The sequence below is a fragment of the Ramlibacter ginsenosidimutans genome (genome assembly GCF_016654015.1).
Classification (GTDB): domain Bacteria; phylum Pseudomonadota; class Gammaproteobacteria; order Burkholderiales; family Burkholderiaceae_C; genus Ramlibacter; species Ramlibacter ginsenosidimutans.
In genome coordinates this window covers 1-54,753 of sequence record NZ_JAEPWM010000016.1, presented here as the reverse complement: position 1 = coordinate 54,753, position 54,753 = coordinate 1, and the positions used below count along the sequence as shown (strand labels likewise).

Sequence of the window (54,753 nt, the reverse complement as noted above, 5' to 3'; positions counted from 1 at the left end):
TCAACGGATGACGATGATCCATCGCCACCGCGATCGGCCGCACCCTGTCCTTGTTGGCGATCGCGAACGGCGTGTACGTCATCGCGCCGTCGACCTGGCCGCCCATGACGGACGCCGCGAGATCTCCCGTGCCCTTGAACGGGACGTACAGCGTCTTGATGTTGAAGGCGGCGTCCAGGCGCTCGTGCGCCGCATGGTTGGCCGAGTACTGGCCCGAGCCCGCGAGGCTCAGCTTGCCCGGGTTCGCCTTGGCCGCGGCGAGGAACTCCTGGAAGTTGTGGATGTTGGTCTTGTTGCTCACCACCAGGATGTCGGGCGTGAAGTGGAACCAGAACACCGGCGTCACGTCGGCGGTCTTGTACTGCACGTCGCCCTGGATCGGCTGGAACACGATGTGCGGCAGGTTCACGCCCACGACGTTGAGGCCGTCGCCGGGCAGCCGGTTCATCTCGGTCCACATCAACGCACCGCCGGCGCCGGCCTTGTACTGCACGACCGTCTCGATGCCCGGGCACTTCTTGTGCATCAGCAGCTGCTGGTGGCGCGCGGACACGTCCGATTCGCCTCCGGGCGGGAAGGCCTGCCAGTACTGGATGTTCTTGTCCGGGCAACTCACGGACTGCGCCAGCGCGAGCGGCGCCGCAAGTGCGCAGGCAAGCAGGGACAGGATGCGTTTCATGCGATGTCTCCTTTGTTGTGGACGGCGGAAGGGATCAACGATTCTTCAGGCGCTGGCAGACGGCGGCAGTGACGTCGGCGGTCTTCGCCTTGCCACCGAGGTCACCGGTGTGCAGCCTGGTGTCGGCCGTGACCTCCTCGATGGCCTTCATCAGCCGGGCGGCCGTCTCCCGCTCGCCCAGGTGCTCCAGCAGCATCACGCAGCTCCAGAAGGTGCCGACCGGATTGGCAAGGCCCTTGCCCATGATGTCGAAGGCGGAGCCGTGGATCGGCTCGAACATGCTGGGGTAGCGGCGCTCGGGGTCGATGTTGCCGGTGGGCGCGATGCCCAGGCTGCCGGCCAGTGCGGCCGCCAGGTCGCTGAGCACGTCGGCATGCAGGTTGGTCGCCACCAGGGTGTCGAGCGAGGCGGGACGATTCACCATGCGCGCCGTGCAGGCGTCGACGAGTTCCTTGTCCCACTTCACGTCGGGGAACTCCTTGCTGATCTGCAGCGCGATCTCGTCCCACATCACCATGCCGTGGCGTTGCGCGTTCGACTTGGTGACGACGGTGAGCTGCTTGCGCGGGCGCGACTGCGCCAGCTTGAACGCGAAGCGCATGATGCGCTCGACGCCGGCGCGCGTGAGGATGCTCACGTCGGTCGCCACTTCGATCGGGTGGCCCTGGTGCACGCGGCCGCCGACACCGGCGTATTCGCCCTCGGAGTTCTCGCGCACGATGACCCAGTCCAAATCGCGCGGCGTGCAGCGCTTCAGCGGCGCGTCGATGCCGGGCAGGATGCGCGTGGGCCGCACGTTGGCGTACTGGTCGAAGCCCTGGCAGATCTTCAGCCGCAGGCCCCACAGCGTGACGTGGTCCGGGATCTGCGGGTCGCCGGCGGAGCCGAACAGGATGGCGTCGACGTCGCGGATCTGGGCCAGGCCATCGTCGGGCATCATCCGGCCGTGCGCGCGGTACCAGTCGCCGCCCCAGCCGAAGCTGCTGAACTCGAAGCGGAAGTCCGGGCCCGCCGCAGCGAGGGCCTGCAGCACCTCCTGCCCCGCGGGAATCACTTCCTTGCCGATGCCGTCACCCGGGATGCAGGCGATCTTGTAGGTCTTCATGGGATGTCCTTTCGCGAGCCACTTTAGGACGGCGGCGCAGGAAAGGACATCCGGGAATTCATCCCATTGTGAACCGGCAAGGAAAGAATGCGGCCTGGCTCACAAGGCCAGGTTCAGGTCGACCGGCAGGCCCGCCTGCCTGAGCTCGCGCGCGAGCAGGAGTTTCCACACGCCGCTCCCGTCGAAGTTGATGCGCGTGAGCGCCTCGAGCTCCGGCGTAGCGGATGGGCCGGCGAGCAGCAGGCACACCCGGGACGCTCCGAGCGCGCCGAGCAGGAACCCGGCTTCCAGCGGCCGGTCCGGGTGCGCGAGCACGGCGAAGTCCACGGACCGCAAGGGCTCCAGCGCTGCGGCCGAGGTCGCCCCGCCGGCCCCGATGCTGACCACGGACATCCCCAGGCGCTTGAGGAAGGCGGTGATGGCCAGGGCGCCGTCGCCCGCGCCGCAGACGAGCGCCACGCGCGGGGTGGACGAGGATGGCGAGACGGCAGGCGCAGCGACCGGGACGGAGGCGGCGGCGGCGGGTGCACGCGTTGGTGCCGACGATGGCGCCGGCGTTGGTGCCGGCGTTGGTGCCGGCGTTGGCGCCGGCGTTGGCGCGGGTTTCGGCGCAGGCGTTGGTGCAGGTGTCGGCCCCGGCGTTGGTGCCGGCGTCGGCGCGGGTTTCGGTGCGGGTTTCGGCGCAGGCGTCGGCGCAGGCGTCGGTGCGGGCGTCGGTGCGGGCGTCGGTGCGGGCGTCGGTGCAGGCGTCGGTGCAGGCGTCGGTGCAGGCGTCGGTGCAGGCGTCGGCGCAGGCGTCGGCGCAGGCGTCGGTGCGGGCGTCGGTGCAGGCGTCGGCGCACGCGTCGGGGCAGGCGTCGGCGCGGGCGTCGGTGCGGGCGTCGGTGCGGGCGCCGGCGCCGGCGCGGGCTCGGCCGCCTCGGCCGCTGGCACGGCCTGCGGCTCGTCACGCCACTCTGTCAGGATCTGCGCCACCGCCTGCAGCCGGGCGGCGGCGGCCGCGGCGGCCTTGCGGATCTCGGCGTGGAATTCCTCCGTCGTGTAGCGGTCGCCCAGGTTGTCGTCCAGGCCCGCGTCCAGCGGCCCGATCGCGTGCTGCCGGTACGACTCGCTGCCGCGGCCGAAGGCCTCCGCCACGAGCTTGTTGACGTTCTTCTGCACGACCTCCAGCCGCGAGTCCCAGCGGTCCTGGATGCCCGCGGCGTCGAAGGTCTTGAGTTCCTTCACCCGTTTGGCGATGCGATCGAGCAAGGCCTCGATCTCCGCACGGTCCCGGGCTGCGCCCGGTTCCGGGCTGGCGTTCGACATGCCGATGTCCTCCTCAGCGGTTTCACTGTACCAGCGGGGCTGCACCGGGTCCCCGGACCAAGGGATGCAGAATGCGCCGGTTTCCCCTCTCCGCAACACATGGCCACTTCAGCCGCCTCGCAGGAAATGCAGTTCTTCAGCGTCGTCATGCGCTGCGGCAGCCTGTCGGCGGCCGCGCGCGAGCTGCAGGTCAGTCCGCCGGCAGTCAGCAAGCGGCTCGCGGCGCTGGAGGCCCGCCTCGGGGTGACGCTGCTGAACCGCACGACCCGCCGCCTCGCGCTGACGCCCGAAGGGGAGACCTACCTGGAGACCGCGCGCCGCATCCTCGGCGAGATCGAGTCGCTGGAGCGCGAGTTGCAGGGCGCGCGCTCCGAGCCGAGCGGGCTGCTGCGCGTCAACGCGACCCTGGGCTTCGGGCGCATGCACGTCGCGCCGGCGATCGCCTCGTTCGCACGAGCGCATCCCAAGATCGAGGTGCAGCTGCAGCTGTCCGTCAATCCGCCTGCGCTCACCGAGGACGCGTTCGATGTCTGCGTCCGCTTCGGCGAGCCGCCGGATGCGCGGGTGATCGCCCGCATGCTCGCGCCCAACCGGCGGCTGCTGTGCGCCTCGCCCGCTTACCTGCAGCGCCGCGGCCTTCCCCGCACCCCGCATGACCTCGCGTCGCATGACGTGATCGCCATCCGCCAGGGCAACGAGGCCTACGGGCTGTGGCGCCTGCGCTCGGGCCGGCGCGTGGAGACGGTGCGCGTGCGCGGCGCCCTGAGCACCAACGACGGCGAGATCGCGGTGAACTGGGCGCTCGCCGGCCACGGCATCGTGCTGCGGGCGGAATGGGACGTAGCGCGCTACCTGCGCAGCGGCCGTCTGCGGCAGGTGCTGGAGGCGTGGCAGCCTCCGCCGGCCGACATCTACGCGGTGTACCCGGCACGGCACCAGGCGACGATGCGCGTGCGCGCCTTCGTCGACCACCTGGCCGACACCTTCGCGCGGCGTTCCGCCGAGTGATCGGCGCGGCACAATCGCGGCCATGGAAGCGAACCCGCTGGAACTCGTGGAGGCGCGCTCGTCGCGCCTCAATGCCACCGTCGCCGTGACGGTGGCCCTCCTCAGCACCGTGATGGGCGTGTGCAAGGTGAAGGACGACAACATCGTGCAGGCCATGCAGCAGGCGCAGTCGGACAAGGTGGACCACTGGTCCTTCTACCAGGCGCGCAACCTGCGCGAGGAGCTGGCGCGCGCGACCATCGCGCAGTTGCGCGTGCAGGCTGCCGGCCGCGCGCCGGCGGAGCGCGCCGATGCCGATGCGGCGATCGCGCAATACCAGGCGCTCGCCACCGAGCAGGCGCAGAAGAAGGCGGAGCTGCTCCTGCAGGCCCAGCAGGACCAGAAGAACTACGACGCGCTGAACTTCCGCGACGACCAGTTCGACCTGGCCGACGCCGCCATCTCCATTGCCATCGCGGCGCTGGCGGTCGCATCCCTGACGCAGGCCTGGTGGCTGTACGCCCTGGCGCTGGTGCCCGGCGTGTTCGGCACGGTCATGGGCATGGCCGGCCTCGCGGGCTGGTCCCTGCACCCGCAGTGGCTGGCCGGGCTGTTGTCCTGAGCGCGTTCAGAGCACCAGCAGCGCCCGGAAGTCGTTGACGTTGGTGTGCGTGGGCCCCGTGATCACCAGGTCGCCCAGGGCGCTGAAGTAGCCGTAGGCGTCGTTGCGCGCGAGGAAGGCGTCGATCTTCATCCCTTGCGCCAGCGCGCGCTGCAGCGTGTCGGGCGCGACGAAAGCGCCGGCGTTGTCCTCCACGCCGTCGATGCCGTCGGTGTCCGCGGCCAGCGCCCAGACGCCCGGCTGGCCTTGCAGCGCTTGCGCGAGCCCCATGCAGAACTCGCCGGCGCGGCCGCCGCGCCCGCGTGGCGCGCCCTCGGGCAACTTGCGCACGGTGACCGTGGTCTCGCCGCCGGAGAGGATGACGCAGGGACGGCGGAACGGTTCGCCGCGCCGCGCCACGGCGCGTGCCAGTGCCGCATGCACCTTGCCGACTTCGCGCGACTCGCCTTCCATCTCGTCGCTGAGGATGTGCGTGTCCAGCCCCGCCGCCCGCGCCGCTTCGGCGGCCGCTTCCAGCGACTGCTGCGGCGTCGCGATGAGGTGCACCTGCTGGCCGTCGAACACCGCATCGGTGGGCTTGGGCGTCTCCAGCGCACCCTGCTCCAGCAGGCTCATGATCGCGCCCGGAACCGCGATGCCATGGCGCTGCAGGATGGCCACGGCCTCGGCGCAGGTGCTGGTGTCGGGGACCGTCGGGCCGCTCGCGATCACGGACGGATCGTCGCCGGGCACGTCGCTGATCGTGAGCGTCACCACCCGCGCCGGCGCACAGGCGGCGGCCAGCCGGCCGCCCTTGATGCGCGAGAGGTGCTTGCGCACGCAGTTCATCTCGGCGATGTTCGCGCCCGACTCCAGCAACTCGCGGTTGATGCGCTGCTTCTCCTGCAGCGTGAGTCCCTCGGCGGGCAGCGTGAGCAGCGCCGAGCCGCCACCGGAGATCAGGCACAGGACGAGGTCGTCGGGCGTGAGGCCGTGCGCCAGCGCGAGGATGCGCTCGGCCGCGCGCAGGCCCGCTTCGTCCGGCACCGGGTGCGCCGCCTCGACGACCTCGATGCGCTCTGGCAGCCCCTGCGGACGCGGCGGGATGTGGTGGTACCGCGTGACGACCAGGCCGGAGAGCGGCGCCTCGGCCGGCCACCAGGCCTCGACGGCCTGCGCCATGGCCCCGGCCGCCTTGCCGGCGCCGAGCACCAGCGTGCGTCCGCGCGGCGGCGGCGGCAGGAAGGCCGCCGTGTTGTGCAGCGGCAGCGCGCGGTGCACCGCGACGCGATAGAGATGCTCGAGGAAGGCGCGCGGCTGCGTGCGGGGGTCGGGGGCGGTCATCACGGTCTCCTGCCGCGATTGTGACGCCCCCGGCGCGCCCGCACTCCGCGCGCTGCAGTACTTACTGTTTCCTGCCGATCGCCATGAATCCCGGCACGACGGCGTTGCCGCGCGCGGCCACCACGACGCCCAGTTCGCTGCCATTGACCGCGAAGAAGCTGCCGGAGGAAGCCGTGCTGATGCCGAGGATGCCGGGGACGTTCCCGATGGCGGAGCCGGTGCCCGACCTCGTCGTGGTCGTCCCGGCGGGCGAGGTGCCCGTGCTGCTGAAGCTGGTGGCGGCCAGCGTCACGGTGCCCCAGGCCGGCTCGGTCGTGGCGCCGGCAAAGCCGCCGCCCGTGAAGCTTGCCGCCGCGGGCAGGCCCACGATGTAGCGCCGTTGCGTTCCTATGGATCCGCTCGCGCGCAGGAACACCTTGTCGTTGCCCACCAGGGCGACGTGGAAGGGGATCTTGCCGTTCGCGGTTTGCGCCGTGAACAGGTTGCCGGACACGGTGATGGTGCCGGTCGTCACGGAGGTCGCCGGGCAGTTCGGCATGTCGTAGATGACGTTGTCCTCGCACTCGTTGAAGTGCGCATCGGCCGTGATCTGTGCCTGCTGGATGGTGGTGTTCGGCGCCGCGCCCGAGGTGTCGACGACGCGGCCCAGGAAGTTGTACACGCCGACCGCATCGGCGAGCGTCGTGGCGAACTTGCGCGGCGCGACGAAGGGCAAGGCCCCGCTGGGCAGCGGATATTCGCCGACGATGGTGTCCGTCGCGACCTGGAAGCGCGTGGTGCTGGCGCCGGTCGCGCCGGTGGCATTCCCAGGCGAGAAGAAGAAGGTGCCGGACTGCTCGCTGATGTTGCCGCTCTGGTCGACGCTGTTGCCGGTCACGTGGTACGTCTTCGCGTCGAAATCCAGCGCCAGCTGGTACTCCTGCGCGTCGGCGGCAACCATCGTGTACGTGCCGTTGCGCGCGTCGGGTGGCGGTGCCGGCGCCGGCGTGCTGCTGCCGCCTCCGCCTCCGCAAGCCGCGACGGCGGCACTCAGGGCCAGGACGCCCGACCAGCGGGCGACTCGATTGTTCGTCTTCTGCATGACTACGTCTCCTCCACGTCCAAATCGACGCGGGGCGGATTCTAGGGACGAGTCCCTGCGAGTACGAGGCGAAATCTGCGGCTGTCGCGCGGCGTGGACAGCGACTGCTTCTCTTGCGCAGCGCGCATGCACGGCGAGCTCCGAGGAGCGGATCGTGAAGAAGAAGCCGGCGGGATTGCTCGGGCCGACGGTGCGAATGCCCTCGATGGCGGGGGACACCCGAACGGCGGATTGACTGGAGTGGGTCGGCACTCCCCTGGGCGCAGTGACCGTGCTGCTGAATGCGTCGGGCTGGATGTTCATCGTTCCCGGGGTGCGCTATTTCCCCGGCAGCGGCGCGTAATCGACGGTGACCACGCCGATCGGCAGATATTCCTGCCGCCCCCAGAACTGGTACGTGAAGAGCAGCGGGACCTGCGCGCCGGCTGGAAACGCCACGAGGCGGCAGTGCCGCGCGCCCTCCACTGCCGCAGCGTCGAGGTAAGGATGGCCGGCGGTGCGCACGACCTGCGCGTCCTCGATGCCGCCGTCCGCGCCGACGCGCGCGACCACGATCACCTGTCCCTGCACGAAGTCCTGCAAAGCCTGGAACGGATACTGCTGCGGCCCGCAAGGTGGGGTGCCGGGTGCGTCGGCGCGGGGCAGCGGTGCGCGCGGCAGCGGCGTGGCGCAGCCTCCGAGCAGGAGCACGGCGAGTGCGGCAGCGCGCGCACGGGCCATGCGCTCAGTTCACCTTCGCGCCGGCTTCGAACCACTGGCCGATCAGCGCGCGTTCGCCGTCGGTGATCTGCGTCGCGTTGTTGAAGGGCATCGTCCTGGCGACCACCGCCTGCTGGTAGATCGCCTGCGCGTTCTGCTTCACGCCCTCGGGCGTGTCCAGGTGCACGTTCTTCATCGCCTGCGCGCCGCTGTGGCACGCATAGCAGCGCTGCGCCAGTACCTTCTGCACGGCGGGGTAGTCGGCCTGCGCGATCGGCGTCTTCGCGGCTTCGCTCGCCTGCGGGGTGAGCCACACGATGGTCGCGGCGATCACCGCCACGCCCACCAGCGCGTAGCCCGCGGGATGCCGGTTGCGCCCCAGTTTGTAGCCGTGGCGCATGACGAAAAACTGCCGGATCGCTGCGCCCGCGAACATCATCAGCACCAGCACGAGCCAGTGGTGCGCGTGCGTGTAGAGGAAGCTGTAGTGGTTGGACAGCATCGCGAACAGCACGGGCAGCGTGAAGTAGGTGTTGTGCACGCTGCGCTGCTTGCCGCGCCAGCCGTGGATCGGGTCCGGCGCCTCGCCGCGCTCGATGGACTTCACCACCTTGCGCTGGCCCGGGATGATCCAGAAGAACACGTTGGCGCTCATGGTCGTGGCGATCATCGCGCCCACGAGCAGGAAGGCCGCGCGGCCCGCGAACCAGTGGCAGGCGAGCCAGGCCGCCGCGACGACCAGCACGGCCACCAGCGCGCCGACGATCGCATCGCCGTTCTTGCGCCGCCCGAAGGCCTGGCAGATCGCGTCGTAGAGGATCCAGAACACGACGAGGAACGACAAGGCCACCGCGACGGCCGCGCCCGGCGCCCAGTCCATCAGGTTGCGATCGACCAGGTAGGTGCCTGCGTTCCAGATGTACGAGACCGTGAACAGCGCGAAGCCGGACATCCAGGTCGAATAGGCTTCCCAGAAGAACCAGTGCAGGTGCGGCGGCAGCTGCGGCGGCGCCACCGCGTACTTCACCGGGTGGTAGAAGCCGCCCCCGTGCACCGCCCACAGTTCGCCGGTGACGCCTTCGGCGCGCAGCTTCTCGTCGGCCGCGGGCACGAGGCTGCTATCGAGGAAGACGAAGTAGAACGACGAGCCGATCCAGGCGATGGCCGTGATGACATGCAGCCAGCGCAGCAGGAGGTTGGCCCAGTCGAGAAGATAGCTTTCCATGCTTCTTGCCGATAAGACCTGCTCACCACCGCGGGCGCTCTGAGCAGAATGGGTCGCGCACTTTCCAGCGCCGCTGCGACTGCGGACCGAAGTGTATACACGTCGGGTCGTTCAAGGAAGGCCTTCCAGCAGGAGCTGCGCCGCCACGGCGACCGCGATCACCTCGGGCTGCTTGCCGGTGATGCCCGGGATGCCGATCGGGCAGGTGATGCGCGCGAGTTCGGCGGCGCCGAAGCCGCGGTCTTCGAGCCGGTGCCGGAAGGTGGCCCACTTGGTCTCGCTGCCGATCAGGCCGATGTAGGGAAGGTCGTCGCGTTCGCGCAGCCGCTTGAGGCAGGCGGCGACGATGTCCAGGTCCTCGGCATGGCTGAAGCTCATGACCAGAACGCGCGAGCCCGGTGCGAGATCCGCGACGGCGGCCTGGACCGGATCGGAATGCTCGCACCGCACGTTGTCCGGCACGGCGGCGGGGAAGATCTCGTCGCGGCTGTCGATCCAGGTGATGGCGAAGGGCAAGGTGCCCAGCACCTGGATCAAGGCCTTGCCCACGTGGCCGCCGCCGAACAGCGCCAGCGGCGCGAAGCGCGCGTGTAGCCGCTGCTCGACCCGCGGCGCGTCTGCCGCCCCGACGCGCTCGAAAGCGAGATGCACGACGCCGCCGCAACACTGGCCGAGCGCGGGACCGAGCGCGAAGCGCAGCACCGCCTGTCCTTGTGCGCCCGCCAGTCGTCGGCGCGCCTCTTCGATCGCCTGCAGTTCGAGGTGGCCGCCGCCGATCGTGCCCACGACGGTGTCGCGAAAAACCGCCATCCAGGCACCGGCTTCGCGCGGCACGGAACCGGCCGTTTCGTGGACGCGAACCAACACGGCGTCCTCGTTCGCCAGCCTTGCCGTGAAATCTTCGAGGAGCTGCATTCTCTTTACAGCCCGGCGGCGCGCGCGGGGCAGACTTGTTTCGTAACCAGGGTCATCATGGAGGCTAGCGCGGCCGTTGTAGATTTTCCCAGGCACATCAACAGCGTCTCACTTCGCCAGGACCCACGATGAAGTATCCCACCCTGCGTTCCTTCACCCCCGCGCTGCTCGGCGCGACCGCCCTGCTCGCTTCCTGCTCCGGTGTGAACTCGGTGCCGCCGGAGGCGCCGCACGCGGTCGCCCCCGCGCAGGTGGCCATCGCTCCGTCCGTGCAACACGCGCAACCCACGCCGGCGACGATGATCAAGACATCCATGGCGACCAGCCCGCGCGCCTACCGTGTCGACGCGGCCCAGCACATCTACGCGTTGAACGCCAACCGCATCTGGAAAGGCAGGATGCCGCCGCTGCTGTACGCCATCGGCGTGCTGCAGGTCGAAGTCGATGGCCGGGGCAACGTGCACAACATGCACTGGATGCGCGCGCCCCACCAGGCGCCCGAAGTCATCGCCGAGATCGAGCGCACCGTGCGCGCGGCGGCGCCCTTCCCGGTGCCCGCCAGGATGGGCCACGTGACCTACACCGACACCTGGCTGTGGCACAAGAGCGGCCGCTTCCAGCTCGACACGCTCACCGAAGGGCAGGACTGAGCCTCGCGCGTTAGAAGAGGGAGCGGGAGCGGACAGCCGGACGCAGAGGACGCAAAGGATCCGCAGAGGACGCAAAAGAAACCTGGAAAGGATTGTTTTGCGTCCTTTCCCTTTTTGTGGGCCTGGCTTTCGGCAGGGGGCATCAAGGTCAGCCAAGGACGCAGAAGATTTCCTGAAGGATTCTTTTGCGTCCTTTGTCATTTCTGCGGCCTCTGCATCCGGCAGTCCGGCTTCCGGCTTGCGCCTCACGAACCCCGGTACGTCGAATAGCTCCACGGGCTCACCAGCAGGGGCACGTGGTAGTGCTGGTCGACGTGCGCGATGCCGAAGTCCAGGCTGACGCGGTCGAGGAAGGGCGGGTCGGGGAGCTCCACGCCGCGGGCGCGAAAGTAGCCCGCCACGTCGAACACCAGGCGGAAGGTACCCACGCGCAGGCTCGCGTTGTCGAACAGCGGGCCATCCGGGTTGCGGCCGTCCGCGTTCAGCACGAAACGTTTCACCAGGGCCGGCGCGCCCGAGCCCGTGGTGTAGAGCTCCACGGCCATGCCGGCCGCCGGCGTGCCGTGCATCGTGTCCAGGACGTGGGTGCTCAGGCCCATGGCGATCTCCAGAATTGTGGACGGCAGTGTATACACTTTTTCGCGCCGCGGCTATGATGCGCGCCATGGCGCCGCCGTCCCCCACCCGCACCATCGTCGATGCGCTGACGCGCGCCATCGTGGAGCACCGCCTGCAGCCCGGCACCAAGCTGGCGGAACAGAAGCTCGCCGACCACTTCGGGGTCTCGCGCACGCTGGTGCGCCAGGCGCTGTTTCAGCTGGTGCAGAAGCACCTCGTCCGCATGGAGCCGGCCCGCGGCGCCTTCGTGGCGGCCCCCACCGTGGAAGAAGCGCGCCAGGTGTTCCAGGTGCGCCGGCTGCTGGAGGCGGAGATGGTGCGCGAGTTCCTGCGCAACAGCACGCCTGCGCGGCTCAAGGCCTTGCGCGAGCACATCGCGCAGGAGAAAGCGGCCCTGTCCGGCAACGGCGACGCCACCGAGCAGCAGCAGCTCCTGGGCGACTTCCACGTGCGGATGGCCGAACTCGCCGGCAACGCCGTGCTGGCGCAGATCCTGCGGGACCTGGTCTCGCGCAGCTCGCTGATCACGCTCATGTACCAGCGCGACAGCTTCACGGCCCACTCGCAGGAGGAGCACGCCGAGCTGCTCAAGGCGCTGGCCGCGAAGGACGAGAAACGCGCGGTCAAGCTGATGGATGAACACCTGCGGCACGTCGAGGCCAGCCTGGCCTTCGATCGCACCGTCCCCACCCACGACATCGCACTGGCACTGGCATGAGCACGATCTACGACACGACGAACTCCTATCCGCGCGACCTGGCCGGCTACGGCCGCAACCCGCCGCACGCGCGCTGGCCCGACCAGGCCCGCATCGCGGTGCAGTTCGTCCTCAACTTCGAGGAAGGCGGCGAGAACTGCGTGCTGCACGGCGACCCCGCGTCCGAGCAATTCCTCTCCGAGATGTTCAACCCGGCGGCCTTCCCCGAGCGCCACCTGAGCATGGAGGGCATCTACGAATACGGCTCGCGCGCCGGCGTGTGGCGCATCCTGCGCGAGTTCGACCGCAGGAAGCTGCCGCTCACGATCTTCGGCATCGGCTCGGCCCTGCAGCGCTGTCCGGACGTCACGCAGGCTTTCGTCGAGCGCGGCGACGAGATCGCCTGCCATGGCTGGAAGTGGATCCACTACCAGAACGTGCCGGAGGAAGTCGAGCGCGAGCACATGCGCCTGGGCATGGAAGCCATCGTGAAGCTCACGGGCGAGCGGCCCCTGGGCTGGTACACGGGCCGCGACAGCCCGAACACGCGGCGCCTCGTCGCCGATTACGGCGGCTTCGACTACGACAGCGACTACTACGGCGACGACCTGCCCTTCTGGATGAAGGTGAGGAAGACCGACGGCAGCGTGGTGCCGCACCTGGTGGTGCCCTACACCCTGGACTGCAACGACATGCGCTTCGCCCTGCCCCAGGGCTATTCGCACGCCGACCCGTTCTTCCAGTACCTGAAGGACAGCTTCGACGCGCTGTACGCGGAAGGCGACGAGGCGCCGAAGATGATGAGCATCGGCATGCACTGCCGGCTGCTCGGGCGGCCGGGCCGCATCACCGCGCTGCAGCGTTTCCTGGACCACATCGCAACGCACGATCGCGTGTGGGTCTGCCGCCGCATCGACATCGCACGGCACTGGAAGGCCGTGCACCCTTTCCAGGAGGCCTGAATGGCACTCACGATAGCCCAACTCAATGCCGCCGATGGCGGCGAAGCCGCGCGCCTGCTGGACGGCCTCTACGAACACTCGCCCTGGATCGCGCAGGCGGCGCTCGCGCACCGGCCCTTCCGCTCGCTCGGGCACTTGAAGCAGGTCATGGCCGACATCGTGCGCGAGTCCGCCGAAGACCAGCAGCTGTCCTTGATCCGCGCCCACCCCGAGCTCGCCGGCAAGGCGATGGTGGCCAAGGCGCTCACCAGCGAGTCCACCAGCGAGCAGAGCCGGGCGGGCCTCACCAACTGCACGCCCGAGGAGTTCGCGCGCCTGCAGCAGCTCAATGCCGACTACAACGCGAAGTTCGGCTTTCCCTTCATCCTGGCCGTGCGCGGGCCGCGCGGCACGGGCCTCTCGCGCCAGCAGATCATCGACACCTTCGCGCGGCGGCTGGAGAACCATCCGGACTTCGAACGCGCCGAGGCGCTGCGCAACATCCACCGCATCGTGGAGCTGCGGCTGAACGACAAGTTCGGCGTGGAGCCCACGCTGGGGAACCTGGTGTGGGACTGGCAGGAGCAGCTCGCGCAGCACAGCGACCCCGGATTCAAGGAGAAGGGGCAGCTGACGGTCACGTATCTCACGGATGCGCATCGGGCCGCGGCGAAGCAGATTGTGGACACGATGCGGGAGGCGGGGTTCGATGAGGTGGAGGTCGATGCGGTGGGCAACGTCGTGGGACGCTATGCGCCGGAGCGCCCCCACCCCAGCCCTCCCCCAAAGCGGGAGGGAGAGAAATACCTGCTGACCGGGTCGCATTACGACACGGTGCGCAACGGCGGCAAGTACGACGGGCGCCTGGGCATCTTCACGCCGATGGCGTGCGTGCGCGAGCTGGCGCGGGTGAAGCGGCGGCTGCCCTTCGGGATCGAGGTCGTCGCCTTTTCCGAAGAGGAAGGCCAGCGCTACAAGGCGACCTTCCTCGGCTCGGGTGCGCTCACGGGGCACTTCGACGCGAAATGGCTGGACCAGAAGGACGCCGACGGCGTCACCATGCGCGACGCCATGCGCAACGCCGGGTTGCCCGCGACCGTGGAAGCGATTGCGAAGCTGCAGCGCGACCCGAAGAACTATCTCGGTTTCGTGGAGGTCCACATCGAGCAGGGCCCTGTCCTCAACGAGCTGGACCTGCCGCTGGGCATCGTCACCTCCATCAATGGCGGCGTGCGCTTCCAGTGCGAGGTGACGGGCATGGCCAGCCACGCGGGCACCACGCCGATGGACCGGCGGCGCGATGCCGCCGTGGCCGTCGCGGAGCTGGCGCTTTACGTGGAAGAACGCGCGCGCCGCGACGGCGACTCGGTCGGCACCATCGGCATGCTGCAGGTCCCCAACGGCTCGATCAACGTGATCCCCGGCCGCTGCCTGTTCTCGCTGGACCTGCGCGCGCCCACCGATCCGCAGCGCGATGCGCTCGTGACCGACGTGCTGGCCAGGCTGAAGGAGATCTGCGGCCGCCGAGGCCTGCACTACACCGTCGAGGAAACCATGCGCGCCGCCGCGGCGCCGAGCGCGCCCGCCTGGCAGCAGCGCTGGGAGGCCGCCGTGCAGTCCCTGGGCCTGCCGCTGTACCGCATGCCCAGCGGCGCCGGCCACGACGCCATGAAGCTGCACGAGATCATGCCGCAGGCCATGCTGTTCGTGCGCGGCCAGAACGCCGGCATCAGCCACAACCCCCTCGAATCCACCACGAGCGACGACATCGAACTGGGCGTGCGCGCCTTCCAGCAGCTGCTGGAGGGGCTTGCCAAGGAAATCCAATGAACGACTACCAGAAACTCGACGCCTGGATCGACGCGCACTTCGACGAGGAAGTGCGCTTCCTGCAGGAACTCGTGCGCGTGCCCACCGACACGCCGCCTGGCAACAACGCGCCGCACGCCGAGCGCACGGCCGAATTGCTGAACGCGTTCGGCTTCGAGGCGGAGAAGCATCGCGTGCCCGAGGCCGACGTGCGCGCCGCCGGCCTGCAATCGATCACCAACCTGATCGTGCGCCGCAAGTACGGACCCGGCCGCACCGTGGCTTTGAATGCCCACGGCGACGTCGTTCCGCCCGGCGAAGGCTGGACGCACGATCCGTACGGCGGCGAGATCGTGGACGGCAAGATCTACGGACGCGCGACGGCGGTGAGCAAGGGCGACTTCGCGAGCTTCACCTTCGCCGTACGGGCGCTGGAGTCGCTGCAGGCGAAACTCAATGGCAGCGTGGAACTGCACTTCACCTACGACGAGGAATGGGGCGGAGAGCTCGGGCCAGGCTGGCTGCTGAAGAAGGGCCTCACCAAGCCGGACCTCATGATCGCCGCCGGCTTCAGCTACGAGGTGGTCACCGCGCACAACGGCTGCCTGCAGATGGAAGTCACCGTGCACGGCAAGATGGCGCACGCCGCCATTCCCGACACGGGCGTCGACGCGCTGCAGGGCGCGGTGCAGATCCTCAACGCGCTCTATGCGCAGAACACGCTGTACCAGCAGGTGAGCTCGCAGGTCACCGGCATCAAGCATCCTTACCTGAACGTCGGCCTGATCGAGGGCGGCACCAACACCAACGTCGTGCCGGGCAAGGTGGTGTTCAAGCTCGATCGCCGGATGATTCCCGAGGAGAACCCGCAGCAGGTCGAGGCGAACATCCGCCAGGTGATCGCCGATGCCGCCGCGCGCTGCCCCGGCATCACGGTCGACATCCGGCGGATGCTGCTCGCCAATGCGCTCAAGCCGCTGCCGGGCAACAAGCCCCTGGTGGAAGCGATCCAGAAGCACGGCAAGGACGTGTTCGGCCAGGACATTCCCGCGATGGGCACGCCGCTCTACACGGACGTGCGGCTCTATGGCGAAGCGGGCGTGCCCGGCGTGATCTACGGCTCGGGCCCGCGCACCGTGCTGGAGTCGCACGCGAAACGCGCCGACGAGCGCCTGGACCTCGAAGACCTGCGGCGTGCCACCAAGGTGGTGGCGCGCACGCTGCGCGACCTGCTCGCCTGAGAAGCAGGCGCGAGCCCACCACCCCCGAAGGAGACAAGCCATGGATACGACCACGCACCCCGTGGATGAAAGACTGCCCGCCGGCCAGCTCGCGGCGCTGGGCGTGCAGCACGTTCTCGTGATGTACGCCGGCGCCGTCGCCGTGCCGCTGATCATCGGCCGCGCGCTCAAGCTGGCGCCGGAACAGGTGGCGATGCTGATCTCGGCCGACCTGTTCTGCTGCGGCCTCGTCACGCTGATCCAGTCGCTCGGACTGACACAGTGGTTCGGCATCCGCCTGCCGGTCATGATGGGCGTGACCTTCGCCGCGGTCGCGCCCATGGTGTCCATGGCCAACGCCACGCCCGGCGTGGAGGGCGCGCGGCTGATCTTCGGCGCCATCATCGGCGCGGGCGTGATCTCCATGCTGATCGCCCCAGCGGTGAGCCGGCTGTTGCGCTTCTTCCCGCCCGTGGTGACCGGCACCATCATCGCGGTGATCGGCATCAGCCTGATGCGCATCGGCATCAACTGGATCTTCGGCAATCCCTTCGGCCCCACCGCGCCCAGCGTCGTGAGTCCCGAGCACGCGCAGTGGCTCGCGCAGGCGACCGCTGCCGCCGGTGCGCCGGGCTCCGCGCTGCCCGCCGCGCCCAAGGGGCTCGCTCTCCTGCCCAGCGTGCCCAACCCCAAGTATGCGGACCTGCATGGCGTCGCCATCGCCGGCCTCGTGCTGCTGACGATCCTGCTGGTCGCGAAGTTCGCGCGCGGCTTCGTCGCGAACATCTCGGTGCTGATCGGCATCGTGGTCGGCGGCGTGGTCGCCGCCGCGTTCGGGCTCATGACCTTCGACAAGGTCGCGAAAGCCGCGTGGGTGGACGTCGTGCTGCCCTTCCAGTTCGGCATCCCCACCTTCGACCCGATGCTGATCCTCACCATGACGGTCGTGATGATCGTGGTGATGATCGAGTCCACCGGCATGTTCCTCGCGCTGGGCGAGATGACCGGGCGCACGGTGGACCAGCCCGCGCTGGCGCGCGGCCTGCGCACCGACGGCCTGGGCACCTTGCTGGGCGGCATCTTCAACACCTTCCCCTACACCAGCTTCTCGCAGAACGTGGGCCTGGTGGCGGTGACGGGCGTGCGCAGCCGCTTCGTGTGCGCGGCGGGCGGCCTGGTGCTGCTGGTACTGGGCCTGCTGCCGAAGATGGCGGCCCTGGTGGAGTCGCTGCCAACGGTGGTGCTCGGCGGCGCGGGACTGGTGATGTTCGGCATGGTGGCAGCCACCGGCATCCGCATCCTCGCGGGCGTGGACTTCAAGGGCAACCGCCACAACGCGCTGATCGTGGCGATCGCCATCGGGATCGGCATGATTCCGCTGATCGCGCCGCAGTTCAAGCAATGGATGCCTGGCGCCATCCATCCGCTGATCGAGTCGGGCATCCTGCTGTCGTCCGTCACCGCCGTCCTGCTGAACCTGTTCTTCAACGGGGCGCGCGAAGACAAGGCGGCCGTGGTGCTCGCCGCCCGGCAGGCCGAAGCGCACTGAAGTCGCGCGTCAGCGCACGTCGCCGTACATGCTCGCGGCCGTGCGCACGCGCTCGCGGAGCGCCGCGCGCAGCTCGCGCGGCGCGCGCACTTCCACCTCGGGACACAGGCGCAGCAGCTGGCCCGCTGCATGCGGCACGGATTCGATCGGGATGCGCAGTTCGACCCGCTTGCCCTCCGCCGGGGCCTCCACTCCCGCGACTGCGCGCGCCAGCGCCGCATTGATGCGGCGCAGCTCCGTGAGGCCGCGCGCCGTCGCCGCCACGCGCGCTTCGCCGGTGAACAGCTCCACCTCGAAGCGGCGCACCGACTCGCGCCAGTAGGCGGCCAGGTCGAAGTTGCGCGGCCGCTGCACCGACGCCTCCAGCAGCACCGCATCGAGCACGCTGGCCACGCGCCAGGTGCGGACCTTGCCCTCCCGCGCCGCCGCGAAGTACCAGGTGCCTGCTTTCATGACGAGACCCAGCGGGTGCACCGTGCGCCGCGCGGTGCCTTGCCAGCTCTCGTAGCCCATCGCCAGCTGCCGCTCCTCCCAGACGGCCTGCGCGACCAGCGCCAGCCACGGCACGGGCTCCGCCTCGCGATACCAGTCCACCGGGTCCAGGTGCAGCCGTGAACGGATGTGCCGCGCGCTGCCGCGCCACGCTGCCGGCAAGGCCGCCAGCAGCTTGCGCTCCGCGCTGGCCACGTCTCCGCCCAATCCCAGCTCGGATGCCGGACCCGTGAGGCCGGCAAGGAAGACGGCCTGCGCCTCGCGCGGCGTGAAGCCTGTGAGCGTGGTCTTCCAGCCGGGAAGCAGCTGGAAGCCGCCGGCGCGGCCACGCTCGGCGTACACCGGCACGCCGGCGGCACTCAGTTGGTCGATGTCCCGGTGCAGCGTGCGCACCGAGACCTCCAGCGCCCGCGCGAGCGCCGATGCACTCATGCGGCCGTGGGTCTCCAGCAGCATCTGGATCGACAGGAGCCGGCTCGCGCGCATGGCGGGCAGTGTAGGCGCAATACATGCCATGCCTTGTCATGGTTGGCGCCGCACACTGGCGCCCCATCACAGGAGTCCACCCCATGGAGCATCTCTGGCTCTTCGCCTTGTTCGTCTTCGGCATCATCGTCCTGCCCGGCATGGACATGGCCTTCGTGCTGGCCAGCAGCCTCGTCGACGGCCGCCGCTCCGGCCTCGCCGCGGTGGCCGGCATGGTGGCCGGAGGCGCCGTCCACACGCTGATGGGAGCACTGGGGGTCGGCTTGCTGCTGCAGCTGGTGCCGGTGGCCTTCAACACGGTGCTCGCGGCCGGCGCGCTGTACGTGGCGTGGATGGGCGTGGCCCTGTGGCGCAGCCCGGCGACGATTGCGCAGGTCGGCGAGCAACCGTCGCGACCGCGGCTGGCGACCTTCGGGCGCGCCATCGCCACCTGTCTCCTCAATCCCAAGGCCTACGTCTTCATGGTCGCCGTGTTCCCGCAGTTCGTGCGGCCCGCGCAGGGACACCTGGGCGCGCAGATCGCCGCAATGGGCGCGATCATCGCGGCGACGCAGTCTTTCGTTTACGGCGGCGTCGCGTTAGGCGCGGGCGCGCTGCGCCGCCGCCTGGCGGCGTCAGTCTCCGTGCAGGCGCGCATCGCACGGGCCGTCGCCCTGCTCCTGCTCGCAACGTCGGCGTGGGCTCTGGGCACCGGCTGGGCGTCCTAGCGGGTGCTGGCGCGCGGGCACGAAGCGTGCTGGAATGACGCTGAGCCGCCCCACCTCGGCGGCATCGAGGAGCAGCGATGATCCCTTCCGACCTCCAGGCCCGCGGCTACAGCCCCGGGCTCACCAACCCCGACCTTGCACCGACGACGCCCGCGCAGCGCACCTGGGGCGCCTTCAGCATCTTCAACGTCTGGACCTCGGACGTGCACAGCCTCTGGGGCTACTACCTCGCGGCCAGCCTGTTCCTGCTGTGCGGCAGCTTCCTGAATTTCATCCTCGCCATCGGCATCGGCTCGCTCGCGATCTACGTGCTGATGACGATGGTGGGCCTGGCCGGCGTGCGCACCGGCGTGCCCTTCCCGGTGCTGGCCCGCGCTTCCTTCGGCGTCTGGGGCGCGAACTTCCCCGCGCTGGTGCGCGCCATCGTGGCGTGCTTCTGGTACGGCGCGCAGACCGCGGCCGCCTCCGGCGCCATCGTGGCGCTGCTCACGCGTTCGCCCGACCTGCTGGCCTTCCACAAGAACGTGCACCTGCTGGGTCACTCCGCGCTGGAGGTGATCTGCTACGTGGTCGTGTGGGCGCTGCAGCTGCTGATCATCCAGCGCGGCATGGAGACGGTGCGCCGCTTCCAGGACTGGGCCGGCCCCGGCGTCTGGCTCGCCATGCTGGTGCTCGCCATCGGCCTCGTCGTCAAGGCCGGAAGCTTCTCGTTCGACAGCAGGATCCCGACCGACGTGCTGCTGGAGAAGACCAAGGACGCCGGCGTGCCGGGCACGCCCGGCTCCTTCGGCTCGCTCGCGGCGGTGGCCGCCGTGTGGATCACCTACTTCGCGGCGCTCTACCTGAACTTCTGCGACTTCACGCGCTACGCGAAGGACGAGGCCGCGGTGAAGAAGGGCAACCTGTGGGGCCTGCCGGTCAACCTGTTGCTGTTCTCGCTGGTGGCCGGCGTCACGACCCTGGCCGCGTTCAAGGTGTACGGCGAAGTGCTGATCCACCCCGACCAGATCTCGGCCAAGTTCGACAGCTGGGTGCTCGCGGCGATCGCGGCGCTCACCTTCGCCATCGCGACCCTGGGCATCAACGTGGTGGCCAACTTCGTGTCGCCGGCCTTCGACATCTCCAACGTGTTCCCGAAGCACATCAGCTTCAAGCAGGGCGGCTACATCGCGGCGCTGATCGCGCTGGTGCTCTACCCGTTCGCGCCCTGGGAAGGCAGCGCCGCCAGCTTCGTCGGCGCGATCGGCTCCACCATGGGGCCGCTGTTCGGCGTGATCATGGTCGACTACTACCTGATCGCGCGCGGCCGCATCGACGTGGATGCGCTCTATCGCGAGAACGGCCGCTACCGCTTCCAGGGCGGCTGGAACGTGAAGGCGCTCGTCGCGGCCGGCATCGGCATCGTGTTCTCGACGCTGCTGCCGAACTTCACTGACCTGCTGCCCACCTGGTGGGGTCTCTACGGCTGGTTCTTCGGCGTGGCGATCGGCGGCGCGTGCTACTGGGGCCTGCGCATGCTGCCCGAGGTCGACCCGGAGCTCACGCGCCAGGCCTGAGGGACGGCGCGCAGGGGCGGGGCCGGCGCTCAAGGACGGCGGCCGGCGCCCCGCCCGGCAGCGCAGCGCCGGCTAGCGAAGCAGGCTCACCACGCCCGCGCGTAAGAGACCCACGGCGCGCTGCCGCGCATCTGCACGCCGACCTGCCCGCCATCGGGCAGCGGATGCGTGAAGATGAAAGACGAGGCGATGCCGACGGCGGCCCCGCCGATCACCTGCTCCGTGGTGTGGTGGTTGGTGTGCACGCGCTCGTAGCCCGTGACGGTCGCCAGGATGTAGAAGGGCCACGCTTCGCCCAGGCCGTAGCGCCGGTGCACGAAGGCCGCGGCGGAGAACACGGCGGAGGTGTGTCCGGAAGGCATGCCGTAACCGGTGCCGTCGGGGCGCGGCTGGGCTATCGCGTGCTTCAGCACTTCGGTCGTGCCCTGCGCCACGAGGAAGGAGACGCCGAGCTGTTTGGTGCCCTCGAGGTCGTGGTGGTACCAGGTCATCCCCGCAGCGCCGAGCGGGACGATGTATTGCAAGGCATCGCCCACGGCGTCGTGCTGGGCCTGGACCTGCGCCGCCACCGGCAGGCTGGCACAGGCAAGCGCGAGGGCGAGCGAGCCTGCGCAGGTGAATCGAATCATGCTGCCCGTCTCCCGGCCGGGTGCCCGCACTCTACCGGGCGCTGCTGACGGCGCCCTGAAGCGCACGCGCTAGCTGGCGCCTTGCGTGTTCACGTACAGCGCGTACACCGAGTGGCTGGCCGCCATGAACAGGCGGTTGCGCTGGCGCCCGCCGAAGCAGACGTTCGCGCAGCGCTCGGGCAGGTGGATGTGGCCGATGGCCGTGCCGTCGGGCGCGAACACGCGCACGCCGTCCAGTCCGTCCGGGTTCGCATCGAGAGCGCCGTTGCTGCCGAAGCCGCACCACAGGTTGCCCGCGACGTCGACCCGGAAGCCGTCGAACGCCCCGGGCCCCTTGGCGTCGGCGGCGATGCGCTTGTTGGACAGCTGGCCGTCGCGTCCGTGGTCATACGCCCAGATCAGGCGATTCGGCGCCGCGCGGCTCTCGACGATGTACAGGACCGACTCGTCGGGCGAGAAGGCCAGCCCGTTCGGTCCCGCGAGGTCCGTCAGCACCTGCTGCAGCTTGCCGTCCGGCGCGATGCGGTACACGGCGTGCGGCAGTTCCTGTTCCGCGGGCTCGCCCTCCCAGTGCCCGGCAATGCCGAAGCTCGGGTCGGTGAACCAGATGCTGCCGTCGCGCGCGCAGACGATGTCGTTCGGCGAGTTGAGGCGCTTGCCGTCGAAGCGGTCCGCCAGCACCGTGATGCTGCCGTCGTACTCGGTGCGCGTGACGCGGCGCGTGAGGTGCTCGCAGGTGAGTAGCCGGCCTCGCCGGTCGCGGAAGTGGCCGTTGGCGTTGTTGGAGGGCTGGCGGAACGTACTTACCGCCCCCGAGGCCTCGTCCCAGCGGAGGATGCGGTTGTTGGGGATGTCGGAGACCAGCAGGTAGCGGCCGTCGCCGAACCACACGGGGCCTTCGCCCCAACGCAGGCCGGTGAACAGCTGCTCCACGCTGGCGCTGAACAGGCGCAGCTTCAGGAAGCGCTCGTCCAGCACCTCGATGCGCGGGTCGGGATAGCGCGCGCTCATGGAGAAGCTCACGTCGCTCATGGCCGTCACTCGAACGGGCCCATGCGGACGAAGCCGCCGGCCTGGTACATGACGGCGGGATCTTCGGGATCCACTTGCGGCTGCGCGGCCTCGCGCGAGGCGCGGAACGGCTCGGAGCTGTCCTGCGGCCGGTAGCCGATGTGGCGGGCCGAGGTGTTGTCCCACCAGCCGGGCGTGTTGTCCGAGACGCCGTAGATGACGCTGTGTCCGGCCTTGGGCGTGGTGAGGCTCGCGACCACCACGCGCTCGAGGTCGTCGTAGCTGAGCCAGGTCGCCAGCATGCGGCGGTCGCGCGGCTCGGGGAAGGACGAGCCGATGCGCACGCACACGGTCTCGATGCCGTAGCGGTCGTAGTAGAAGCGCGAGAGGCTCTCGCCGAAGGCCTTGGAGATGCCGTAGTAGCCGTCGGGCCGCATGGGCATGTCCGGGGAGATCACTTCGTCCTGGCGGTAGTAGCCGGTCACGTGGTTGGAGCTCGCGAAGACGACACGCCGCACGCCGTGCTTGCGCGCGGCCTCGTAGAGGTTGTAGGTACCGACGATGTTGGCCGGAACTATCGCATCGAAGGGCTGCTCGGTGGAGATGCCGCCGAGGTGCACGACCGCATCCATGCCCTCCAGCAGCCGGTGGACTGCCGCGCGGTCCTCGAGCGCAGCCTGCTGCACCTCCTCGCCGGGGCCGGCCGGGTCCATGGCGGCGACGTCGCTCAGGCGCAGCAAGGTGGTCCGGGCGCGCAGGCGCGGGCGCAGCACCTTCCCCAGCCCGCCGGCGGCGCCGGTGAGGAGGAGGCGGCCGAGGGAAAGCGTGGAAGTGTGGGAGAGGGTCATTGGTGTGGGGAGGCGTACCGCAACTGCTACAGTGCGGGTACACCCAGGTTGTCATCTGTCGTCAGTTGTCGTACAAGATCGTCCAGCATCGCCCCTGCACTGTCAAGATGGCCACGAAAGGGTTTACCCCATGACCGAGCTGGTTCGCCGCCGCCCCCGCAGCCTCGCGCACGACGTGGTCGACGCGCTGGGCGGGCGCATCCGCGACGGCTCGCTCGCCCCCGGCGAGAAGCTCCCCACCGAAGCCGCGATCATGGAGGAGTTCGGCGTCAGCCGCACGGTCGTGCGCGAAGCGATCTCGCGCCTGCAGGCCGCCGGCCTGGTGGCGACGCGGCATGGCGTCGGCACCTTCGTCGTCGGCCTGGGTGACCCTTCCACCTTCCGCATTTCGCCCGAGCAGCTCGGCACGCTGCAGGATGTCATCGCGGTGCTCGAACTGCGCATCGCGGTGGAGACCGAGAGCGCGGCGCTGGCGGCGATGCGCAGGACGCCTGCCAACGTGGAGACCCTGCGCAAGGCGCTGCGCACCTTCACGTCCGCGCTGGAAGAAGGCCGCGACGCCGTCGGCGCGGACTTCCAGTTCCACCTCGAGATCGCGCGGGCCACGCAGAACCATCACTTCGCCGACCTGATGGCCACGCTCGGCGGGATGATGATCCCGCGCGCGCGCCTGGAACCGCCCGGCCCGCTCACTCCCGAGCGGCAGGCCTACCTGCGGCGGGTGAACGCCGAACACGAAAGCATCGTGGACGCGATCGCGCGGCAGGACCCCGAGGGCGCACGCGCCGCCATGCGCACGCACCTCGCGAACTCGCGCGAACGCCGCCGGCGCCTCGCCGAAAGCCGCTAGCGAACTGTGCGGCGGCAGCCGGTGCCGCCCGCGTGTCGGGGTCCGGCCCCTTGGCAGGATCGTCCGATAGTTGTACGATGTCTTACCTGTTTACCTGAAGCACCATGACGCCCAACGAATTGAAGAAGGCCCTCTCCTCCGGCCTGCTGTCCTTCCCCCTGACCGACTTCGACAAGGAGCTTCGCTTCGAGCCGAAGGGCTACGCGGGCCGCCTCGAATGGCTGATGCCGTACGGCGCCACGGTGCTGTTCGCGGCCGGCGGCACGGGCGAGTTCTTCTCGCTGGAGCCGCAGGAGTACGCTCAGGTCATCAAGGTCGCGGCCGACACCTGCAAGGGCAGCGTGCCCATCGTGGGCGGCGCCGGCGGCGGCACCACCCTGGCCATCAAGTACGCGCAGGAAGCCGAACGCAACGGCGCCGCGGGCGTGCTGCTGCTGCCGCACTACCTCACCGAAGCGACGCAGGATGGCCTGGTCGCGCACGTCGAGGCCGTGTGCAAGAGCGTGAAGATCGGCGTAATCGTCTACAACCGCGGCGCCACGCGCCTCACGGCCGAATCGGTCGCGAAGATCGCCGACCGCTGCCCCAACCTCATCGGCTTCAAGGACGGCACGGGCGACATCGAGCGCGTCGTGTCCATCCGCCGCAAGCTCGGCGACCGCCTCGTCTACATCGGCGGCATGCCGACGCACGAGGTCTATGCCAATGCGTACAAGGCGCTGGGCGTGCCCACTTACTCCTCGGCCATCTTCAACTTCATCCCGAAGACGGCCATGGAGTTCTACAACGCGTACTGGGCCGGCGACATGGCCACCACCAACCGCCTGATCGACGAGTTCTTCCTGCCCTATCTCGCCATCCGCAACCGGGGCGAAGGGTATGCCGTGTCCATCGTCAAGGCCGGCGCCACCCTCGTCGGCAAGTCCGCCGGCCCGGTGCGCCCGCCCCTGACGGACCTGAAGCCGCAGGAAGTGGAAGAACTCGCCGCCCTGATTCGCAAGCTCGGCCCGCAGTAAGACCGCACAACAAAGGAGATGTCTGCCGTGAAGATGAAGAACACCCTGATGGGCCTGGCGCTGGCCATGGCCGCTACCGTGAGCGCCTTCGGCGCCGGCTATCCGGACAAGACCGTCACGATGGTCGTGCCCTTCCCGCCCGGCGGATCGACCGACGCCATCGCGCGCGTGATGGCCCAGAAGCTGGGGGAGAAGTTCGGCCAGACCTTCATCATCGACAACCGCGCCGGCGCCACCGGCACGATCGGCGCCGCGTACGTGAAGCGCGCGCCCGCGGACGGCTACACGCTGTTCGTGTCCTCCCTGGGCCCGTTCGTGATCGCGCCGCACCTGCTCAAGACCGTGCAGTACGACGCGCTGAAGGACTTCGATCCCATCACCGTGCTGGTGCAGGCCCCCAACGTGCTCGTGGTGCCGAACAACTCGCCGGACCACAGCGTCGCGGACCTGCTGAAGGACTTGAAGGCGCACCCGGGCAAGCTGAGCTTCGCCTCCTCCGGCGTCGGCTCCTCCGACCACCTCTCCGCCGAACTGCTGTGGCAGCAGACCGGCACGCAAGGCCTTCACGTGCCCTACAAGGGCGGCGGCCCCGCCATCACCGACCTGCTGGGCGGCCAGGTGAATGCGGCCTTCGTGAACATCAACAGCATCATCGGCCACATCAAGGCGGGCAAGGTGCGCGCCCTGGCGATCTCCTCCGAGAAGCGCTCGCCGCTGCTGCCGGACGTGCCCACGCTGCAGGAGCAGGGCGTCAAGGGTGCCGAGGTGCAGTCGTGGCAAGCCGTCGCGGCGCCCAAGGGCACGCCGCTGGCCATCCGCACCGAACTGCGTGACGCGATGGTCGCCGCACTGAACGACCCCGCCGTGAAGGCGAACCTGCTGTCCCAGGGCTTCGAGATCGTGGGTGACACGCCGGAACACTTCGCAAAGTTCCAGGCGACGGAGTACGCCCGCTGGAAGGCGCTGATCGAGGCGCGCCACATCTCGGCGGACTGATGTCTTCACCCGTCGTCAAGAGCATGCGCGTGGTCCCGGTCGCCGGCCGGGACGACATGCTGCTGAACCTCTCGGGCGCGCATGCGCCCTTCTTCACACGCAACATCGTCATCGTCACGGACAACGCCGGCCACACGGGGCTCGGTGAAGTGCCGGGCGGCGAGAAGATCCGCCAGACGCTGGAAGACGCGCGTCCCCTGGTCGAAGGGCAGACCGTCGGCAACCTGCAGGCCATCCTCAACGCGATGCGCACGAAGTTCGCGGACCGCGATGCGGGCGGCCGCGGCAACCAGACCTTCGACCTGCGCACGACCATCCACGCGGTGACCGCCGTGGAATCGGCGCTGCTGGACTTGCAAGGCCAGCACCTCGGCGTGCCGGTCGCGGCCCTGCTCGGCGAAGGCCAGCAGCGCGAGGCCGTGCAGATGCTCGGCTACCTGTTCTACGTCGGCGACCGCAAGAAGACCAACCTGCCCTACGCATCCGAACCGGATGCGCAGGACGACTGGTTCCGCCTGCGGCACGAGGAAGCGATGACGCCCGAAGCCATCGTGCGCCTCGCCGAAGCGGCGCAGAAGCGCTACGGCTTCCAGGACTTCAAGCTCAAAGGCGGCGTGCTGAGCGGCGACGCGGAAGTCGAAGCGGTGACGGCGCTGCACGAGCGCTTCCCGCAGGCGCGCGTGACGCTGGACCCCAACGGCGGCTGGCTGCTGAAAGACGCGATCCGGCTCGGCAAGAAGATGCAGGGTGTGGTCGCCTATGCCGAGGACCCGTGCGGCGCCGAGGAAGGCTTCTCCGGCCGCGAGGTGATGGCGGAGTTCCGTCGCGCCACCGGCCTGCCCACCGCGACCAACATGGTGGCCACCGACTGGCGCCAGCTGGCGCACTCGCTGGCACTGCAGTCCGTCGACATTCCGCTCGCGGATCCGCACTTCTGGACGATGGCAGGCTCGGTGCGCGTCGCGCAGACCTGCCGCGACTGGGGCCTCACCTGGGGCTCGCACTCGAACAACCATTTCGACATCTCGCTTGCCATGTTCACGCACGTGGGCGCGGCCGCCCCCGGCAAGGTGACGGCGATCGACACGCACTGGATCTGGCAGGACGGCCAGCGCCTGACGAAGGAGCCGCTGAAGATCCAAGGCGGATACGTGCAGGTGCCGAAAAAGCCGGGCCTGGGCATCGAGATCGACGAAGGCGAGCTCGCGAAGGCGAACCAGCTGTACCAGCAACACGGACTCGGCGCGCGCGACGACGCGATCGCGATGCAGTTCCTGGTGCCGGGATGGAAGTTCGATCCGAAGAGGCCATGCCTGGTGCGGTGAGGTGGAGTTTCTCCCTCCCCCTCTGGGGGAGGGTTGGGGTGGGGGCGCTCCCCGTGCCGAGCGCCCCCATCCCCGCCTTCCCGCAGAGGGGGAAGGCGCAAGTGGTCAACACGGCCTATACCCAGGCCTGATCACAACGCGCCGCATGCGGCGCTTCTCTTTTTTGCATTGGAGCCCCACCATGAAACTGAATCGCCGCCAGGCACTTTTGTCCACCGCCGCCGCCATCGCGGCGCCCGCCTCCTTCGCGCAATCCGGCTGGCCGAACAAGACGATCCGGATCGTCGTGCCCTACCCGCCCGGCGGCTCGTCGGACATCATCGCGCGCATGATCAGCAACTCGCTGGCCGATGCGTTCAAGCAGACGGTGCTGGTCGACAACCGCTCCGGCGCCAACGGGAACCTCGGCGCGGACCTCGTCGCGAAGTCCGCGCCCGACGGCTACACGCTGCTGCTGTGCGACGTGGGCGCGCTGGCGATCTCGCCCTCGGTCTACACGAAGCTGTCCTTCGACCCGTCGAAGGAACTGCGCGGCGTCACCATGCTGGCCTACTCACCGCACCTGCTGGTCGTTCATCCCTCGGTGCCGGCGAACAACCTGAAGGAACTGGTCGCGCTCTCCAAGCAGAAGGAGCTGAACTTCGCCAACAGCGGCACGGGCGGCGCCAACCACCTTGCGGGTGTGGCGCTGCAGCAGGCCACCGGCGCCCGCTGGCAGTACGTGCCGTACAAGGGCGGCAGCCAGGCCATCCAGGACACGATCGCGGGCCAGTGCCAGGTGATGATGAACGGGATGCTCGCCACGCTGCCGTACGTGCAGAGCGGCAAGCTGAAGCTGATCGGCGTCTCGAAGGGCAAGCGCATGCCCCTGATCGGCGACGCGCCCACCATCGCGGAACAAGGCGTGCCCGGCTACGAGACCGGCACCTGGCAAGGCGTGCTGGCGCCCAAGGGCACGCCGGAGGCGATCGTGCAGCGGCTGAACACCGAGTTCGTGCGCGCGATCCGCAATCCGGAAGTGCGTGCACGTCTCGCCGGCCAGGGCGCGGAAGTGGTGACCATGAGCCCCGCGGAGGACGACCGCTTCTTCGCGAGCGAGCGCAAGCGCTGGGCGGAAGTCGTCGCGCAGGCGGGCATTCGCGCGGATTAGATCCCGTCGTTCGTCACGAGGACACGCACGGGACCTGCGTTGGTGAAGCGCAGACCGTAGGCTGGTGGTGAGCCGCAGGCGAACCCCAGCTTGCTGCGCTACGCTGGATCGCTGGGGTTCGCGGTGCTCACCGCCAGCCTACGAGTACGGGGCCCGTGAGTCGAGCAAGGGGGCCCGTGAGTCTTCCGCGCAGGGGCCCCACTGCTCATCGTCGCGGCAGGCGGCGTGCGGTGCAGGCCCGCATCAGGGGCCTCGCCTGGAAGCCGGTCCGGGCGGCGGAGCGCGGTTACGAGAGCGCAGCGTATCGAACCGCGCGTACGTTTCATGCTACCGCGGCACTTGTCCGAGCAGAGAGTTTGACCGCGCGCGGGCAAACTCTCTGCGAGTTGTGCCGCGCGACGCCGCCCGGACCGGCTTCCAGGGGAGTCGGCGCGCGCAGCCGCCGACCGATGCCCAGCGGGCCTGCACCGCACGCCGCCTGCCGCGACGCCCCCGCCCTCCGCAGAGGCAAAGAGTTCGCGCCCCCCCGGAGCAAAAAAAAGCGGGCACAAAGCCCGCCTTTTCCTTCGCCCAAGAGCGCATCACAACACGCGATGCCCCGTGATCAGCGACGGCAGCCAGGTCGAGAATCCCGGCACATAGGTCACCAGGTTGATCGCGATGAAGATCGCCAGGTAGTAAGGCCACGCCGTCTTGGTCGCTTCGCCGATGGAGATCTTGCCGATCGCGCAGCCCACGAACTGCACGCTGCCCACCGGCGGATGCACCAGGCCCAGCGCGCAGTTCAGCAGCAGCATCATGCCGAACTGCACCGGCCCCACGCCCATCTGCATCGCCAGCGGCAGGAACAGCGGCGTCGTGATCAGGATGTGGGCCGCCATGTCCAGGAAGATGCCCAGCACGACCTGGATGATGTTGATGTACAGCAGCATCAGCCAGGGATGCTGGGTCGCGGCCAGCAGCGCCTGCTCGATCGTGTCCGGGATCTCCAGGTACGCCATCTGGTAGCGCAGCATGTTGGACACGCCGATCAGCAGCAGGATCACGCCCGTGGTCTTGCTCGCCTTGGCCAGCGACTTCAGCAGGCGCTCGCGCGTCATCGTGCGGTAGATGAAGACGGTGAGCAGCAGCGAATACGTGACGGCGATCGCCGCCGCTTCGGTCGCCGTGGTCACGCCCTTCATCACGCACACGAGGATGATCGCAACCACCGCCAGGCCGGGCACCGAAGCGACGAAGGTGCGCAGCACCGCGCCCCAGCCGGGAAAGGCCGAGACCATCGAGCGGCCGTCCTCGCTGCGCGGGAAGCCGTACTTGCGGGCCTGCCAGTAGGCGGCCACCAGCATGCACACCATGATCCAGAACACGGGGATCAGTCCGGCGAACATCAGGTCGCCGATCGACACGCCCTTGACCGTGTGGCCCGCGACCATGCCGGCCGCGCCCTGCGCCGCGAAGGCGTAGATGATCATGTTGTGCGAGGTGGGCATCAGCGCGCCGGAGAGCGACGCGTGGGTGGTCACGTTGACCGCGTAGCCCGCGCTGTAGCCCTCGCGCTTCATGATGGGGATCATCACGCCGCCCATGGCGGAGGTGTCCGCCACCGGCGAGCCGGACACGCCGCCGAACAGCGTCGAGGCCACGACGTTGGCCAGCCCCAGGCCGCCCTTCCAGTGGCCCACCAGGCTGCGGGCGAAGGCGACGATCTTGTCGGCGATCCCCCCGTGCAGCATCAGCTCGCCCGAGAAGATGAAGAAGGGAATGGCCAGGAACGAGAACACGTTCATGCCCGAGACCATCATCTGGATGGCGGTCTCGAAGGGGAGGCCTTCCACCGCGAAGGTCGCCAGGCAGCTCAGGCCGATGGAGATCGCCACCGGCACGCCGAGCACCAGCAGGATCACGAAGCTCGCGCACAGGACGGTCAGTGCCATGAGGCGATCACCTTGTGACCCTTGAACAGGGCGATGAGCAGTTCCACGCAGAACAGCAGGATCAGGATGCCGGAGAGGATCACCGGCACGTAACGCGTGGACTCGGGCAGGCCCAGCGTGGGAATCGTCGCACCCTGCGTGGACAGCGCCATCTCCACGCCGCCCAGCACCAGCGACACGGCGAAGGTGCCGCTCAGCACTTCGACGGCCACCTTGCACCAGAACTGCACCCGCGGCGGCAGGTTGCGCACGAGCGAATCGAGGCCGATGTGGCCCGCGTCGCGGACGCCGGCGGACGCGCCGAACATGGCCACCGAGATCACCAGCAGCAGGGCGACCTGCTCCACGTACGGCGGCGCGTCGTTGAACACGTAGCGCATGACCACGCCGTACACGACCACCGCCAGCAGCGCCGCGAGGCACACGCTGGCGAGGTACAGCGCCCAGCGCGACAGCCGCGAGTTCACGGCCGTGAGCCAGTTCGCGGAGGGCGGCAGCGGCCGGTCGGCAGTGCCGGCCAGGCCGACGATGCCTTCCGCATCCGACTCCACGCCCGCCGCGACGGCGTCACTTGGCATTCACGATCTCCTGCACCAGCGCCTTGAGCTCCGGCGTCGGCGAGAACTTGTCCCACACCGGCTTCTCGACCTGCACGAACGCGGCGCGGTCGATCTGCGCGGCCGGCACGATGGTCGCGCCGCCCTTGACCACGTCGGCGCGGGCGGCCTTCTCCTGCGCTTCCCACAGCTTCACGTAGTAAGGCACCGAGTCCTTGGCCGCCTTGCGGATCGCCGCCTGTTCTTCCTTGCTCAGGGTGTCCCAGGTCTTCTTGGAGAACACGAGCACTTCCGGCGACATCGAGTGCATGGTCTCGGAGTACACCGGCGCCGACTCGAAGTGCTTGGCTTCGTCGTAGGAGGGATAGTTGTTCTCCGCGGCGTCGATCAGGCCCGTCTTCAGGCCCGTGTACACCTCGTTGTACGGCATGGGCGTGGGCGACGCGCCCATGGCGCTCACCATGCCCACGAACAGGTCGGACGGCTGCACGCGCACCTTCATGCCCTTGATGTCGGCCAGGCTCTTGATCGGCTTCTTGGCGTACATCGAGCGCGCGCCGCTTTCGTAGATGGCGAGTCCGATGAAGCCGGCCTTCTCGAAGCCGGCCAGGATCTTGTCGCCCTGCGGGCCGTACATGGTCTTGCGGAAGTGGTCCATGTCGCGGAACAGGAAGGGCAGTGCCGGCAGCACGGACTCGGGCACGATGCCGTTGAAGGCCGCAAAGTTGACGCGCACCATGTCCAGCGCGCCGATCTTCACCTGCTCGATGGTGTCCTTCTCGGAGCCGAGCGCGCTGTCGCCGAAGACCTTGATGCTGTCCTTGCCGCCGGTGGCCTTGGACAGCTGCTCGCCCATGTACGCGACGGCCTTGTTGGTCGGAAAGTCCTTGTTGTGGACGTCGGCCGAGCGGAAGGTGCGCGCCTCGGCGCTCAGGGTCGCGCACGCCAGGGCGGCGATGGCGAGGGCGGTGGCGAGTCTGTTCAGCGAGAGCTTCATGGGGGTCCCTAGGTCTGGATGGAGGCGGTCTGAATAGGTGAGTCGTCAGATGTCCGACAACCGATGATGATGGTGTATGTCTGGCAAAGCGGGATCAGGGGAAACCCGGAATCAGGCCAGCCGGGTCGCTTCGAAGATCCGCTGCTTGGCGTTCAGGATGTGCGTGCGGATGGCCTCCGCCGCGTCGGCGGGCGCACGCCGCACGATGGCGTCGACCACGGCCTGGTGCTCCATGCGCGTGACGTGCACGCGGTCCGGACCGCGGCTGTCGCCCGCGTTGTGCGCGAGTTCCATGAACTGGCGGATCGGCGCGACGGTCGTTTCGATGGTCGCCACGAAGAAGGGGTTGTGCGAGCAGCGCGCGATGGCCAGGTGGAACTGCACATCCGCTTCCACGGCAGAGCCTGCGCGCTCCTCGGCGGCGTTGAGCGCGTCGTACGCCGCCTGCAGGGCCTGCAGGTCATCGGCATTGCGGAACTCCGCGGCCTCGGCTGCCGCGCCCGCTTCCACGCACGAGCGGAACGCGTAGTAGCGCTCCACGTCGGCCAGGCTGCGGATGGGCGTGAGGCTGGCGACCGGAGCCGCGGGCATGCGCACCACGAAGCTGCCGGCGCCCCGCCTGGAGTCGATGACTCCGTCGGAGCGCAGCCGCGACAAGGCTTCGCGGATCGTCGGGCGCGACACGCCATAGCTCGCCGCGAGCGCGCTTTCGGTGGGCAGCTTGCCCTGCGCGCCGAAGTCGCCGCGCAGGATGGCCTCGACCACGCGGGCATAGATCTGGCCCGACAGCGGGCCCGTGGCTTCGGCCTGCAGCAGGGGCTCGGTAGCCTCTTTGCTTGACATATGGGGCTCATTCTAAAAGAATGTCAGGCATTCACCCACCGCGTTTTCCCGCCCTGCCGTCCGGGGAGAGCGCGTCCGCCATGACCGAGACCTCCAGCCGCCCTCCCCTCCACATCCTCATGCACCCCGCGGACAACGTAGCCATCGTGGCGAACGACGGCGGCCTGCCCGCGGGCACCGTCTTCGCATCCGGGCTCACGCTGCGCGAGAAGGTGCCGCAAGGCCACAAGGTGGCGCTGGTCGACATCCCTGCCGGCGGCGTCGTGCGCCGCTACGACGTGCCCATCGGCTATGCGGAGAAGGACATTCCCGCCGGCTCCTGGGTGCACGAGCGCCTGCTGCGCATGCCCGAGGCGCGCAGCCTGGACGACCTGCCCTTCGCCACCGCGCCGCAAGTCGAGTCCGTGCCGCTGGAGGGCTACACCTTCGAGGGCTACCGCAATGCGGACGGCTCCGTGGGCACGCGCAACCTGCTCGCGATCACGCAGAGCGTGCAGTGCGTGGCCGGCGTGACGCGCTTCGCGATCGACCGCATCCGCTCGGAGCTGCTGCCGCTCTATCCCAACGTCGACGGCGTCGTCGCGCTGGAGCATGGCTACGGCTGCGGCGTCGCGATCGACGCGCCCGACGCGGTGATCCCGATCCGCACGCTGCGCAACATCAGCCTCAACCCGAACTTCGGCGGCGAGGTGATGGTGGTCAGCCTGGGCTGCGAGAAGCTGCAGCCCGAGCGACTGCTGCCGCCCGGCACCATCCCGATCACGGATGCGCGCGGCGAAGCTCCCGAGCTCGACGTGGTGTGCCTGCAGGACGAGGCGCACGTGGGTTTCATGGCGATGGTCGACTCCATCCTGCGCCAGGCCAAGGTGCACCTCGAGCGCCTGAACCGGCGCCAGCGCGTGACGGTGCCGGCCAGCGAGCTGGTGGTCGGCGTGCAGTGCGGCGGCAGCGACGCCTTCTCCGGCGTCACCGCGAATCCCGCCGTCGGCTTCTGCGCCGACCTGCTGGTGCGCGCCGGCGCCACCGTGATGTTCTCCGAGACGACCGAGGTGCGCGACGGCGTCGCCCAGCTCACCTCGCGTGCCGCGACGCCGCAGGTGGCCGAAGCCATCGTGCGCGAGATGGCCTGGTACGACGCGTACCTGAAGCGCGGCGCCGTCGACCGCAGCGCCAACACGACGCCGGGCAACAAGAAGGGCGGCCTGGCCAACATCGTCGAGAAGGCGATGGGCTCCATCGTGAAGTCGGGCAGTTCGCGCATCGCCGGCGTCATCGCTCCCGGCGAGAAGCTCAAGACCCGCGGCCTGGTCTACGCGGCGACGCCCGCCAGCGACTTCATCTGCGGCACGCTGCAGCTCGCGGCCGGCATGAACCTGCACGTGTTCACCACGGGCCGCGGCACGCCTTACGGACTGGCGGAAGTTCCGGTGATCAAGGTCGCCACGCGCTCGGACCTCGCGCGCCGCTGGCACGACCTGATGGACCTCAACGCCGGCACCATCGCCGAGGGCGAAGCCAGCATCGAGGACGTGGGCTGGCAGCTGTTCCGCCTGATGCTGGACGTGGCGAGCGGGAAGAAGACCTGGGCCGAACAGTGGAAGCTGCACAACCAGCTGGTGCTGTTCAACCCGGCGCCCGTCACCTGAGTCGGCGGCTGGCGTCCGCCAGCGCTACCATGGGGGCCATGATCGGCAAGCCCCGCATCCTGGTCGTGGAAGACGAATCCGGCATCGCCGACACGATCCAGTACGTGCTGGCCACCGACGGCTTCACGCCCGTGTGGTGCAGCACCGCCGAACAGGCGCTGCAGGAATTCCGACAGGCAGCGCCCGCCCTCGTGATCCTCGACGTGGGCCTGCCGGACCTGAACGGCTTCGAGGTGTTCAAGCGCCTGCAGGACCTGCCCGGCGGCCGTGACCTGCCCATGCTGTTCCTCACCGCGCGCAGCGACGAGATCGACCGCGTCGTCGGCCTGGAGCTGGGCGCCGACGACTACATCGCCAAGCCCTTCTCGCCGCGCGAACTGGTGGCGCGCGTGCGCGTGATCCTGCGGCGCTCGCAACGCCCGCCACAGGCGCCCGCGCCGGCGGCGGCGCCCCCGGTCTTCAACGTGGACGACGAACGCCGCCGCATCCGCTACTACGGCCAGCCGCTGGAGCTCTCGCGCTACGAGTACGGCATCCTGCGCCTGCTGGTGCAGAAGCCCGGGCGCGTGTACACGCGGGACGAGCTGCTCTCGCGCGTCTGGGACGACGACAGCGACAGCTTCGACCGTACCGTCGATGCGCACATCAAGACCTTGCGCGCCAAGCTCAAGGCCGTCGCGCCGCGGCTGGAACCGATCCGCACCCTGCGCGGCGCCGGCTACGCGCTGAGCGAAGACCTGCCGGCGCAGTGACGGGCAAGCGCAACCGGATCTTCGTCGGCATCCTGCTGATCTACGCGGCGGGCATCGCCTTCCTGCTCTATCGCGTGCTGGCGGACCTGGACCCGCGCTACCGCGAGTCCGCCGAGGAGTCGCTGGTCGAGACCTCGCAGCTCGTGGCCACGCTGGTGGAACAGGACGTGCGGGACGGCGCCATCGACGTGACGCGCTTGCAGCCCCTGTTCAGGGACCTGTACGCGCGCCGCTTCGACGCGCGCATCTTCAGCCTGACCAAGCAGAAGGTGGAACTGCGCGTGAGCGTCACCGACCGCAGCGGCCGCGTGCTGTTCGACTCGCTCGGGCGCGCTGGCGGCACCGATTCCTCCAAGTGGCGCGACGTGCGCCTGGCGTTGCGCGGCGAGTACGGCGCCCGCAGCACGCCCGACGTCGAGGGCGACCCGGCCACCACGGTGATGTACGTGGCCGCGCCGGTGCGCTGGCACGAGCAGATCGTCGGCGCGGTGTCGGTGGGCAAGCCGGTGCAGAGCTTCGGCCAGTTCGTCGAAGCGGCGCGGCGCAAGACGCTGTACGTCGGCCTGTTCTCGGTGGTCGCCGCGCTGCTGCTGGCGGTGATCGTTTCGGTGTGGCTGGTGCGGCCCTTCGGGCTGATCAGCGACTACGTGCGCTTCGTGCGCGCGCAGCGGCGCATCAGCCTGCCGCGCCTGGGCCGCCGCGCCCTGGGCGTGATCGGCGCCGCCTACGACGAGATGCGCGACGCGCTGGCCGGACGCAACTACGTCGCCGACTACGTGCAGACGCTCACGCACGAGGTGAAGAGCCCGCTGTCGGCGATCCGCGGCGCGGCCGAACTGCTGCAGGAACCCGGCATGCCGGCGGAGCAGCGGCAGAAATTCCTGGGCAACATCACGCGCGAGACCGAGCGCATCCAGGAGATGGTCGACCGCATGATGGAGCTGACCGCGCTGGAGACCCGCAGGGCGCTGGAGCACGTCGCGCCGGTGCAGCTGAGGCCGCTGCTGGAGGAAACGGTCGCGGCCGCCGCCGATGCGGGCGCGGCACGCCAGGTGCGCGTGCTGCTCGACGCCCCCGCCGACATCGCGATCGAAGGCGACGCCTTCCTGCTGCGCCGCGCCGTGAGCAACCTCCTGGACAACGCGATCGACTTCTCGCCGGCGCAAGGCGACGTCACGGTGACGCTGCAGCGCGGGACGCGCGGCGCGCGCATCCGGGTGCGCGACCACGGCCCCGGCATCCCGGAGTACGCCGTCGGAAAGGTCTTCGAGAAGTTCTATTCCCTGGCGCGCCCGCACTCGCGCAAGAAGAGCACCGGCCTGGGCCTGCCCTTCGTGCGCGAGATCGCCTCGCTGCACCACGGCCGCATCGAGCTGAACAACGCGGAGGACGGCGGGGTGGTCGCGACGCTGTCCCTGCCCTTGTCCTGACCGGCGCGCAGGACTTCACGCCGACTTCACACAGGCTCCCCACGCGCTTCCCAGGCGCTTCGCGCGTCCTGCGGATGCTCCCTCCCGTGCACTGTCGCACGCCGGGAGAAAACGCATGGACACCCTGCCCCCCGCCTCCGCCTGCTGGCGCTGGCTGCTCGTCGCCACCGCCTCGTCCGCCGCCGCCTGCCTGCTGGCCTTCAGCCCGGCACGCGCGCAGGAGGCCGAGCCCCGGCAGAAGACCGAGAGCCCCTACTTCTTCGTCCGCAGCGACGATCCCACGGTCGACCGGCTGCCGCTGAAGTCCACCAGGGTGGACGTGCGCATCTCCGGTGTCATCGCCGACGTCACGGTCACGCAGCAGTACAAGAACGAAGGCCAGCGGCCGATCGAGGCGCGCTACGTCTTTCCCGGTTCCACGCACGCCGCGGTGTACGCGATGAACGTGCGCCTGGCCGACCGCCTGATCACCGCGCACATCCGCGAGAAGCAGCAGGCGCGCGTGGACTACGAGAAGGCCAGGGACGCAGGCCAGACGGCGGCGCTGCTGGAGCAGCACCTGCCCAACGTGTTCCAGATGAACGTCGCCAACATCCTGCCCGGCGACGACGTCCAGGTGGAGCTGCACTACACCGAGCTGCTGGTGCCGCAATCGGGCAGCTACCAGTTCGTCTTCCCCACGGTGGTCGGACCGCGCTACAACTCGCCGCAGTCCAGCCAGGCGAATGCGAAATGGGTGGCGCAGCCTATCCTGCCGCAAGGCACGGACACGCCGTCGAAGTTCGACCTGCACGTGGACCTCACCAGTCCCATCGCGATCAAGGAGGTGCGCTCCAGCAGCCACCAGATCGAAATCGAGCAGCAGGACCAGCGCGCCAGCGTCTCGCTGGCGCCCGGCAACGGCGCCGCGAACAACCGCGACTTCATCCTCGACTTCCGGCTTGCGGGCGAGCGCGTCGAATCCGGCGTGCTGCTGTACCGCGGGCAGGACGAGAACTTCTTCCTCGCGATGGTCGAGCCGCCCAGGCAGGTGCCGGCCGCCGCGATCAGCCCGCGCGAATACATCTTCGTGGTGGACATCTCGGGCTCGATGCACGGCTTCCCCCTGGACACGTCCAAGGCCTTGCTGCGCGAATTGATCGGAAGCCTGAGGCCCAGCGACACCTTCAACGTGCTGCTCTTCTCGGGCAGCAACCGCTTCCTCGCGCCGCATTCGGTGCCCGCGACCCGCGCCAACATCGAGCAGGCGATCCGCACCATCGACCGCGAAGGCGGCGGCGGCAGCACGGAGATCGTGCCGGCGCTGCGCCGCGTGTATGCCGAGCCCAAGTCGCCTGACGTGGCGCGCAGCGTCGTCATCGTCACCGACGGCTACGTCACCGTGGAGCGCGAGGTGTTCCAGCTGGTGCGCGAGCACCTGTCGCAGGCCAACGTCTTCTCCTTCGGCATCGGCAGTTCCGTGAACCGCCACCTCATGGAAGGGATCGCCCGCGCCGGCATGGGCGAGCCCTTCATCGTCACGCGTCCGGACCAGGCCGCGGAGCAGGCCGCCCGCTTTCGCCGGATGATCGAGTCGCCCGTGCTCACCAGCGTCAAGGCGCGCTTCCCCGGCCTGGACGTGTACGACGTGGAGCCGCCGCAGCTGCCCGACGTGCTGGGCGAACGGCCGGTGATCGTGTTCGGCAAGTGGCGTGGCGAACCGCACGGCGATGTCGTGATCGAGGGTATCGCCGCCAGCGGTCCCTGGCGCCAGGTGCTGCCGCTCGCCGGCGCGACGGCGCACGACGCGGGCGCGCTGCGCCAGCTGTGGGCGCGGCACCGCATCCAGTCGCTCACGGACCAGGAGGCGCAGGAAGGCGGCGACGCACAGAAGAAGGCGATCACCGAGCTGGGACTGCGCTATGGCCTGCTCACGCAGTACACGAGCTTCCTCGCCGTCGACGAGGTCGTGCGCAACACGCAAGTGGCCGCCACGCCCAGCGTGGACCAACCGTTGCCGCTGCCGCAAGGCGTCACCAACCTGGCCGTCGGCGCGGAAGTGCCCGGCACGCCCGAGCCCGCGACCTGGGGCGCCGTGCTGGTCACGCTGGCCGTCCTCTTCATGCTGGCGCGCCGTGCCCGCCGCCAGCGCGGCGACCGCTACACCGCCTGAGGCTGCCATGACCCAATCCCGCTTGCTCGACATGCCGCGGATGGTGGAGTGGGCCATCCGCGTGGAGCGCACCCCTTCGCTGGCGTGGCTGGCCTGCGTGGCCGTCGCCCTGCTGCCCACCTGGATCTGGATGGCGCAACGCATGCTGGATCGCTCCGACGATCCGCTGGGGCTGCTCGCGATCGCGGCGCTCGCCGTGCTGTGCTGGCAGTGCCGCCAGCAATTGCGCGCTTCGCCGCGACTGGGCTGGCTGGCCACCGCCCTGGCGGCGGCGCTGGCGTCGACGCTGGCGATCGGGCTGCTGCCGCCGCTGCTGGTCGCGCTGCTCGCAGTCACGGCGCTGGGCGCAGCGCTCGCGGCCTTCCTGCCCTCGCGCGTGGACAGCGCGCCGGTGCTGGGCCTGTCGCTGCTGTCCTTGCCGTGGCTCGCCTCCCTGCAGTTCTATGCAGGCTATCCGCTGCGCGTGCTGACGGCCGAAGCGAGCCGCTGGCTGCTCGCACCCTTCTTCGCCGTGGGTCGGGACGGCAGCGCGCTGCGCGTGGACGGCCACATGGTGATCGTCGACGCGCCCTGCTCCGGCGTGCAGATGCTCTGGCTGGCGTACTTCACGGCCTGCGTGGTGGCGCTCGCGACCGGCCGCACCAGCCGCAGCTTCCTCACCCGCCTGCCGGCGGTGAGCGCCTGCGTGCTCGCCGGCAACATCGTGCGCAACACGCTGCTGGTGGCACTGGAGGCATGCGGCCACGGCGCTTCGGGTCCGGTGCACGAGGCCGTCGGGCTGGTGGTGCTGGCGGAGGTGTGCGGCGCCATTGCCTGGGTGATGGACGCGCGGGAGCCAGGCCATGTTTGACAACACCTTGCGCAACCGCGTGTTCTACAAGCTGGCGTGCGGCCTGCTGGTGCCGCTGTGCCTGGCGATCGCGGCCTGGAAAGCCTGGTCCATGCCGCGTCGCGTGGAGGCGACGCCGCCCGCACCCGAGTTCCCGTCGCAGTGGCAAGGCCGGCCGCTGCGGCCGCTGGTGCTGGCCGAAGTGGAGCAACGCTTCGCGCGCCAGTTCCCCGGCAGCCTCGCCCGCTTGACGGACGGCCAGGAGGTGCTGGTGCTGCGCACCGTGCTGCGGCCCACGCGCATGCTGCATCCCGCCGCCGACTGCTACCGCGGGCTCGGCTGGCGCGTGACGCACGTGCAGTTGCAGCAGGACGCCGACCAGCGCCTGTGGCGCTGCTTCGACGCCCTGCATTCCGGCCAGCGCCTCCGGGTGTGCGAGCGCATCGAGGACGCGCAAGGCCGTGGCTATACCGACACCTCCGCCTGGTACTGGTCCGCCCTGATGCACCCGTCCCGCGGCCCCTGGACCGCCCTCACCGTCGCGAGCCCGTCATGAAAACGTTGTCGATCGTGTTCCTCGCCCTGCTGGTGTCCGCACTGGCGCTGCTGGGCGCCTCCTTGCTTGCCGTGCGCGTCGCGCTCGCACCCATGCCCGGCGAGTGGGCCGTGCCGCTCGCACTGGGCCCGCTCACGATCCAGGCCGGCGTGCCCTCGGTGCTGCGCCTGGCCACCTCGTCCTGGGGCGGACCGCTGCTGGACGGCCTCCGCATTCCGACGCGGCATGGCGAGCTGCAGCTCTCGTGGGCGCGCGAAGGCGTGCTGCAGGTGCACTGCGCGCCTTGCACCTTGCAGCCTCCCGGCCTGGGAGACGAGCCCCTGCGCGTTCCCGAAGTCCGGCTGACCGTGCGCCGCCAGGGTGAGGACCTGTGGGGCGGCTTCGCCGCGGGACGCGTGCGCGGCGACTGGAAGGGCCACATGGCCGCGGGCCACATCCACCTGCGGGTCGCGATCCCGCCGACGCCGCTCGCCGACGCCTACGCACTGTTCGCGGACGACATCCCGGAGGTGAAGAACGCAAGCATCGCCGGCCGCTTCAGCCTGCTCGCGGACATCAGCCTGCCCGAAGGCACGCTCGCACTGAAGCCGCGGCTGGAGGACTTCGCCGTCAGCGGACTCGGCACGGAGGCGCTGGCCGGGGCGCGCAGCAGTTGCACGCGGCGCGCCAGCAAAGTGACGGCGGAGAGCTGGCTCGCACGCGCGGTCGTCGCCGCGGAAGACCAGCGCTTCTGGGAACACCCCGGCTACGACCTGGCGGAAGTCACCGCCTCCCTGGAACGCAACCAGCACGAGCAGCGCATCGCGCGCGGCGGCAGCACGCTGTCGCAGCAGGTGGCGAAGATGCTCGTCACAGGCGGCGAGCGCAGTGCCGTGCGCAAGCTGCGGGAATTGCTGTACGCGGTGGAGATGGAGCAGGTGCTCGGCAAGCCGCGCATCCTGCGCCTCTACCTGGACAACGCACCCTGGGGCGAGGGCCTGTGCGGCGCCGAAGCGGCCGCGCAGCACTACTTCGGCGTGCGCGCGCACGAGCTCACCATCACGCAGGCCAGCTGGCTCGCCGCGATGCTGCACAACCCGGACGTGGAGGCGCAGCGCTGGGCCGCGACCGGCAGGATCAACACGGCGCGCACGCAGTGGGTGGTGCTGGCGCTGCGCGGGGTGCCGCGGCCGCGCAAGCTGGAACTCGCGCAGGCCGTGGAAGACATGGACTGGAAGCCCTGGTGGGTGCAGCCCGCCGAACGCTGACGCTCAGGTCAGGCCGAGGAAGCAGTCGAGGATATGGAAGTGGTCGTCGTGGAACTGCTCCTCGAGCGAGGGCAGTTCGGCGATAGGCACCCAGCGCGCCTCGGCGGCGTCGTCGCTGCCCGCGATCTCGGGCAGCATGCGCTCGCCGAAGTCGAAGTGGAACGCGTGCGTGATCACGCGTCCGCGCTGGCTGCGGTCCGGATGGTCGAACACGCGCACGGCCTTCAACGCATGCTGCATCTCGGTAGGCAGCAACTCGAAGCCGGTCTCCTCCTGCAGTTCGCGCACGGCCGACTGGTAGGCCGTCTCGCGCTGCTCGATGAAGCCGCCCGGCACCGCGAGCAGCCCCTTGCCCGGTGCGCGCCCGCGCCGGATCAGGAGCACCTGGTCGGCCACGCGCACGACCGCGTCGACGGTCACGAACACCGGCGGATAAGGCGCCATGGCCCACTTCGCGTGCTCCTGCTCCAGCTCGGCCCACTCGCCGCGCAGCCGCGGCAGGAATGGCAGCTGCGCCCACGAGCGCAGGAACGCGAGCGTCGTGGCCGGCACCTGTCCCGCGATGGCGGCCAGTGCGGGCTCGATGTCCGGCGCCGCGTACAGCGCGGCGCGCAAGGCCTTGCCGTGCACCTCCCCCTGCCGGCCCACGTCGTGCAGCGTCCAGCCGGGAAAGGCGTCGAGGTACTCGCTGGTCGGGTCCTTGCGATGGCCCACCAGCACGATGCGCGCGCGCGGAGATCCCGCGAGGCGCGCCAGCGCGTCCTGCACGGAGCGCACCCAGCGCTCTTCGTCCCACACGTCGCGCAGCGGCAGGAAGCTCACGCGCTCGCGCTCGTCCTGCGACAGCGCGAGCGTGATCGCCTGCACGCGCTCCTCGTAGCTGAAAGGGTTGCGCGGCGAGCGCGCCTGGTACGCCGAGCCGATGACGACCGCCACGCGCGGCGCCAGCCCGAGCGCTTCGTGCAGCAGCGCGAGCTGCGCGTCGTGAAAGAGCTGGAAGCGGCCGATGCACACCGCCCAGTCGAAGCGATCGGCGGGCATGTCAGGGTTGCATCAACAGCGCCATCGTCTTCTGCCCCGCGCGGCGCTGCGGCGGCAGGCCCTTGGCGATGAGCGCGGCCTCGATCGCGTCGCGCGTGTTGCGGCCCATCACGCCGTCGGGCACGACCTTGTCGTGGCCCTGCTGCTGCAGCCATTGCTGCAGCTCCTTCACCTGCGCGCGGCTCAGGCCCGGGTCGTCGGTCGGCCAGGGCGTGATGAAGCCCGGGCCGCCCGCGATCTTGTTGGCGAGCAGCGCGACTTCCATCACGTAGCGCACCGACCGGTTGTAGCGCAGGATCGTGTCGAAGTTGCGCGTCACCAGGAAGGCCGGACCGGGCAGGCCCACCGGAAAGAAGGGATACACCTCGGGGTCGCCGGGCAGTTGCAGCGGCACCGGGATGCCGTTGCGGTCCAGCGCTCGCCAGCCGTCGGCCATCCACTGCGACAGGGGTTTTGCGCGGTCCTGCAAGCGCTTGGACTCGCCACCCGTGTTGAACTCGGCCTGCTGCTCGGGCGGGATCGTGACTTCGATGTACACGGGCCAGGCCATGTTCCAGCCGCCGCGCTGCTTGAGGTGATTGGCCGTGGTGGCCCAGGCGTCCGGCTCCGAATGGATGATGTCGGCATAGCCGTCGCCGTCGAAGTCCACGGCCAGCTGCTCGAAGCTGTCCGGCACGAACTGCGTGCGCCCGAAGGCCGCCGCCCACGATCCCAGCCAGCTGTCCGCAGGCACGCGCTTGTCGCGCAGCACGCGCACGGCGGCGAAGGCGCGCTCGCGCGACGCGCAACTCCCCGGCGCTGTCGCTGATTCCGGGCAGGGCCGAAGGCAGGCCATGGTCACCGCTGCGTCCAGCACCGGGACCTTGCCCTGGGACGGTCCGTAGTTCGTCTCGATGCCGTAGATGGCGACGATGATTTCCTTGGGAACGCCGAACTCCTGCTCGATGCGCTGCAGGGTCGGGCCCGCGCGCGCGATGATCGCCTGGCCATCGGCCACGCGCTGCGCGTCGGTGGTCGCCGCGAGCTCGTCCCACCAGTAGGTCGGCTCGCCTGCCTGTACCAGCAAGCCCTGGCGCACGCGGTCGTCGTAGTGCGCATTGGCGGCGATCTGCTCGAAGTCCTCGCGCTTCAGCGGCCGGCCGGACAGGGCGGTCTGGTCCGCGAGGTTCTGCACGCACGACTGGAACTGCTCGGGCTGCAGAGGCTGGTCGAGCTCCACGGCAGGCGTGCTCTGCGAGCAGGCGGCCAGCAGGGCCAACACGAGGGCGGGGCCCGATCGGGCGAAAAGTGCGTCTCCCATGACGCGGCCCAGTATAGGGAGCGCGTGCTCGTCCGGGGCCGGATCGCGCCGCGGCTGGGGCAGGATGCGGCATCGGCTGACAGCGCGGGCGCGCGCGCGCGCGACCGAACCTATGATGGCGAGGAGCAGCGCGCGAGGCGGCTGCCCCGGAGACATTGCGATGAATTCCCTCCCCCTTTCCCGCCGCGCCCTGCTGGCGGCGCTGGCCAGCGGACTCGGCGCCGCAGCGTTGCCCTGTGCGTTCGCCGAGGAAGCGTGGCCGACGCGGCCCGTTCGCATCATCGTGCCGTTCGCGCCGGGCGGCGGCGCCGATGGCTCCGCGCGCGTGCTGGCCGACGCGTTGGCACCGCACCTCGGGCAAGGCGTGGTGGTCGAGAACAAGCCGGGCGCCGGCAGCGCCATCGGCGTGATGGCCGCAGCGCAGAGCCGTGACGGGCACACCCTGCTGATGGGAAGCAACAGCATGGTGATCAATCCTTCGCTGCATCCCGCGCTCGGCTACGACGTGGCGCGCGACTTCGACGCGGTGGGCATGGTGTCGTCGCAGCCGCTGGTGCTGGTCGTGCCTGCCGATTCGCCCTTGCATTCGGTCGACGACGTGATCGCCCAGGCCAAGGCGAAACCGGGCACCTTGAGCGCAGGCAACAGCGGAGCGGGCACGCTGGCGCACCTTGCTTCCGAAATCTTCGGCACGCAGACCGGCGCGACGCTCACGCCGGTGGCGTACAAGGGCGAGAGCGCGCTGATGCCCGACCTCATTGCCGGGCGGGTGTCGCTGGGCTTCCTCAACCTGCCCAGCGTGCTGCCGCACATCCGCTCGGGCCGCTTGCGGGCGCTGGCCGTGTCCTCGCCGCAGCCGGTGCCGGAGCTGCCCGGCGTGCCGACCTTCCGCGCGCTGCACTATCCGGCGCTCGAGGTGCAGGGCTGGGCGGCCCTGCTCGCACCTAAGGGCACCATTCCGCCGGCGGGGCTCGCCCGGCTCGAGACCCTGCTCGCCCAGGCCTTGCACTCGCCCGAAGTGCGACAGCGCTTCGTTGCGTTCGGCGTCACGCCGGTGGTGATGGATCGCGCGGCGACAGCGCAATTCCTGCAGGCCGAAACCGCGCGCTATGCGGCCGTCATCAAGGCGCGCGGCATCAAGGCGGAGTGAGCATGGCCACCGCCGGCGACCAGCCGATCGCGCCCCTGCACGCCGACGTGCTCGTCTGCGGAGGCGGTCTCGCGGGCACGATGGCCGCCGTCGCGGCTGCGCGGCACGGCGCCAAGGTGATCCTGGTGGAGCGCTACGGCTTCCTGGGCGGCAACGCCACCGGCGGCGCCGTGGCCCAGTTCAACAGCTGGCAGACGGCCTCGGGGCGGCGGGTCGTCGCCGGCATGGCGTCCGAGGTGGTGGAGCGGCTGCGTCACTACGGCGGCGCCGGCGAGCACCAGGTGTTCGTCATGTCCACGGGCCACCGCATGGACCGCGTCGAGTACGCGCCGGAGGTGCTGAAACTGGTGCTCGACGACATGGTCGCCGACGCGGGCGTGCAGCCGCTGCTGCATGCGAACCTGCTCGACGTCGCCGCCGGCGAGGAGCGCGTCGACGCGGTGCGCCTGCTGACCAAGAGCGGCGTCGTCACCGTGCACCCGCGCGTGCTGGTCGACACTTCGGGCGACATCGACGCGCTGCACCGCGCCGGAGCGCGCTTCCTGGAGCTCGGCGAAGACGAGCACTTGCAGCCGGCCACCATGATGTTCCGCTTCGGGCCCATCGATTTCCTTCGCTTCGATGCACTCACGCGCGAGGAACTCGCGGTGCTGTCCCGGCGCGGATTCGAGCAGGGCGCGCTCGCACGGGCGGCCTTGCACGCGGCGCGCGACCCTTATTCCAGCGACGCGTGGTTCAACATCAGCCGCCTCGCCATCGATGCCACCGATGTCTTCGCGCTCAGCCGGGCCGAAATCGACGGCCGCCGGCAAGCGTGGTCCGCGGCCGCCTACCTGCGCGCCTGCGTCCCAGGCTGCGAGCAGGGACGCCTGCAGGCGTTCGCGACGCAGGTCGGCGTGCGCGAGACGCGCCGCGTCGCGGGCCTGCACGTGCTGACCGCGCAGGAGCTGCTGCAGCCCGTGGACTTTCCCGACGCCATCGCGGCAGGCGCCTACCCGATCGACATCCATCCGGCCTCCGGCGGCGGCCTGCAGTACCGGCCGCTGGGCGACGATCACTCCTACCAGATCCCGTACCGCAGCCTGGTCCCGCTCGGCTTGCGCAATGCACTGGTCGCGGGCCGCGGCATCTCAGCGACGCACGAGGCGCTGGCGGCGGTGCGCGTGATGAGCATTTCGATGGCCGTGGGGCAGGCGGCGGGCACCGCAGCGGCGCTGGCCGCGCGCACCGGGGGCGCGGTGGACGTTCCCGGCGTGCCGGTGGCAGAGCTGCGCGCCGCACTGCTGGCCGACGGGGCCTGCTTGCGCTGACACGGTTCGCCGCACCGGCGCCGAGCCCTTCGACGGCATACTGGCGCGAAGCCCGGTGTTCCAGGGAGCCTCCATGTTCCGGTCCTGCCTCCTCGTCCTCCTGCTCGCGCTCGCAGGCTGCCCGTCGTCGCCGCCGCCGCACACCCGTCCCGCTTCGCCCTGCGTGCCCGAAGAGGCGTCCTACGACTGTCAGGTCGAGCGCTACCACAACGTGAACGCGCCCTAGCAGCCGCGAGCGAAGCACGATTCGCCGCCGTGCGCTCCGCGTGGTTGCAGGCCGGGCCGTTCGAGCGCACGATTCGGTGGCGGCCAGGCGCGCGCCGCATCCGCGCGCGCGCAGGGCCGCCTTGCACGCCCACCGCGAGCACCGCCCATGTCCTTCCTGTGGCCCGATGCGCTCTGGCTGCTGCTGGCGCTGCCCTTGCTGCCGGCCGGCTACCTGTGGCTGCTGCGACAGCGCCGCCGCCAGCACGTGCGCTACAGCAGCCTGGTGGTGGTGCGTGCGGCGGTGGCGGGCCGCCAGTGGCGCCGCCACCTGCCACCGGCCCTGCTGCTGCTGGCGATCGCGCTGCTGCTGTTCGCCGCGGCCCGCCCGCTCGCGCGCGTGCCGCTGCCGGGTACGCGCACGACCATCATGCTGGCGATGGACGTGTCGCTCAGCATGCGCGTCACCGACGTCAAGCCGACCCGGCTCGCCGCGGCGCAGGAAGCGGCCAAGCTCTTCCTGCGCGAGCTGCCGCGCGACATCGAGGTCGGCCTCGTGACCTTCGCCGGCAGCACCGAGGTCGCGCAACGCGCCACGCTGGACCGCGGTGCGCTCGTCACGGCCATCGACGCCTTCCAGCTGCAGATGCACACCGCCGTCGGCAACGCCATCGTGGTGTGCCTGTCCGAACTGTTCCCCGACCAGGGCATCGACATCGGCGAGATCACGTTCGGCAGCCGCCGCCGCGCCCGCAGCCTCGACGAGACGCCGAAGGGCCGCCCCAAGCAGGTCACGCCCGTGGCGCCCGGCTCCTATCCCTCGGCCGCCATCATCCTGCTGACCGATGGCCGCCGCACCACCGGGATCGACACGCTCGAGGCTGCGAAGATGGCCGCGGACCGCGGCGTGCGCATCTACGTGGTGGGCCTGGGCACGACCGGTGGCAATGCCATGACACCGGAAGGCATGCCGATCTACATGCAGCTCGACGAGCCCACGCTGCGCGAAGTGGCGCGCCTCACGGCCGGCGAGTACCACTCGGCCGGCAGCGCCGAAATGCTGCGCGGGGTGTACCAGTCGCTCGGCTCGCGCGTGCAGGTGCGCACGCGGGAGACCGAGCTGACCGCGCTGCTGGCCCTCGCCGCCGCAGTGCTGGTGCTGGCCGCGGGCGCGCTGTCGGTGCTCTGGTTCCGCCGCATCGACTGAGTCCGTCGGGCCCCGGGGCAGTGGACCAAGGTCTCATTGGCCGGGGCAGCATGCGCCGCTAATTTCGCTCACGCCATGCGTATCGCTGCACCGCCCTCCGTCCGCTCGCTCGCGCTCTCCCTGCTGCTCTGCGTGTTCGCCGGCCAGGCCGGCGCGCAGCTCTGGCGCGGGCCGCTGCGCGACTCGCCCGCGCGCTTCTTCGACGACGAGGACATGCGCCTGTTCGACGAAGCGTGGCGCAAGGCCCTGGACGACACGCCCGAACACGGCACCGTCGCCTGGGAGAACCCTGCCACCAAACACCGCGGCGAATTCACCGTGGTCTCCAACTTCACCTGGCAGGACCATTCCTGCCGGCAGCTCCAGGTCGTCACCGCCGCCCGCGGCGAGAAGGGCCGCACCACCCTGCCGATGTGCCGCATCGAGGACCAGTGGCGCCTGGTGTCTCCGTCGCAATTGCAGGAGCCGGGCCGCTAGGAGCCTGCTTCCCACGTATGCTGCGAGAGCGCAGCCACCGGGCGCTGCGAACAACCTGGAGGTGATGCATGCCCTGGTGGACCTGGCTGGCGCCCCTGCTGGCGTGGGCGGCGCTGCTCGCCGCGCTGGTGACCGGCGTGGGCACGCTCCTGACCATCCTCTGCGGCGCCTCCCTGTTCGGCGCGGTGATCGCTGCCGTGCACCATGCGGAAGTCGTGGCGCACCGCGTGGGCGAACCGCTGGGCACGCTGGTGCTGGCGCTGGCCGTCACGGCCATCGAGACCGCGCTGATCCTGTCGATGATGCTGGCCGGCGGCGCGGAAATGGCCGTCCTGCCCCGGGACACGATCTACGCGGCGGTGATGATCATCTGCAACGGGCTGGTCGGACTGTGCATCGTGGTGGGCGGCCTGCGGCATCGCGAACAGTCCTTCCGCGTCGAGGGCGCCGGCTCGGGCCTGGCCGCCCTGATCGTGATGACGGCACTCACGCTGGTCCTGCCGGTCTTCACCACCAGCACCGTCTCGGGCACCTACAACACGCCGCAGCTGGCTTTCGTGGCGCTCACTTCCGCGTCGCTGTGGCTCATCTTCGTGTTCGTCCAGACCGTGCGCCATCGCGACTACTTCCTGCCCGCGGCCGACGCGGCCAGCCCGGAAACGCACGCGCCACCGCCCACGCTGCGCGAAGCGATCGTCAGTTTCCTCCTGCTGATCGCCTCGCTGGTGGTCGTCGTCGGCCTCGCCAAGGTGCTTTCGCCCGCGATCGAAAAGGGAGTGGATCTCGCAGGCGCCCCGCGCAGCGTGGTCGGCATCGTCATCGCCATGGTGGTGCTCCTGCCGGAGACCTGGGCCGCCGTGCGCGCGGCGCAGGCCGACCGCATCCAGACCAGCATGAACCTCGCGATCGGCTCGGCGATCGCTTCCATCGGCCTGACCATCCCGGTCGTGGTGGTCGCGGCCATCGCGCTGCGACTGCCGCTGGTGCTGGGCCTCGCACCCAAGGAACTGGTGCTGCTCTCGGTCACCTTCCTGGTCAGCGCGGTGACGCTAGGGACCGGCCGCACGCAGGTGATGCAGGGCGCGATCCACCTCGTGCTGTTCGCCGCGTTCCTGTTCCTGGCGCTGGTGCCTTAGGCGCCTGCCCCGGCCCGCACGGGCGGCACTACACTGGCACGAACGCCAGCGCAGCCCATGTCCTCCGCTTCCCGTGACGAGCCCCAGCCTGCGGACCAGGACCCCGAGCTCCTGCGCCGGCTGCTGCGCGCGAAGGACCGCATGGACGCCGCCTCGCATGAGAACTGGCCCGTCCGCCGCCTCGCGCGGGTGAGTGGCGTGTCCGAAGCGCACTTTGCGCGCTCCTTCAAGCAGGCCTTCGGCGTGCCGCCGCATCGCTACCTGCTCACGCGCCGCATCGAACGGGCCACGGCGTTGCTGCGCGACACCGACCGGCCCATCACCGAGATCGCCTTCGAGACCGGCTGGTCCAGCCTCGGCACCTTCGGCCGCACCTTCCGCGACATTACCGGCGAGAGCCCCGGCGCCATCCGCGAACGCGCGCAGGCGGCTGCCCATGCGCTGGACCGCGTGCCCGCCTGCATCGTCAGCGCGGCCCACCGGCCGGATCTCACGATGGCAGTTTCGGAGAAGCGCCGCCGCGAGGCCGGCGCTATAACCGGCGCTCCATTCAAGGAGCTTCCATGAGCCAGGGTGTTGCAGTGGTCGGCCTGTACGTGCGCGACCAGGACGAGGCGCTTTCCTTCTACGTCGACAAGCTCGGCTTCCGCGTGCACACGGACGTGCGCAACGGAGATTACCGGTGGCTGACCGTGCAGCACCCGGAGCAGCCGTCGTTCCAGCTGGGTCTGTTCGTCCCGGGGCCGCCGGTGCTCGATGCGGCCACCGCGCAGTCGGTGCGCGCCATCGTCGCCAAGGGCGCCATGCCGCCGCTCGTGCTGTCGGTCGACGACTGCCGTGCGGCCCATGCGAGCCTGCGCGAGCGCGGCGTGGAGTTCACGCAGGAGCCGATGGACCGCTACGGCAGCGTCGACGCCGGCTTTCGCGATCCCTCCGGCAACGGCTGGAAGATGATCCAGGCACCCAAGCCGCAATGATGCCGACGCGCACCCGGAGCCAGTTCGCATGAAGAAGTCCGAAACGAAGGGCGCCACCACGCCGTCCGAGTTGATCGACGCGCGGATCGCCGAGCTGGGCGACTGGCGCGGCGAGATGCTCGCGCGGCTGCGCGCGCTGATACACGCGGCCGACCCGCAGATCGTCGAGGAGTGGAAGTGGCGCGGCGTGCCCTGCTGGTACCACGACGGCCTGGTCTGTACCGGCGAAACCTACAAGGCGGTCGTCAAGATGACCTTCGCGCAAGGCGCTTCACTCGCAGACCCGGCGCGGCTGTTCAACTCCAGCCTCGACGGCAACGTGCGCCGCGCGATCGACTTCCACGAGGGCGACACGGTCGACGAGAAGGCACTGCAGGCGCTCGTCCGCGCCGCGGTCGCCTTGAACACCGGGAAGTCGGCGCAACGCAAATAGGCACGGCCGCGCCTGCGCGTTCACCGCGCGCGAACCGCTCCTACTCCGACCGGGCGTCCGCCCCGTGCTCCGACAGCTGCGCCCCGAACCAGCGGTGGACCGCCGTGACCAGCTTGATGTCCTTCGCGCGGAAGCGGATCTCGCCGCCGTTGGGCAGCGGCCGGTACGTGATCTGCATGCGCCGGGCACCCTGTTCCAGCTCGCGCAAGCCGGGCATCGCCGGGCCGTGCAGGTGGCCGGGATCGGCGAAGTTGCCCTGCTGGAAATCGGACGCCTCCAGCGCGAGGTGATGCTGGATCATGCGCACCTGCTCGGGATCCGCGGCATCGCCCCGGACCACCACCTGCTGGATGCCGCCGTCTTCCGTCATCCGGAAGATGTGCACGGTCTTGCCCAGGTCGAAGGGCATGACTTCGTGACCGTGGCCGTGCACATGCTCCTGCACGGTCTGCGCCGGTGCGGCGAAGGAGCACGCGAGCACGGCGGCCGCGGCCAGCAGCCGCAGAGTGCGCGCGGGGAGGGAGGCGGTCGGGCTGGGGTGGGGCATGGGGACAGGGGAACGTGGAGCGCGCAGAGGTCACGCAGAGGACGCAAAGAATAAGGGAGAAAGAATCCTTCTGGAGGAATTCTCTGCGTCCTCTGCGTGACCTCTGCGTCCTCTGCGTTCCTCTTCTCGTGCGTCTCTCCGCCCAGCGTCCCGCTCGAGACCGACGCCCGCGTTCGCTGTCCGCGCGTCGCCCGCGTCCGCCTCCGACGCCGCTGCCGCCTCCCGGACGTTAAGCTCGCCGCTTCGTCCGTCACGAGGCCCGATGTCCCCGGTCGTCCATCCGTTTCCCTGGCTTTCCCTGCACAGCGCCGTCGTCGTGGTGGCGCTGGTCACGTACGTCGGCCTGGCGCTGGCGCGCCGGCAGCGCCGGCATCCGTCCGCCGCGATCGGCTGGGTGCTGTTCCTCGTGCTGGTTCCTTACCTTGCGCTGCCGCTGTTCCTGCTGTTCGGCACGCGCAAGACGACCCGCGCGCGCAGGCGCCCCGAGCGCCCGGCGGTCGCGCGCGAGGCCTTGCAGGCGCCGAGCGGGCGCTTCCGCGCCCTCGCGCTGGGCCTGGGCCTGCCGCCCGCGGTTCCCTACGAGGACCTGACCATTCACCAGGATGGCGCCGCGGCGCTGGAGCGGCTGCAGACCATGATGCTTGCCGCACGCGAAACGCTGGAGGTCGCTTCCTTCCTGCTCGGACGCGACCCGCTGGGCGATGCGGTCGTCGCGTTGCTGGCGCAGCGGGCGCGCGAAGGCGTGCGCGTGCGCGTGATGATCGACGGGGTGGGACGCTACCTGGGCGGCCGACCGACCTTGCAGCCCCTGCGCGACGCCGGCGTCGAGGTCGCGCTGTTCGTGCGGCCCTGGAGCTCGCCGCTGCGCGGGCGCGTGAACCTGCGCAACCACCGCAAGGTCGTCATCGTGGACGGCGAGTGGCTGTGGACCGGCGGACGCAACCTCGCGGGCGAATACTTCGTCGGCAAGGGACCGCACCACCGGCACGAGCCGCCCTGGACCGACCTGACGTTCGACCTGCGCGGGCCGATCGCCCGGCAGGCGCGCGAGCAGTTCGAGCGCGATTGGGCCGTCGCCAGGCGCCAGCCGGTGCCCGAGCTGCCCCCCCTGGACTTGCCCGAACCGATGCCGGGCGCAGCGCTCGCGCAGTTGCTTCCCAGCGGGCCGGACCAGGCCGACGACACGGTGTACGAGCTGCTGGTCGATGCCTGCTTCAGCGCGCAGCGCCGCATCGTCGCCGTGACGCCCTACTTCGTGCCCGACCCGGTGCTGCTGATGGCGTTCGCGCTGGCGGCCAGGCGCGGCGTGGCCGTCGACCTGCTGGTCCCGCGCCGCTCCAACCACCGCCTCGCGGACCTGGCGCGGCCCGGCTCGCTGCGGGAACTGCTCGCCTCGGGCGTGCGCATCTGGCTCGCGCCGGCGATGCTGCACGGCAAGCTGGTGATCGTGGACGAAACGGTGGCCCTCGCGGGATCGCTGAACCTGGACGAACGCAGCCTGTTCCTCAATTACGAAATGATGGTCGCGTTCTACGACCCGCAGGCGATCGCGCGTTTCGCCGCCTGGGCCGAGCAGGCCCACGCGGGCGCCGAGGCCCTGCAAGCGCGGCCCGTGGGGGCGTTGCGCGAGGTGGGCGAAGGGCTTCTGCGCTGGCTGACCTTCCAGCTGTAGGCGTTCCCTTTAGCATGGCAGTGGCCGCGCGTTGAACGCATGGCCGTCCCCGCCCCATGACCGCCGACCCACCCGTGCGCCTCGCGCTTGCCGAAGATGCCGACGACATCGCCGCGATGTCGCGCGAGCTGATCGAGCGCGGGCTGCCGTGGACCTGGCGTGCGAGCCGCGTGTTGCGCGCAATCCAGGCGGCCGACACCAACGTGGCGGTGGCCCGCGTCGACAGCGAGCTGATCGGCTTCGGCATCATGGAGTACCTGGAGGCCGACGCCTACCTGGCGCTGTTCGCGGTACGCACCGCGCGCCAGCGCCAGGGCATCGGCAGCTTGCTGCTGGGTTGGCTCGAAGAATCGGCGCGCGCCGCCGGGGCCGAGCGCATCCGGGTCGAAGCGCGGCGCGACAACGTCGCCGCCCGCAGCTTCTACAACGAGCTGGGCTACCACGAGGTAGCGATCCGGCGCGGGCGCTACAGCGACGGCGTCGATGGCGTCGTGCTGGAGAAGTGGTTGCGCATTCGCCCTGCACCCGACGCTGGTAGCCCGTAGCAGCCTGCGGCGGCTCGCACGCCGCATCAGTGCCGCAATTGCAGCAGCACCAGCCAAGGCCGGCGGTTCAGCCGCTCGCGGCACGGCAGCACGCCGGCCTCGCAACGTGCGCCGCGCACCGGGCGGGCGATGTACGCGTCACCGAGCACCTTGTCCGCATTGAGGGTCATGTGCGAGAGCGTCACCGACTGCACCACGTTGCCGCCGATGGTGGCTATCTTCGCGTCGCCGCCCTCGTCGGCGCGGACGACCAGGTCGCAATGCATGGGGAAGTCCTCCCCCGGTGCGCGCTCGCGCAGGGCAGCCGCCAGCTCCGCGAAACGCGCCACGCGCGAGGTGCTCTCGCGCGTGGCGCACAGCAGGTCGCCTGCCCGGGGCGGCGTGGTGGCGACGTCGCACGCGCGAAAGGCATAGGGCGTCTCCTGGCCCGCCGCTTCCGCGTCGGACGCGGCGAAGGCGGCCTGCACATAGTCGGCGTGGGTGTCCGAGAACGCGAACTCGCTGCGCGTGAAGCCCGCCGTCTTGAGGAGGTAGCTGATGAAGGCCGCGGACCACGGCGTGTCCACGATCGCGGCGCGCAGCAGCGCCTCGCGCACGGCGACTTCCGCGGGCGTGCCATCGGCTGCGGCGGCGGCCGCCAGTACTTGCGAACGCGCCACCCGGCCGGCGCTGGTGAGGAGGTCGGGCGGATCGGACGGCGACAGCGCGCGCCAGAACGTCGCCACCCGCTCCCACGCGGGCATGGACTCGCCCGGCAGCCGGTCCCACTCCGCCTCGTGGTAGCCGACATGGAACAGGCCGCCGTCGCGCTCGATGACCTGCGCGCCGAACAGCCGGTGCTGCCGCCGTGCTTCCTCGATCGCGCCGAGGATGCGCGCATCGCCGCTGGCACGCCGCGCGGTCGCCGCGCAGGCGGACGGTTCGGTCGCCGCGCCCTGCGCAGGGACGGCAGCGAAGAGGCACAACAGGCCAGCGAGCGCGGCGCCGGGGAGCGAGGAGGTCATGCGGCCATTGTGCGCAATGGGGCTCGTAGGCTGGAGGTGAGCACAGCGAACCCCAGCGGTCCAGCATCGCGCAGCAAGCTGGGGTTCGCCTGGCGGCTCACCGCCAGCCTACGAAGACGGAAGCGGTTCGCGATGGAGACCCGCGCCGAGGCGTGTAGGCTGGTGGTGAGCGCGGCGAACCCCAGCGATCCAGCGTCGCGCAGCAAGCTGGGGTTCGCCTGCGGCTCACCGCCAGCCTTGTATGTTTCTTTCCTAGACTCTAAGAGTTCGGGGCAACCCGGGCGGAGCGGGTGCACGCCGTCGCCAGCCTTTG

Annotated in this window: 54 protein-coding genes (1 of these 54 only partly in view); 33 read left to right on the top strand and 21 right to left on the bottom strand. The window is 69.9% G+C overall.

What is annotated here, in order from left to right; genetic code table 11:
* The 3 genes from JJB11_RS24425 to JJB11_RS24415 all read right to left on the bottom strand — a co-directional run.
* Window positions 1-679, bottom strand: partial view of a tripartite tricarboxylate transporter substrate binding protein gene (locus JJB11_RS24425; RefSeq protein WP_201177710.1) — the 5' portion only. It extends 275 nt beyond the left edge of the window; only the first 679 of its 954 coding nucleotides appear in the window; the start codon lies at window positions 677-679; its stop codon lies off the left edge, out of view.
* Between the two features lie 34 nt (window positions 680-713).
* Entirely contained in the window at window positions 714-1,784 is a 1,071-nt protein-coding gene (locus tag JJB11_RS24420; RefSeq protein WP_201177708.1) for a tartrate dehydrogenase, read from the bottom strand.
* A 99-nt stretch (window positions 1,785-1,883) separates the two neighbouring features.
* A complete protein-coding gene (locus JJB11_RS24415; protein WP_201177706.1) occupies window positions 1,884-3,092 on the bottom strand; it encodes a hypothetical protein in 1,209 nt (402 codons plus the stop codon).
* A gap of 99 nt (window positions 3,093-3,191) precedes the next feature.
* Between JJB11_RS24415 and JJB11_RS24410 the strand changes: the two genes are divergently transcribed.
* Window positions 3,192-4,100: a LysR family transcriptional regulator gene (locus JJB11_RS24410; RefSeq protein WP_201177704.1), complete on the top strand. Its 909-nt coding sequence runs from the start codon at window positions 3,192-3,194 to the stop codon at window positions 4,098-4,100.
* 22 nt (window positions 4,101-4,122) lie between these two features.
* Complete coding sequence (locus JJB11_RS24405) at window positions 4,123-4,701, top strand: DUF4337 domain-containing protein (protein ID WP_201177702.1); 579 nt, start codon at window positions 4,123-4,125, stop codon at window positions 4,699-4,701.
* A 6-nt stretch (window positions 4,702-4,707) separates the two neighbouring features.
* On the opposite strand, the gene JJB11_RS24400 is transcribed toward JJB11_RS24405, so the two are convergent.
* From JJB11_RS24400 to xdhC, 5 genes are all read right to left on the bottom strand, one after another.
* On the bottom strand, window positions 4,708-6,024 hold the full coding sequence (locus tag JJB11_RS24400; RefSeq protein WP_201177701.1) for a glycerate kinase type-2 family protein: 1,317 nt from the start codon (window positions 6,022-6,024) through the stop codon (window positions 4,708-4,710).
* Window positions 6,025-6,085: 61 nt separating this feature from the next.
* Window positions 6,086-7,105 carry a hypothetical protein gene (locus tag JJB11_RS24395; RefSeq protein ID WP_201177699.1) on the bottom strand — a complete coding sequence of 340 codons (1,020 nt, stop codon included), beginning with the start codon at window positions 7,103-7,105 and terminating at the stop codon, window positions 6,086-6,088.
* A 318-nt stretch (window positions 7,106-7,423) separates the two neighbouring features.
* A complete protein-coding gene (locus JJB11_RS24390; RefSeq protein ID WP_201177697.1) occupies window positions 7,424-7,825 on the bottom strand; it encodes an energy transducer TonB in 402 nt (133 codons plus the stop codon).
* A gap of 4 nt (window positions 7,826-7,829) precedes the next feature.
* Entirely contained in the window at window positions 7,830-9,029 is a 1,200-nt protein-coding gene (locus JJB11_RS24385; RefSeq protein WP_201177694.1) for a urate hydroxylase PuuD, read from the bottom strand.
* 111 nt (window positions 9,030-9,140) lie between these two features.
* Window positions 9,141-9,944, bottom strand: a complete 804-nt coding sequence (xdhC, locus tag JJB11_RS24380; protein WP_201177692.1) for a xanthine dehydrogenase accessory protein XdhC — start codon at window positions 9,942-9,944, stop codon at window positions 9,141-9,143.
* 128 nt (window positions 9,945-10,072) lie between these two features.
* Here xdhC and JJB11_RS24375 point away from each other — a divergent pair, with 128 nt between their 5' ends.
* Window positions 10,073-10,594, top strand: coding sequence for a hypothetical protein (locus JJB11_RS24375; RefSeq protein WP_201177690.1), 522 nt, complete (start codon window positions 10,073-10,075; stop codon window positions 10,592-10,594).
* 245 nt (window positions 10,595-10,839) lie between these two features.
* Here JJB11_RS24375 and uraH read toward each other — a convergent pair whose 3' ends face one another.
* Window positions 10,840-11,193: a hydroxyisourate hydrolase gene (uraH, locus tag JJB11_RS24370; protein ID WP_201177688.1), complete on the bottom strand. Its 354-nt coding sequence runs from the start codon at window positions 11,191-11,193 to the stop codon at window positions 10,840-10,842.
* A 65-nt stretch (window positions 11,194-11,258) separates the two neighbouring features.
* On the opposite strand from uraH, the gene JJB11_RS24365 reads away from it, so the two are divergent.
* The 5 genes from JJB11_RS24365 to JJB11_RS24345 are packed head-to-tail and all read left to right on the top strand — an operon-like array spanning window position 11,259 to window position 17,428.
* Window positions 11,259-11,930 (top strand): GntR family transcriptional regulator, encoded by a 672-nt coding sequence (locus JJB11_RS24365; protein WP_201177686.1) that lies wholly within the window; start codon window positions 11,259-11,261, stop codon window positions 11,928-11,930.
* A complete protein-coding gene (puuE, locus tag JJB11_RS24360) occupies window positions 11,927-12,871 on the top strand; it encodes an allantoinase PuuE (protein ID WP_201177684.1) in 945 nt (314 codons plus the stop codon). The genes JJB11_RS24365 and puuE overlap by 4 nt, the downstream gene beginning before the upstream one ends.
* Entirely contained in the window at window positions 12,872-14,680 is a 1,809-nt protein-coding gene (uraD, locus tag JJB11_RS24355; protein WP_201177682.1) for a 2-oxo-4-hydroxy-4-carboxy-5-ureidoimidazoline decarboxylase, read from the top strand. It begins immediately after the preceding gene.
* On the top strand, window positions 14,677-15,900 hold the full coding sequence (locus tag JJB11_RS24350; protein WP_201177680.1) for a M20 family metallopeptidase: 1,224 nt from the start codon (window positions 14,677-14,679) through the stop codon (window positions 15,898-15,900). The genes uraD and JJB11_RS24350 overlap by 4 nt, the downstream gene beginning before the upstream one ends.
* A 40-nt stretch (window positions 15,901-15,940) precedes the next feature.
* Window positions 15,941-17,428: a nucleobase:cation symporter-2 family protein gene (locus JJB11_RS24345; protein WP_201177678.1), complete on the top strand. Its 1,488-nt coding sequence runs from the start codon at window positions 15,941-15,943 to the stop codon at window positions 17,426-17,428.
* Window positions 17,429-17,437: 9 nt separating this feature from the next.
* On the opposite strand, the gene JJB11_RS24340 is transcribed toward JJB11_RS24345, so the two are convergent.
* The gene (locus tag JJB11_RS24340; protein WP_201177676.1) at window positions 17,438-18,406 is read right to left on the bottom strand and encodes a helix-turn-helix transcriptional regulator; all 969 of its coding nucleotides are present in this window, start codon (window positions 18,404-18,406) and stop codon (window positions 17,438-17,440) included.
* An 83-nt stretch (window positions 18,407-18,489) separates the two neighbouring features.
* Between JJB11_RS24340 and JJB11_RS24335 the strand changes: the two genes are divergently transcribed.
* Window positions 18,490-19,113, top strand: a complete 624-nt coding sequence (locus tag JJB11_RS24335; protein WP_201177675.1) for a LysE family translocator — start codon at window positions 18,490-18,492, stop codon at window positions 19,111-19,113.
* Window positions 19,114-19,190: 77 nt separating this feature from the next.
* Window positions 19,191-20,669, top strand: a complete 1,479-nt coding sequence (locus JJB11_RS24330) for an NCS1 family nucleobase:cation symporter-1 (RefSeq protein ID WP_201177673.1) — start codon at window positions 19,191-19,193, stop codon at window positions 20,667-20,669.
* An 86-nt stretch (window positions 20,670-20,755) separates the two neighbouring features.
* On the opposite strand, the gene JJB11_RS24325 is transcribed toward JJB11_RS24330, so the two are convergent.
* The 3 genes from JJB11_RS24325 to JJB11_RS24315 all read right to left on the bottom strand — a co-directional run bounded on the left by JJB11_RS24325 (window position 20,756) and on the right by JJB11_RS24315 (window position 23,157).
* Window positions 20,756-21,298, bottom strand: coding sequence for a phosphatase PAP2 family protein (locus tag JJB11_RS24325; RefSeq protein ID WP_201177671.1), 543 nt, complete (start codon window positions 21,296-21,298; stop codon window positions 20,756-20,758).
* 69 nt (window positions 21,299-21,367) lie between these two features.
* Window positions 21,368-22,330 carry an SMP-30/gluconolactonase/LRE family protein gene (locus JJB11_RS24320; protein WP_201177669.1) on the bottom strand — a complete coding sequence of 321 codons (963 nt, stop codon included), beginning with the start codon at window positions 22,328-22,330 and terminating at the stop codon, window positions 21,368-21,370.
* 5 nt (window positions 22,331-22,335) lie between these two features.
* A complete protein-coding gene (locus JJB11_RS24315; RefSeq protein ID WP_201177667.1) occupies window positions 22,336-23,157 on the bottom strand; it encodes an NAD-dependent epimerase/dehydratase family protein in 822 nt (273 codons plus the stop codon).
* 130 nt (window positions 23,158-23,287) lie between these two features.
* Between JJB11_RS24315 and JJB11_RS24310 the strand changes: the two genes are divergently transcribed.
* The 5 genes from JJB11_RS24310 to JJB11_RS24290 all read left to right on the top strand — a co-directional run bounded on the left by JJB11_RS24310 (window position 23,288) and on the right by JJB11_RS24290 (window position 28,494).
* The gene (locus tag JJB11_RS24310) at window positions 23,288-24,007 is read left to right on the top strand and encodes a FadR/GntR family transcriptional regulator (protein ID WP_201177665.1); all 720 of its coding nucleotides are present in this window, start codon (window positions 23,288-23,290) and stop codon (window positions 24,005-24,007) included.
* A gap of 104 nt (window positions 24,008-24,111) precedes the next feature.
* Window positions 24,112-25,023, top strand: a complete 912-nt coding sequence (gene kdgD, locus JJB11_RS24305) for a 5-dehydro-4-deoxyglucarate dehydratase (protein ID WP_201177663.1) — start codon at window positions 24,112-24,114, stop codon at window positions 25,021-25,023.
* Between the two features lie 33 nt (window positions 25,024-25,056).
* Window positions 25,057-26,019, top strand: coding sequence for a Bug family tripartite tricarboxylate transporter substrate binding protein (locus tag JJB11_RS24300; RefSeq protein ID WP_201177720.1), 963 nt, complete (start codon window positions 25,057-25,059; stop codon window positions 26,017-26,019).
* Window positions 26,019-27,344, top strand: a complete 1,326-nt coding sequence (gene gudD / locus JJB11_RS24295) for a glucarate dehydratase (protein ID WP_201177661.1) — start codon at window positions 26,019-26,021, stop codon at window positions 27,342-27,344. The genes JJB11_RS24300 and gudD overlap by 1 nt, the downstream gene beginning before the upstream one ends.
* A 181-nt stretch (window positions 27,345-27,525) precedes the next feature.
* The gene (locus JJB11_RS24290) at window positions 27,526-28,494 is read left to right on the top strand and encodes a Bug family tripartite tricarboxylate transporter substrate binding protein (RefSeq protein WP_201177659.1); all 969 of its coding nucleotides are present in this window, start codon (window positions 27,526-27,528) and stop codon (window positions 28,492-28,494) included.
* A 581-nt stretch (window positions 28,495-29,075) separates the two neighbouring features.
* Here JJB11_RS24290 and JJB11_RS24285 read toward each other — a convergent pair.
* The 4 genes from JJB11_RS24285 to JJB11_RS24270 form a co-directional block, all read right to left on the bottom strand.
* The gene (locus JJB11_RS24285) at window positions 29,076-30,428 is read right to left on the bottom strand and encodes a TRAP transporter large permease (RefSeq protein WP_201177657.1); all 1,353 of its coding nucleotides are present in this window, start codon (window positions 30,426-30,428) and stop codon (window positions 29,076-29,078) included.
* Window positions 30,419-31,006 carry a TRAP transporter small permease gene (locus JJB11_RS24280; RefSeq protein WP_201177655.1) on the bottom strand — a complete coding sequence of 196 codons (588 nt, stop codon included), beginning with the start codon at window positions 31,004-31,006 and terminating at the stop codon, window positions 30,419-30,421. The genes JJB11_RS24285 and JJB11_RS24280 overlap by 10 nt, the downstream gene beginning before the upstream one ends.
* The gene (locus tag JJB11_RS24275; RefSeq protein WP_201177653.1) at window positions 30,996-31,982 is read right to left on the bottom strand and encodes a TRAP transporter substrate-binding protein; all 987 of its coding nucleotides are present in this window, start codon (window positions 31,980-31,982) and stop codon (window positions 30,996-30,998) included. Before JJB11_RS24275 ends, JJB11_RS24280 begins: the two co-directional genes overlap by 11 nt.
* A gap of 111 nt (window positions 31,983-32,093) precedes the next feature.
* Entirely contained in the window at window positions 32,094-32,825 is a 732-nt protein-coding gene (locus tag JJB11_RS24270; protein WP_201177651.1) for a FadR/GntR family transcriptional regulator, read from the bottom strand.
* A gap of 80 nt (window positions 32,826-32,905) precedes the next feature.
* On the opposite strand from JJB11_RS24270, the gene garD reads away from it, so the two are divergent.
* The 7 genes from garD to JJB11_RS24235 all read left to right on the top strand — a co-directional run bounded on the left by garD (window position 32,906) and on the right by JJB11_RS24235 (window position 41,437).
* Entirely contained in the window at window positions 32,906-34,471 is a 1,566-nt protein-coding gene (gene garD / locus JJB11_RS24265; RefSeq protein WP_201177649.1) for a galactarate dehydratase, read from the top strand.
* A 38-nt stretch (window positions 34,472-34,509) separates the two neighbouring features.
* Window positions 34,510-35,223 (top strand): two-component system response regulator CreB, encoded by a 714-nt coding sequence (gene creB / locus JJB11_RS24260; protein ID WP_201177647.1) that lies wholly within the window; start codon window positions 34,510-34,512, stop codon window positions 35,221-35,223.
* A complete protein-coding gene (gene creC, locus JJB11_RS24255) occupies window positions 35,220-36,653 on the top strand; it encodes a two-component system sensor histidine kinase CreC (protein ID WP_201177645.1) in 1,434 nt (477 codons plus the stop codon). Before creB ends, creC begins: the two co-directional genes overlap by 4 nt.
* Before the next feature lie 115 nt (window positions 36,654-36,768).
* A complete protein-coding gene (locus tag JJB11_RS24250) occupies window positions 36,769-38,805 on the top strand; it encodes a VIT and vWA domain-containing protein (protein WP_201177643.1) in 2,037 nt (678 codons plus the stop codon).
* Between the two features lie 7 nt (window positions 38,806-38,812).
* On the top strand, window positions 38,813-39,655 hold the full coding sequence (gene xrtQ / locus JJB11_RS24245) for an exosortase Q (RefSeq protein ID WP_201177642.1): 843 nt from the start codon (window positions 38,813-38,815) through the stop codon (window positions 39,653-39,655).
* Window positions 39,648-40,190, top strand: a complete 543-nt coding sequence (locus JJB11_RS24240) for a hypothetical protein (RefSeq protein WP_201177641.1) — start codon at window positions 39,648-39,650, stop codon at window positions 40,188-40,190. Before xrtQ ends, JJB11_RS24240 begins: the two co-directional genes overlap by 8 nt.
* Entirely contained in the window at window positions 40,187-41,437 is a 1,251-nt protein-coding gene (locus JJB11_RS24235) for a biosynthetic peptidoglycan transglycosylase (RefSeq protein WP_201177640.1), read from the top strand. Before JJB11_RS24240 ends, JJB11_RS24235 begins: the two co-directional genes overlap by 4 nt.
* A gap of 3 nt (window positions 41,438-41,440) precedes the next feature.
* Here JJB11_RS24235 and JJB11_RS24230 read toward each other — a convergent pair whose 3' ends face one another.
* Complete coding sequence (locus JJB11_RS24230) at window positions 41,441-42,478, bottom strand: bifunctional nicotinamide-nucleotide adenylyltransferase/Nudix hydroxylase (protein WP_201177639.1); 1,038 nt, start codon at window positions 42,476-42,478, stop codon at window positions 41,441-41,443.
* Window position 42,479: 1 nt separating this feature from the next.
* Complete coding sequence (locus JJB11_RS24225; RefSeq protein ID WP_201177638.1) at window positions 42,480-43,778, bottom strand: lytic murein transglycosylase; 1,299 nt, start codon at window positions 43,776-43,778, stop codon at window positions 42,480-42,482.
* 160 nt (window positions 43,779-43,938) lie between these two features.
* Here JJB11_RS24225 and JJB11_RS24220 point away from each other — a divergent pair, with 160 nt between their 5' ends.
* The 9 genes from JJB11_RS24220 to JJB11_RS24180 all read left to right on the top strand — a co-directional run bounded on the left by JJB11_RS24220 (window position 43,939) and on the right by JJB11_RS24180 (window position 50,672).
* Window positions 43,939-44,928 carry a Bug family tripartite tricarboxylate transporter substrate binding protein gene (locus tag JJB11_RS24220; protein WP_201177637.1) on the top strand — a complete coding sequence of 330 codons (990 nt, stop codon included), beginning with the start codon at window positions 43,939-43,941 and terminating at the stop codon, window positions 44,926-44,928.
* A 2-nt stretch (window positions 44,929-44,930) separates the two neighbouring features.
* A complete protein-coding gene (locus JJB11_RS24215) occupies window positions 44,931-46,238 on the top strand; it encodes an FAD-dependent oxidoreductase (RefSeq protein ID WP_201177635.1) in 1,308 nt (435 codons plus the stop codon).
* A gap of 73 nt (window positions 46,239-46,311) precedes the next feature.
* Window positions 46,312-46,464, top strand: a complete 153-nt coding sequence (locus tag JJB11_RS24210; RefSeq protein WP_201177634.1) for a hypothetical protein — start codon at window positions 46,312-46,314, stop codon at window positions 46,462-46,464.
* A gap of 147 nt (window positions 46,465-46,611) precedes the next feature.
* Window positions 46,612-47,649, top strand: a complete 1,038-nt coding sequence (locus JJB11_RS24205; protein ID WP_201177632.1) for a VWA domain-containing protein — start codon at window positions 46,612-46,614, stop codon at window positions 47,647-47,649.
* Between the two features lie 75 nt (window positions 47,650-47,724).
* Window positions 47,725-48,126 carry a hypothetical protein gene (locus JJB11_RS24200; protein ID WP_201177631.1) on the top strand — a complete coding sequence of 134 codons (402 nt, stop codon included), beginning with the start codon at window positions 47,725-47,727 and terminating at the stop codon, window positions 48,124-48,126.
* 68 nt (window positions 48,127-48,194) lie between these two features.
* Entirely contained in the window at window positions 48,195-49,262 is a 1,068-nt protein-coding gene (locus JJB11_RS24195) for a calcium:cation antiporter (protein ID WP_201177629.1), read from the top strand.
* 57 nt (window positions 49,263-49,319) lie between these two features.
* The gene (locus tag JJB11_RS24190; protein ID WP_201177628.1) at window positions 49,320-49,829 is read left to right on the top strand and encodes a helix-turn-helix domain-containing protein; all 510 of its coding nucleotides are present in this window, start codon (window positions 49,320-49,322) and stop codon (window positions 49,827-49,829) included.
* Entirely contained in the window at window positions 49,826-50,239 is a 414-nt protein-coding gene (locus JJB11_RS24185; RefSeq protein ID WP_201177627.1) for a VOC family protein, read from the top strand. The genes JJB11_RS24190 and JJB11_RS24185 overlap by 4 nt, the downstream gene beginning before the upstream one ends.
* A 28-nt stretch (window positions 50,240-50,267) precedes the next feature.
* On the top strand, window positions 50,268-50,672 hold the full coding sequence (locus JJB11_RS24180; protein WP_201177626.1) for a DUF1801 domain-containing protein: 405 nt from the start codon (window positions 50,268-50,270) through the stop codon (window positions 50,670-50,672).
* Between the two features lie 40 nt (window positions 50,673-50,712).
* Here JJB11_RS24180 and JJB11_RS24175 read toward each other — a convergent pair whose 3' ends face one another.
* Window positions 50,713-51,219, bottom strand: a complete 507-nt coding sequence (locus JJB11_RS24175; RefSeq protein WP_201177625.1) for an aspartate carbamoyltransferase — start codon at window positions 51,217-51,219, stop codon at window positions 50,713-50,715.
* 262 nt (window positions 51,220-51,481) lie between these two features.
* Between JJB11_RS24175 and JJB11_RS24170 the strand changes: the two genes are divergently transcribed.
* Together JJB11_RS24170 and JJB11_RS24165 are read left to right on the top strand one after the other, a co-directional pair.
* A complete protein-coding gene (locus JJB11_RS24170; protein ID WP_201177624.1) occupies window positions 51,482-52,891 on the top strand; it encodes a phospholipase D-like domain-containing protein in 1,410 nt (469 codons plus the stop codon).
* A 56-nt stretch (window positions 52,892-52,947) separates the two neighbouring features.
* Complete coding sequence (locus JJB11_RS24165) at window positions 52,948-53,436, top strand: GNAT family N-acetyltransferase (RefSeq protein WP_201177623.1); 489 nt, start codon at window positions 52,948-52,950, stop codon at window positions 53,434-53,436.
* Between the two features lie 26 nt (window positions 53,437-53,462).
* Here the strand turns inward: JJB11_RS24165 and JJB11_RS24160 are convergent, their stop codons facing one another.
* The gene (locus JJB11_RS24160) at window positions 53,463-54,440 is read right to left on the bottom strand and encodes a DUF2272 domain-containing protein (RefSeq protein WP_201177622.1); all 978 of its coding nucleotides are present in this window, start codon (window positions 54,438-54,440) and stop codon (window positions 53,463-53,465) included.
* Between the last annotated feature and the right edge of the window lie 313 nt (window positions 54,441-54,753).

Excerpts from the sequence above, each read along its gene's own strand:
- JJB11_RS24415 (WP_201177706.1), bottom strand. The coding sequence starts at position 3,092 with ATGTCGAACGCCAGCCCGGAACCGGGCGCAGCCCGGGACCGTGCGGAG.
- JJB11_RS24390 (WP_201177697.1), bottom strand. The coding sequence starts at position 7,825 with ATGGCCCGTGCGCGCGCTGCCGCACTCGCCGTGCTCCTGCTCGGAGGC.
- JJB11_RS24160 (WP_201177622.1), bottom strand. The coding sequence starts at position 54,440 with ATGACCTCCTCGCTCCCCGGCGCCGCGCTCGCTGGCCTGTTGTGCCTC.
- JJB11_RS24395 (WP_201177699.1), bottom strand. The coding sequence starts at position 7,105 with ATGCAGAAGACGAACAATCGAGTCGCCCGCTGGTCGGGCGTCCTGGCC.
- JJB11_RS24210 (WP_201177634.1), top strand. The coding sequence starts at position 46,312 with ATGTTCCGGTCCTGCCTCCTCGTCCTCCTGCTCGCGCTCGCAGGCTGC.
- JJB11_RS24230 (WP_201177639.1), bottom strand. The coding sequence starts at position 42,478 with ATGCCCGCCGATCGCTTCGACTGGGCGGTGTGCATCGGCCGCTTCCAG.
- JJB11_RS24340 (WP_201177676.1), bottom strand. The coding sequence starts at position 18,406 with ATGCGCGCGAGCCGGCTCCTGTCGATCCAGATGCTGCTGGAGACCCAC.
- JJB11_RS24240 (WP_201177641.1), top strand. The coding sequence starts at position 39,648 with ATGTTTGACAACACCTTGCGCAACCGCGTGTTCTACAAGCTGGCGTGC.
- creB (WP_201177647.1), top strand. The coding sequence starts at position 34,510 with ATGATCGGCAAGCCCCGCATCCTGGTCGTGGAAGACGAATCCGGCATC.
- JJB11_RS24405 (WP_201177702.1), top strand. The coding sequence starts at position 4,123 with ATGGAAGCGAACCCGCTGGAACTCGTGGAGGCGCGCTCGTCGCGCCTC.
- JJB11_RS24345 (WP_201177678.1), top strand. The coding sequence starts at position 15,941 with ATGGATACGACCACGCACCCCGTGGATGAAAGACTGCCCGCCGGCCAG.
- JJB11_RS24350 (WP_201177680.1), top strand. The coding sequence starts at position 14,677 with ATGAACGACTACCAGAAACTCGACGCCTGGATCGACGCGCACTTCGAC.
- JJB11_RS24275 (WP_201177653.1), bottom strand. The coding sequence starts at position 31,982 with ATGAAGCTCTCGCTGAACAGACTCGCCACCGCCCTCGCCATCGCCGCC.
- garD (WP_201177649.1), top strand. The coding sequence starts at position 32,906 with ATGACCGAGACCTCCAGCCGCCCTCCCCTCCACATCCTCATGCACCCC.
- JJB11_RS24250 (WP_201177643.1), top strand. The coding sequence starts at position 36,769 with ATGGACACCCTGCCCCCCGCCTCCGCCTGCTGGCGCTGGCTGCTCGTC.
- JJB11_RS24400 (WP_201177701.1), bottom strand. The coding sequence starts at position 6,024 with ATGACCGCCCCCGACCCCCGCACGCAGCCGCGCGCCTTCCTCGAGCAT.
- JJB11_RS24410 (WP_201177704.1), top strand. The coding sequence starts at position 3,192 with ATGGCCACTTCAGCCGCCTCGCAGGAAATGCAGTTCTTCAGCGTCGTC.
- kdgD (WP_201177663.1), top strand. The coding sequence starts at position 24,112 with ATGACGCCCAACGAATTGAAGAAGGCCCTCTCCTCCGGCCTGCTGTCC.
- uraD (WP_201177682.1), top strand. The coding sequence starts at position 12,872 with ATGGCACTCACGATAGCCCAACTCAATGCCGCCGATGGCGGCGAAGCC.
- JJB11_RS24300 (WP_201177720.1), top strand. The coding sequence starts at position 25,057 with ATGAAGAACACCCTGATGGGCCTGGCGCTGGCCATGGCCGCTACCGTG.
- JJB11_RS24185 (WP_201177627.1), top strand. The coding sequence starts at position 49,826 with ATGAGCCAGGGTGTTGCAGTGGTCGGCCTGTACGTGCGCGACCAGGAC.
- JJB11_RS24270 (WP_201177651.1), bottom strand. The coding sequence starts at position 32,825 with ATGTCAAGCAAAGAGGCTACCGAGCCCCTGCTGCAGGCCGAAGCCACG.
- JJB11_RS24325 (WP_201177671.1), bottom strand. The coding sequence starts at position 21,298 with ATGATTCGATTCACCTGCGCAGGCTCGCTCGCCCTCGCGCTTGCCTGT.
- JJB11_RS24165 (WP_201177623.1), top strand. The coding sequence starts at position 52,948 with ATGACCGCCGACCCACCCGTGCGCCTCGCGCTTGCCGAAGATGCCGAC.
- puuE (WP_201177684.1), top strand. The coding sequence starts at position 11,927 with ATGAGCACGATCTACGACACGACGAACTCCTATCCGCGCGACCTGGCC.
- JJB11_RS24175 (WP_201177625.1), bottom strand. The coding sequence starts at position 51,219 with ATGCCCCACCCCAGCCCGACCGCCTCCCTCCCCGCGCGCACTCTGCGG.
- xdhC (WP_201177692.1), bottom strand. The coding sequence starts at position 9,944 with ATGCAGCTCCTCGAAGATTTCACGGCAAGGCTGGCGAACGAGGACGCC.
- JJB11_RS24335 (WP_201177675.1), top strand. The coding sequence starts at position 18,490 with ATGGAGCATCTCTGGCTCTTCGCCTTGTTCGTCTTCGGCATCATCGTC.
- JJB11_RS24215 (WP_201177635.1), top strand. The coding sequence starts at position 44,931 with ATGGCCACCGCCGGCGACCAGCCGATCGCGCCCCTGCACGCCGACGTG.
- gudD (WP_201177661.1), top strand. The coding sequence starts at position 26,019 with ATGTCTTCACCCGTCGTCAAGAGCATGCGCGTGGTCCCGGTCGCCGGC.
- JJB11_RS24290 (WP_201177659.1), top strand. The coding sequence starts at position 27,526 with ATGAAACTGAATCGCCGCCAGGCACTTTTGTCCACCGCCGCCGCCATC.
- JJB11_RS24280 (WP_201177655.1), bottom strand. The coding sequence starts at position 31,006 with ATGCCAAGTGACGCCGTCGCGGCGGGCGTGGAGTCGGATGCGGAAGGC.
- JJB11_RS24285 (WP_201177657.1), bottom strand. The coding sequence starts at position 30,428 with ATGGCACTGACCGTCCTGTGCGCGAGCTTCGTGATCCTGCTGGTGCTC.
- JJB11_RS24205 (WP_201177632.1), top strand. The coding sequence starts at position 46,612 with ATGTCCTTCCTGTGGCCCGATGCGCTCTGGCTGCTGCTGGCGCTGCCC.
- JJB11_RS24315 (WP_201177667.1), bottom strand. The coding sequence starts at position 23,157 with ATGACCCTCTCCCACACTTCCACGCTTTCCCTCGGCCGCCTCCTCCTC.
- JJB11_RS24180 (WP_201177626.1), top strand. The coding sequence starts at position 50,268 with ATGAAGAAGTCCGAAACGAAGGGCGCCACCACGCCGTCCGAGTTGATC.
- JJB11_RS24200 (WP_201177631.1), top strand. The coding sequence starts at position 47,725 with ATGCGTATCGCTGCACCGCCCTCCGTCCGCTCGCTCGCGCTCTCCCTG.
- JJB11_RS24375 (WP_201177690.1), top strand. The coding sequence starts at position 10,073 with ATGAAGTATCCCACCCTGCGTTCCTTCACCCCCGCGCTGCTCGGCGCG.
- JJB11_RS24235 (WP_201177640.1), top strand. The coding sequence starts at position 40,187 with ATGAAAACGTTGTCGATCGTGTTCCTCGCCCTGCTGGTGTCCGCACTG.
- JJB11_RS24225 (WP_201177638.1), bottom strand. The coding sequence starts at position 43,778 with ATGGGAGACGCACTTTTCGCCCGATCGGGCCCCGCCCTCGTGTTGGCC.
- JJB11_RS24365 (WP_201177686.1), top strand. The coding sequence starts at position 11,259 with ATGGCGCCGCCGTCCCCCACCCGCACCATCGTCGATGCGCTGACGCGC.
- JJB11_RS24320 (WP_201177669.1), bottom strand. The coding sequence starts at position 22,330 with ATGAGCGACGTGAGCTTCTCCATGAGCGCGCGCTATCCCGACCCGCGC.
- JJB11_RS24190 (WP_201177628.1), top strand. The coding sequence starts at position 49,320 with ATGTCCTCCGCTTCCCGTGACGAGCCCCAGCCTGCGGACCAGGACCCC.
- JJB11_RS24195 (WP_201177629.1), top strand. The coding sequence starts at position 48,195 with ATGCCCTGGTGGACCTGGCTGGCGCCCCTGCTGGCGTGGGCGGCGCTG.
- xrtQ (WP_201177642.1), top strand. The coding sequence starts at position 38,813 with ATGACCCAATCCCGCTTGCTCGACATGCCGCGGATGGTGGAGTGGGCC.
- JJB11_RS24170 (WP_201177624.1), top strand. The coding sequence starts at position 51,482 with ATGTCCCCGGTCGTCCATCCGTTTCCCTGGCTTTCCCTGCACAGCGCC.
- JJB11_RS24420 (WP_201177708.1), bottom strand. The coding sequence starts at position 1,784 with ATGAAGACCTACAAGATCGCCTGCATCCCGGGTGACGGCATCGGCAAG.
- JJB11_RS24330 (WP_201177673.1), top strand. The coding sequence starts at position 19,191 with ATGATCCCTTCCGACCTCCAGGCCCGCGGCTACAGCCCCGGGCTCACC.
- uraH (WP_201177688.1), bottom strand. The coding sequence starts at position 11,193 with ATGGGCCTGAGCACCCACGTCCTGGACACGATGCACGGCACGCCGGCG.
- JJB11_RS24385 (WP_201177694.1), bottom strand. The coding sequence starts at position 9,029 with ATGGAAAGCTATCTTCTCGACTGGGCCAACCTCCTGCTGCGCTGGCTG.
- JJB11_RS24220 (WP_201177637.1), top strand. The coding sequence starts at position 43,939 with ATGAATTCCCTCCCCCTTTCCCGCCGCGCCCTGCTGGCGGCGCTGGCC.
- JJB11_RS24310 (WP_201177665.1), top strand. The coding sequence starts at position 23,288 with ATGACCGAGCTGGTTCGCCGCCGCCCCCGCAGCCTCGCGCACGACGTG.